The sequence below is a fragment of the Ruegeria sp. Ofav3-42 genome (genome assembly GCF_022347725.1).
GTDB lineage: Bacteria > Pseudomonadota > Alphaproteobacteria > Rhodobacterales > Rhodobacteraceae > Ruegeria.
Window position 1 is genome coordinate 166,526 of the sequence record NZ_JAKRGB010000008.1, and the last position, 41,917, is coordinate 208,442.

The following is a 41,917-nucleotide window of genomic DNA, read 5'->3' on the forward strand; positions in this document are numbered from 1 at the left end:
GCGATCCCGAGGAGCGGCTAGACAGCTATCCGCACCAATTGTCGGGCGGCCAGCGTCAGCGTGTCATGATTGCATTGGCGCTTGCCAATAAGCCCGATATTCTGATCGCGGACGAACCGACGACCGCATTGGACGTGACAATTCAGGCGCAGATTCTCGAACTGCTGGCCGAGCTGCAGAAGTCCGAGAACATGGGCATGTTGTTCATCACCCACGATTTGGGCATCGTGCGCCGCATCGCCGACCGGGTTTGTGTGATGAAGGATGGCGAGATTGTCGAGACCGGCGCGACAGTCGAGATTTTCGACAACCCTCAGCACCCGTATACGCGTAAGTTGCTGGCGGCTGAACCCTCGGGTCATCCCGATCCTGTGGCGCCGGATGCCGAAGAAGTTGCGCGCACGGATCATCTGAAAGTCTGGTTCCCGATACAGCGCGGTTTCCTGAAGCGCACAGTTGGCTACGTGAAGGCGGTCAACGACGCCACGCTGAGCGTCCGTGCCGGTGAAACGCTGGGCATTGTAGGCGAAAGTGGCTCGGGTAAGACCACGCTTGCTCTGGCGATCATGCGGCTGATTGCGTCCGAAGGTGGCATCACCTTCCGGGACAAGGACGTACGGAGGTGGTCTACGCGAGAGCTGCGGCGGCTGCGCAAGGATATGCAGATCGTGTTTCAGGACCCGTTCGGCAGCCTGAGCCCGCGCATGACCTGCCAGCAGATCATTGCCGAGGGGCTGGCGATCCACAAAGTTGATCCCCACCGCGCCCCGCGCGAACTGGTGACCGAAGTGATGACCGAAGTGGGTTTGGACCCCGCTGCGATGGACCGCTACCCGCACGAGTTCTCAGGCGGCCAGCGTCAGCGCATCGCCATCGCCCGTGCGATGGTCCTACGGCCCAAGCTTCTGGTTCTGGACGAACCAACCAGTGCTTTGGACATGACGGTGCAGGTTCAGATCGTCGATCTTTTGCGCGATCTTCAGCGAAAGTACGGGCTGGCCTATCTGTTCATCAGTCACGATCTGAAGGTCGTCCGCGCGATGTCGCACAACGTGATCGTTATGCGGAACGGCGATGTTATCGAAATGGGTTCGGCCGAAGATCTGTTTGAGAACGCGCAGACCGACTACACCCGCGAGCTAATCGCGGCGGCGGGGTAGAACGGGCGTATTTGCGCCCGGACTTTTCAAAGACCAAGGCTTTTGGCGATTTTGTTGAACTTGTTCTTTTCAGCATCGCCGTTGACCTGTTTTTCTGGCTTGTGTCGGTACCATTCGGTTTTGTCCGGCATGTATCTTTCCCAAATGGTGCCATCGGGGGCGGTGACGAATTCCCAGCACTCTTCATACGGCTCAGACTTCGTTTGCCCATCTTCCGGCCAGTACCATTTGGATTCGACACAAAGCCGACCTTTGGTTGTCACGTACCACTTGCCGACACCGACGGCCGTTCCTTTTTGTTTATGCCTTTGTACTGGCCACCCGGTCCCCAATACGCGTGTCCACCTCTGTTCCAGTTAGACGTCTTACCCGTATAAAGCCGACCAATAGTCTGCGGATCGGTCTTCTTGGCTCCTTTGGGTTTCTTTTCGGCCAACGCCGTACTCGCACTGCCGATTAACAGGGCGGCTGCAGTTAGTATACTCAATGTAATTCTGGGTGATTGCATAAGTAATACTCCATGAAAAAAGTGAAATAGAGAGACTGAGTCTCTCGGATTTACCTCTGACCAGAAGCTCCGGTCAGAGGATCTCTGAAAAATTCAGTGTGCGTTGGCGGCTTCGCGCGAGGCGGATTTTGGCACCGGCCCGCGCAGTTCTTCATAATGGTCGAAGCTTAGCTTGACCCAACCGGTGCCGCGTGTGGCGCTGGCAAGGGTGCGGTGCAGTTCGTCCTCGGCCACGGCGGGAAGCTGGGCGTTGAAAATTTCCCAGCCCGAGGCGTTGGGGTTACCTTCAAAGCCCAATACCTGACCCTGCAAAGAACTGATCGTGGGGACCAGATCGCCTACGAAATCCGAGGGTAGATGGATCTCAGCATTCAAAATCGGCTGCAGGACCACGGGTTTCGCTTGCGGCAGCGCCTCTCGCACCGCGTTCTTGCCCGCCGTGCGGAACGCATAGTCGGAACTGTCGACATTGTGGTGCTTGCCATCGCTCAGGGTAACTTTGACGTCCACGACCGGGAAGCCCTCGGGCCCCTGGGCGAGTGCATCCTTGGCCCCGTGTTCGACCGAAGGAATGTAGTTCCGGGGCACGGCACCGCCTTTTACGACTTCCTCGAACTCGAACCCGGACCCACGCGGTGTTGGCGCGATCGAAATCACGACGTCGGCAAACTGACCAGCGCCGCCCGACTGCTTGCGGTGGCGGTGGCGATGCTCGACGGGCGTGCGGATGGTCTCGCGATAGGCGGTCTCGACCTGTTCTGTCGCGATCTCAATCCCGAAATCCTCGTCCAGCTTGGCGCTGACGCGGCGCATATGCTGCGGTCCTTGTGACCCCAGAACTGCGTGTCCGCTCAGTTCATCCTGTTCCATGTGCAGACCAGGGTCGATTTCGACCAGTCGGGTTAACGCGTTGGACAGGCGAACATCGTCGCGTTCATGCGCAGGTAAAACAACTTGCCGATGCGCTGCAGGATGGGAAAATGCCCATTCCGGCAATGGGGTCGCCCCGGCACTGTCATAGAGGTTTCCGGGGTTCAGGTGATCCGATTTCACCGCCAATCCGATTTGCCCGGCCTCCAGTTCCGAGATTTGAGTTTTGGCATCCAGCTTCGTCAGATTGCCAACCGTTTCCCCGCCCAATTGCTCATGCGTTTTGACGCCCTCACCCAAACCGCGCAGGACGATGATCTTGCCAATGTGCTTTTTGACATCGGCGAAACCAGCAATGGCGCGCGCGTTTTCAGCCGCTTCGTCCCGCCCTGCCGCGATATCGAATTCCGGCGCCTCGTGGCGCAGAGCTTTCATCAGCCGGGTCAGCCCGTTTCCGTGGCTTGCCGACCCAAGACAGGCCGGGATCAACTGATGGTTCTGCAGGACCTGCGCGGCCAGATCGTAGATTTCCCCACTGGGTGGCTGCTTGTCTTCGATCAGTTGCTCAAGCAGATGGTCATCGAAATCCGACAACGTCTCGAGCAGTTCGGTCCGGGCTTCCTGCTCGCGGTCTTCGACAGATTGCGGCAGTTCGATCAGGGCCGAGGGCTGCCCTTCCTGATACTTCCACGCCCGTTCCGAAATCAGATCGACAGCACCGATAATCGTTTCGCCGTCGCGGATCGGTACTTGCCGCAACGCGATGTGGTTGGTGCAATAGGTCTGCAGCGCTGCGATGATGTCGCGAATGCGGCCATTTGGGCTGTCCATGCGGTTAATGAATAGAAAACAGGGGATCCCTGCCTCTTCGACCAGCCTCAGGTACGGGGCACACAGCACGGCGGCGTCCGGGTCGGGGGGCACGACCACGACGGCGGCGTCCGAGATCGCCATGGCCGGGCCGACATAGGCCAGCGTGTCGCTGCCGCCATCTACGTCGACGGCACACCAGGGTTCGCCCAAGTAAGAAAAACCGTGCAAATGCACGGTTCCGGATACGTCGAATGTGGTTGGCCGGCCATCGAGGCGGCTAATGGCCTCGACCAGAGATGTTTTGCCCGATTGGCTGGGGCCGAGGACGGTGAAAACGCGCATGGATGCTGTCCCTCTTTCAAGTTGCAGAACGGCTGCACGAAAAAGGCGGTCGAGCGCGAACGCGTCGGCACTTATTGTCTGGTACTCTGCCTGCCTCAGACGCGGGGCGGAGTTTCACCCGCCCTCTGAGTGTGGGGAAAACCCACCCTCCGCGTCAAGTCTTGTCGTTTTGTTGTTTTATATTGCTGAGCTGTGTCCTGCCTTGCTCAGGTCATATGCGTCAAAGCTGCGCGCAATCATTCGGGTTAGCGCACGTGCTTCGGGCGGGATGAACAGACCGTCCTTGGTGATACTCAGCAATCCATCGAACGTTTCGTTTGCGGCGTCGTACATGGTCTGCAGTTCAGCGGCGGTCACATCGTGATCGCGCAGAATGTCGGCCGTATCGATGCGAAAGTCGCACATCAACGCTTCGATCAATCGACCGCGCAGGACGTCCTGGTCTTTGAACAGGTGCCCGCGAGAGGTCGAGAACCGCCCTTCGCGAATTGCTTTGGTGTGTGCCGACGTTGCGGGTGCGTTCTGGGCGTATCCTTGCGGGAACCGCGAAATCGAGCTTGCACCGACCCCGATCAAAACCTCGGCCTGATCGTCGGTGTACCCCTGAAAGTTGCGTTTCAAGCGTCCTGCATTTAGCGCGTGAGTCAGCCCGTCATCCTGCGTCGCAAAGTGATCGATGCCGATCTCGGCGTAGTTATCCCACAGGAACAGGCGTCGGGCCGTATCGAACAGGTCCAGCCGCTCTTCCGGGGTGGGCAGCGCATCGGATGGGATCAGCTGTTGCCGCTTGGCCATCCAAGGCACATGAGCATACCCGTACAGCGCCACGCGGTCAGGGCTAAGCGACAGCAGTTTCTGCACGCTTTCGGTCATCTTCGCTTTGGTCTGGTGCGGCAGACCATAGAGAATGTCGGCATTCAGGCTGGAGATTCCACGCGCGCGGATCATCTCGACCGCTTTGCGCGTGGTGTCGTAGCTTTGAATGCGTCCGATGGTTTTCTGAATCTCGTCGTCGAAATCCTGCACCCCGATCGACGCGCGATTCATGCCGGACTCAGCCAGCGCGTCCAACCGGCCCTCGTCTATCTCATTCGGGTCGATTTCGACCGAAAACTCGGCGTCCGGCCCCAGAGGCACGACTCCAAGAATACGGGTAGCCAACTCTCGCATCAGATCCGGGTTCAGCAAGGTCGGCGTGCCGCCACCCCAATGCAACCGCGATAGGGTTACGCCTTCGGGCAGGTGAGCGGCCAGCAGGTCCAGCTCGGCCTTCAGAACATCAACATAGGCGATGACGGGGTTGTCGGTCTGGGTGCCTTGCGTCCGGCAGGCGCAGAACCAGCACAGTCTGCGGCAAAAGGGTACGTGGATGTAGAGCGACACGGAACTGCCCGGCTTGATCCCGGAAATCCAGTCACCATAAAGACTTGGCCCTACATCATTGCTGAAGTGCGGGGCTGTGGGATAGCTTGTGTAACGCGGGACTTTCGCGTCAAATAGTCCAAGCTGTGCCAATTGCGGTTTCACTATCATGGCGATACCGTTAAAGGACGGTCGGCCAAGATACCTTGACTGAGATCAAGTGGAAATGCGAACTATGCTAAAAGCCCAATTTGACCATTCCAACTGTTCGGATTGCCCCATCCGGCACCGCGCAGTCTGTGCGCATTGCGATGCGCATGAGCTGGAAGAGCTTGAAGACATTAAGTATTACCGCAGCTTCGAGGCCGGTCAGACAATCATCTGGTCCGGAGATCAGATGAACTTTGTTGGGTCTGTCGTGTCGGGGATCGCCTCTCTGACGCAAACGATGGAGGACGGGCGGACGCAAATGGTGGGCTTGTTGCTGCCCAGCGACTTTGTTGGGCGTCCGGGACGGGAATCGGCGCCTTACGATGTGCTGGCGACGACCGACGTCGTGATGTGCTGCTTTCGTAAAAAGCCATTCGAAGAGTTGATGAACCATACCCCGCACATTGCGCACCGGCTGCTTCAGATGACGCTGGATGAGCTGGACGCGGCGCGGGAATGGATGCTGGTGCTGGGTCGAAAAACCGCGCGTGAGAAGATTGCAAGCCTGCTGTCGATCATCGCCCGGCGCGATGCGTCGATTGCGCCGAAAGGTAAGTCCGCGCCGATCGTGTTCGATCTTCCACTGACGCGTGAGGCGATGGCGGATTATCTGGGGCTGACTCTGGAAACCGTAAGCCGGCAAATCTCGGCCCTGAAAAAAGAAGGGGTGATCGAGCTGGAAGGTAAGCGCCACGTGACGATCCCCGATATGCGGCGGCTGATGGACGAGGCCGGAGACGACTCGGACGGTGGTTTCCTGAATTGAACCTGTTCTGGCGCGCCCTGCCGTGATTTACTGCCCCTGTGAACGCAACACGCAGGAGTAAGGCATGGAATTCAGTAGCATTTTGGCAATGCTTTTCATCGGTGCCATCGCCGGATGGCTTTCAGGTAAAATCATGGAGGGCCGCGGCTTCGGCCTGATCGGAAACATCATTGTCGGTGTCGTGGGTGCCTTTTTGGCAGGCACGATATTCCCGGCGCTGGGCTTCTCGGTAGGGGGCGGCGTATTCTCGTCAATTTTCTTCGCGACCATTGGCGCGGTGATTTTGCTGTTTGTGATCGGCCTCATAAAAAAGGCCTAAGCCATCCGCCGAAATGGATGGCTTAGAATTGCTTTCTGTTTCACTCAGTGCGCCAGAAAAACCGGGACCGAGGCTTGTTCCAGCATGTTGCGGGTTGCGCCACCCAGAATAGCTTCGCGGAATCTGGAGTGGCCATAAGCGCCCATGACGATCATGTCCGCCTCACTGTCGGATGCGTGCCGGTTCAGGATATCTGAAACCCGGGTCATGGTTTTGCTCAGCACATCAATCTCACATTTCACCCCATGCCGGGCCAGCATCTGAGACAATAGCCCGCCCGGGTCTGAGCGATCGGGGCCATGACGCGGCGGGTCAATGACGACAATACGCACCAGATCAGCCTGGATCAGGAAGGGCAAGGCACGGCGAATGGCACGCATAGCCTCGACGCTCTCGTTCCAGCCGATCAGGATGGTGCCGGGCCGGGCAAAAGGTTCTGCGTTGTCCGGAGTGACCAGGACAGGTGCGTGACCTTCAAACATGGCCGCTTCGATAATCGGTTCAGCCTCGGCGCCGCAGTGTTCGCCATAGGGCTGAGGAAGAATTACCAGATCAGAGAACCTGGCGCGGTGGGCGACATGGCGCCCGATGTCGGCGATTTGGGCCACGCCGCTTTCGGCAGACCAGCGAACGCCCGACTTGCCGAGGCGATCCTGAGTTTGGGCCAGAACCTCTTCTGCTTCGGTATTGGCCCGGCTCAGCGTCTCTTGCAGGATCAGCGCATTGGCACCCGCGTAGTAGTAACCTGTCTGACTGCGATCGACACCAAGGCACAGCGCCTCAGCATGCGCGTCTTGCGCGTTCGCAAGCGCAACCATCTGAGACAGCGCAGGTTCTGACTGTTCGGTATCAGTTACGACAGTGAGAAGAGATTTATAAGCCATTTTGACCTCATGCCTTCGGGGCTGATTCAACTGCGACCACGCAACCCAGCCTTTGGCTTAGGATTGTCACAGAAATCAGGTTACTGTCTTGATGCAGATCAAAGCAAGTTGGGTCGCTGTCGGACAAAACAGCGGCCAGTCAAAAAGGTCTCGCGACTAAGAAGAATCGCGCGGGGCATGGCAAAGGGACGCAATATGTCAAATTACATCAAGCTGATCGTGCTTGGTCTGATCGCTCTGTTTGCAGCGATCGGGACCAACTATGCGCGCGATTTGGCGTATCAGGTGCATGCAATTCTGGTGATGCTGATCGCCGGCGGATTGTTCATCTGGACGCTGAGAAATACTGAAGAGCCAGATATTCTTGTCGATCGCTCGGCCGAGTACATGGATGACGTGATCCGATATGGCGTTATCGCGACCGCTTTTTGGGGCGTGATCGGGTTCATCGCGGGCACATTTATTGCCTTTCAGCTGGCCTTTCCCGCGCTGAACTTTGAATGGGCGCAGGGATACCTGAACTTTGGCCGTTTGCGTCCGCTGCACACCTCGGCAGTGATTTTTGCCTTTGGCGGTAACGCGCTGATCGCGACCTCGTTCTACGTAGTGCAGCGTACCAGCGCTGCGCGCCTTTGGGGCGGCAACTTGGCGTGGTTCGTGTTCTGGGGCTATCAGTTGTTCATCGTGCTGGCCGCGACCGGCTATGTGCTGGGTGGAACGCAATCCAAGGAATACGCGGAACCCGAATGGTATGTTGATCTGTGGTTGACCATTGTCTGGGTGGCCTATCTGGCCGTGTATCTGGGCACGATCATCAAGCGGAAAGAGCCCCACATCTATGTGGCAAACTGGTTCTATCTGGCCTTCATCGTCACCGTCGCCATGTTGCACCTGGTCAACAACATGACCATCCCGGTCAGCATCTGGGGTTCGAAATCGGTCATCGTCTGGTCGGGCGTTCAGGACGCCATGATCCAGTGGTGGTACGGCCACAACGCTGTGGGCTTCTTCCTGACTGCGGGCTTCCTCGGCATGATGTATTACTTCATCCCGAAGCAGGCCGAACGTCCCGTTTTCTCGTACAAACTTTCGATCATCCACTTCTGGGCTCTGATCTTCCTGTACATCTGGGCCGGTCCGCACCACCTGCACTATACTGCGCTGCCGGATTGGGCCTCGACGCTGGGCATGGTGTTCTCGATCATCCTGTGGATGCCGTCGTGGGGTGGTATGATCAACGGCCTGATGACCCTGTCGGGTGCGTGGGACAAGCTGCGCACAGACCCGGTGATCCGCATGATGGTGATCTCGGTCGGCTTCTACGGCATGTCCACCTTTGAAGGCCCGATGATGTCGATCCGTGCGGTCAACAGCCTTAGCCACTACACCGACTGGACCATTGGTCACGTGCACTCGGGCGCGCTGGGCTGGAACGGCATGATCACCTTTGGTGCGCTGTACTTCCTGGTGCCGGTCCTGTGGAAGCGTGAGCGTCTGTACTCACTCAGCCTCGTTAGTTGGCACTTCTGGCTCGCCACTATCGGCATCGTGCTCTATGCCGCGTCGATGTGGGTCACCGGTATCATGGAAGGCCTGATGTGGCGTGAAGTGGACGCCAACGGCTTCCTGGTGAACTCGTTCGCCGACACAGTGGCTGCCAAGTTCCCGATGTATGTGGTGCGTGCTCTGGGTGGCGTCATGTTCGTCGCTGGCGCAGTGATCATGTGCTACAACCTGTGGATGACTGTGCGGAAAGCGCCGGCCAAAGAGGCCAGCCTGACCGTCGCGGTCCCGGCTGAATAAGGAGGGCCGGTAGCTATGGCAATTCTCGACAAACATAAGATCCTCGAGACCAACGCGACCCTCCTGCTGATCTTCAGCTTTCTGGTCGTGACCATCGGTGGCATCGTGCAAATCACCCCCTTGTTCTATCTTGAGAACACCATTGAGAAGGTGGAGGGCATGCGCCCTTACACCCCTCTCGAAATGGCGGGGCGCGAGATCTACATTCGCGAAGGCTGCTACACCTGCCACAGCCAGATGATCCGCCCGATGCGGGATGAGGTCGAACGTTATGGCCACTATTCGCTGGCGGCTGAATCGATGTACGACCACCCGTTCCAATGGGGGTCCAAGCGCACCGGGCCTGACCTGGCACGTGTAGGTGGCCGCTATTCTGACCAGTGGCATGTGGACCACCTGCGTGACCCGCAGTCGGTAGTCCCGGAATCGGTGATGCCTAAGTATGGCTTCCTCGAACACCGCAAGATCGACGGCAAGTATATCGGTGACATCATGGCGGCAAACGCTGTTGTGGGCACGCCGTATACCGAAGAGATGCTGGCAAACGCGCAGGCGGATTTCCGGGCGCAGGCCGATCCGGACAGCGACTATGACGGTCTGCTGGAACGCTATGGTGACAAGGTCAGTGTCCGCAACTTCGACGGTCAGCCGGAACTGACCGAGGCCGACGCGCTGGTTGCTTATCTGCAGATGCTGGGAACGCTGGTCGACTTCTCGACCTTCACCCCGGATCCGAGCCGCTAAAGGAGGGTGTGATGGAAGAATACACAATCCTGAGGCAATTCGCGGATAGCTGGATGCTGTTGCTGCTCTTTGCCTTCTTCATCGGCATCGTGATCTGGGTTTTCCGTCCCGGTGCCAGCAAGGAATACAAAGACACCGCCAACATCCCGTTCCGGCATCAAGACAAACCGGCCACATCCGAGGAGGCGCGGCAATGAGCAAGACACCTGAAAAACTGCCGGGTGATCCGAATACCACGGGGCATAGCTGGGACGGCATCGAAGAATTCGACAACCCGATGCCCCGCTGGTGGCTGTGGACCTTCTACGTCACCATCATCTGGGGCGTGATCTACACGATCATGTACCCGGCATGGCCGCTGGTGCAATCGGCTACCGCTGGTGTTCTGGGCTGGTCCTCGCGGGAGCTGGTTCAGGAAGAGATGGTCGCATTTGAAGAGGCAAATGCCCCTTGGAATGCCAAGCTGGTGGAGACTTCGCTGGAAGACATCTCGAAGGATGCCGAGCTGCAGCAATACGCGGTAAACGCGGGCGGCGCGGTCTTCCGGACCTGGTGTGCGCAGTGCCACGGCTCGGGTGCGCAGGGTGCTCCGGGTTTCCCGAACCTGCTGGACGACGCATGGCTGTGGGGCGGTTCGCTTGAAGATATCGAGTATACCGTCGCCTATGGTATCCGGAACGAGGAAAGCGACGACGCGCGTTATTCCGAGATGCCGGCCTTTGGAGAACTCCTTGAAAAAGATGAGATCACTCAGGTGGTGCAGTACGTCATGTCGCTGACCAATGCGCAGACGGACGATGCGGCGGCGCAGGCAGGAAAAGTTGTCTTCGAAGACAACTGTTCGGCCTGTCATGGCGAAGATGGCAAAGGCGACGTCTCTCAGGGCGCTCCGAACCTGACGGACGCGATCTGGCTCTATGGCGGCAGCCAAGAGGCTCTGACCGAAACGGTGACATACAGCCGCTTTGGCGTGATGCCTGCTTGGGAAAACCGTCTGACTGACGCTCAAATCCGCGCGGTCACTGCTTACGTCCACCAGCTGGGTGGCGGGCAGTAACCGCAAAAGAATACCTTCGGACGGTTCGCCGTCCGAAGGTTGAGGCACCGGCTGTTCCATCTGTTCGCGCGTTTCCTGAACAGCCGGTGCTGTCTCTCTACACTACAAATCGACGCGAAAGCGGTCCAGCACAGCCTTTGTTTTGTCAGCCGTGTTGCGAAAAAACTGCTCGCTTGGCCTCTTTCCACCAATGGTTTTCCGGCAGCCAATGCTGTTTTTGCTCTTTGCGGCGATCCGATGGTGTCTTTTCGTCATGCTCATAGGTTTGGGTGGCGATCATGAAAGTTCGTGCGAAGATTGAGAGCATCTGACTTCTCCCGAGCTGCGTTGTTGATGCAACCAAGATTGATCTTTGGGTGTAAAAATGCGACTCAATTACTATTCCAACATGTAATCAGGGATTACATATGAACTGGCTGAAAATGCCGCCTTTGGCGTCGCTCAGGGCTTTTTCTGCTTTTGCTGAGACACGAAATGTCGTGCAGGCGGGTGCAGCTTTGAATGTCAGCCACGCTGCCATCAGCCAACAACTGCGCGCGCTGGAAAAACACCTGGGTATTGCGCTGCTTGATCGGTCGGGAAAGTCCATGGTCCTGACGCCCGAAGGTGAAAGACTGGCGCGGGCGCTGCATCTTGGGTTTGGAGCCATTGGGGATGCGGTCGCTGATCTGACGCAATCCAGACAGGACCGCCCCGTTCACGTTTCCTTGACCCCGTCCTTTGCAGCATCATGGCTGATGCCTCGGCTGCCGGGCTTTCAGGCAGCGCACCCGGACATACAGCTGGCGCTGGACCCGTCGCCTGAAGTGGTCAGCCTGAGCCCGGGCGGCGTCGATCTGGCAATTCGTTACGGTTCCGGTGATTGGCCGGGCATCCATTCTGAACTGCTGCTGCAAAGCCCGATCGTCATCGTCGCGGCCCGGGAACTGCTGGGCGGCAAAACCTCGTGGACTCCGGATGAATTAAGCCAACTTCCCTGGCTCGAAGAACTTGGCACCACCGAGGCGACAAGCTGGCTGTACCGGCGCGGGGTCGAACATGGGCCGAGTGCAGGGCGCATCCTTTTGCCGGGCAATCTGGTGCTGGAAGGATTGCGCGCCGGTCAGGGCGTGACCGTGACAGCGCGGCATTTTGTCGAGCAAGACATCGAGGCCGGCAGGATCGTCGAACTGTACCAAGAGACTGAAAACAGCGGTTATCACGTTGTTTTCAGCGATATGCCGATGCGGCCCGCAGTCAAAACTTTCATTGTGTGGCTGAGGGCACAAGCTGGTAGGATGTGACAAAAGGTGTCTGTACGATGCGCTTTTGACCCATGTCAAAGTGGCCACCTTTATGATCTGGAAGAAGACGCCGTGATATAGCTACATCTGGAGCCAGCCCGTGAGCGATTCCGACCCCGCCCCCAGCCTTTACGCCGCACGAGAACCCATTTTTCCGCGGCGCGTATCCGGGCCGTTTCGCAATCTGAAATGGATCATTCTCGCGGTAACGCTGGGTATCTATTACATCACGCCATGGCTCAGATGGGACCGGGGTCCCAGCCTGCCGGATCAGGCGGTACTGTTGGATCTGGCCAACCGCAGGTTTTATTTCTTCTGGATCGAAATCTGGCCGCATGAATTCTACTTTGTTGCCGGTCTGTTGATCATGGCCGGCTTGGGGTTGTTCCTGTTCACCTCGGCGTTGGGGCGCGTGTGGTGTGGATATGCCTGCCCCCAAACCGTCTGGACCGATCTGTTCATCCTCGTCGAGCGCTGGATCGAAGGGGACCGGAACGCCCGATTGCGCCTGCACCGGCAGGAAAAGCTGGACTTACGCAAGGCACGTTTGCGGCTGACGAAATGGACCGTCTGGCTTTTGATCGGTTTGGCGACCGGTGGCGCCTGGGTGTTCTATTTTGCGGATGCACCAACGCTGCTGCGGGACCTTGTAACCGGAAATGCCCACCCGATTGCCTATACGACAATACTGATTCTGACCGGCACAACCTTCCTGTTTGGTGGTTTCGCGCGTGAACAGATCTGCATCTATGCATGCCCGTGGCCCCGTATTCAGGCCGCGATGATGGACGAGGACACTCTGGTCGTCGGCTATCGCGAGTGGCGAGGAGAACCGCGCGGAAAAGGAAAACGCACAGCAGATTCCGAACTGGGCGACTGCATCGACTGTATGGCCTGCGTCAATGTCTGCCCGGTGGGCATTGATATTCGCGACGGTCAGCAGCTGGAATGCATCACCTGTGCGCTGTGCATCGATGCCTGTGATGACATGATGGCCAAGGTCGGTAAGCCGCGCGGCCTGATCGACTATATGGCGCTGAGCGACGAAACCAACGAGCGGGCAGGCAAGCCGCCCAAGAATGTCTGGAAACACATTCTGCGGCCCAGAACCATCCTGTACACGGCCCTGTGGTCTCTGGTCGGGTTTGCGCTGCTGTTTGCCCTGTTCATCCGGTCCGACATCGAAGTCACCGTGGCTCCGGTACGCAATCCGACGTTTGTCACTCTGTCCGACGGCACAATCCGGAATACATATGACGTGCGCTTGCGGAACAAGCATGGCGAGGGCCGATTGTTCAAACTGTCCCTGTCCGGCGATCCCGCGATGCGGATAGTGATTGAAGGGACGCCTCTTGATACAGTGAATGTAACGGCGGACACCGCTCAGTTGCAGAGAGTGTATATTATCGCGTCGAAGGGCACCGATCCGGCGCAAGCTGACACGACGCCGGTTCGCATCTGGATCGAAGACCTGCAAAGCGGTGAGCGCGCGTTTAAGGATACGACGTTCAATGGACGAGGAAACTAGAATGGCCGAGCGTCAGTTTACCGGAAAACACTTTCTGGCGATCTTTGTCGCGGCTTTCGGGGTGATCATTGCCGTGAACCTCGTGCTGGCCTACAGCGCCGTCAAAACCTTTCCGGGGCTCGAGGTCAAAAACTCTTACGTCGCCAGTCAGGAGTTCAACGACCGCCTGAAAGAGCATCAGGCCCTGGGGTGGGAAATCCGGGCTGAGACCAAGGGTGGCTTGCTGATCCTGCACATTACTGATCAAACCGGCGCACCTGTCGAAGTGGCCGAATTGCAGGCCGTTGTTGGCCGGGCGACCCATGTGAAAGAGGATTTCACCCCGAATTTCACCTTTGACGGTACCGCGTATTCTACGCCTGCGACGCTGGGCAAAGGAAACTGGAATATCCGTCTGGTAGCCAAGGACAGCGATGGTGCCGAGTTTGCGCAGCGTGTTCCGCTGTATGTGAAAGGGTAGGGGATGACCGCTCAGCTCAGCTCAGGTACGGCGGCTTGTCCGGGTTGCATTGCGACACCGGCGGAACCGGCGCGACCCGTACCTGAAGATGTGCAGATTGCCTTGTCTTTGCCGGGTATCCACTGCTCGGCCTGTATCTCCAATGTCGAACGCGAGCTGAACGCTCATCCGGGGGTCGAGGACGCGCGGGTCAACCTGACGCTGAAACGGGCGATGGTCAAAGCCGCGCCGGACATTCGTGCCGTCGACCTGATCCCGGTGCTGGAACACGCGGGCTATGAGGCACATGAACTGGACCCGGGTGCGCTGTCTGCGACGCAATCGGACAAGGCTGGTCGTGATTTGCTGATGCGGCTGGCGGTGGCCGGGTTCGCCTCGATGAACGTGATGTTGTTGTCAGTTTCGGTCTGGTCTGGGGCCACTGACGCGACGCGCGATATGTTCCACTGGATCTCGGCTGCTATCGCGCTGCCCGCAATTGCCTTTTCCGCGCAGCCGTTCTTTGCCAACGCCTGGAGCGCTTTGCGCGTACGCCGCCTGAACATGGATGTGCCGATCGTATTGGCGATTCTTCTGGCGCTGGTCACATCCCTTTGGGAAACAGCGCTAAGTGGTAAGCATGCCTATTTCGATGCCGCGCTGACGCTGACCTTCTTCCTGCTGGCTGGTCGTTATCTTGACTATCGTACCCGCGCCGCAGCGCGATCTGCGGCTGAGGAGCTGACCGCGCTTGAGGTGCCCCGCGCCATTCGTATGGTGAACGGGGTGGAGGAAGAGGTTTCAGTCTCAAACCTCGTCGTCGGTGATCTGATCCTTGTTCGCCCCGGCGGGCGAATGCCGGTGGATGGTGAGATCGTATCGGGCAAGTCCGAGCTTGACCGATCATTGCTGACCGGGGAAACCCTGCCGGTCTTTGCCGAGGCGGGGCTTGCAGTCAGCGCAGGCGAGGTCAACCTGACGGGCCCGCTGACGATCAGGACGACGGCTGTTGGTGAAGATACTTCGTTGCACCGGATGGCTGATCTTGTGGCCATCGCGGAGTCCGGACGTTCACGTTACACCTCTCTGGCGGACAAGGCAGCCAAGCTTTATGCCCCGGGGGTTCATATCCTGTCTGCCCTCAGCTTTCTGGGTTGGTACATTTACTCCGGTGACATCCGCACCGCGCTGAACATCGCGGCCGCGGTTCTGATCATCACTTGCCCCTGTGCATTGGGCTTAGCTGTGCCTGCAGTGACTACGGCAGCTTCGGGGCGGTTGTTTCGTAAGGGGATGCTGATAAAACATACCACCGCGTTGGAGCGTCTTGCCGAAGTCGATACGGTCGTTTTCGACAAGACCGGAACGCTTACATCCGGTGCGCCGGAACTGACCAATCTGGGCGATCATTCCCGCACCAACCTTGAGGTGGCATCGGCACTGGCCGAGGCGTCATCGCATCCGTTGTCCGTGTCCCTTGCCAAATCGGCCAGGGATGCAGGGATCAAACCGGCCAGGGTGGAAGCGGTGGTCGAGGTTCCGGGGTATGGCACTGAAGGCACCTACCATGGCAAACGCGTTCGCCTTGGGCGCGCGGGATGGACCGGAGGCGCCGAGGGCGATCAGACAGCAGCTTGGTTGGCCATTGCAGATCAGGCGCCGGTTTCATTCCTGTTCTCTGATGCTTTGCGTCCGGGCGCGGCTGAGGCTGTGCGGGCGTTCCGTGACGCGGGTAAGGATGTCATTCTGATCTCGGGCGATACGCGAGGCGCGGTTCAATCGCTGGCCAAAAAGCTTGGGATAGACACATGGATTTCCGAAGCGCTGCCGCACGATAAAGCCGCGCGCGTGCAGGACCTCAGCGAACAGGGCCGCCATGTTCTTATGGTTGGCGACGGGTTGAACGATACGGCGGCGCTTGCGGCGGCGCATGTGTCGATCTCGCCCGCTTCTGCACTGGATGCCGCGCGGGTGGCGTCGGATATCGTCCTGCTGGGCAACGATCTGTCCCCGATTGCCGATGCGTGTGACACTGCAGTCAAGGCGACCAAAAGGATTCGCGAGAACTTCCGTATTGCCACCGTTTACAATATCATTGCGGTACCCTTGGCCGTGGCCGGACTCGCCACCCCGTTGATTGCGGCGCTGGCGATGTCAACCTCGTCCATCACTGTGTCCCTGAACGCCCTACGCCTGAGGTAGCTGATATGGAAGTTCTGGCCTATCTCATACCGATTTCCCTTTTTTTGGGCGGGGTTGGCCTTGTGGCGTTCGTCTACACGGTTCGGTCGAACCAGTATGAGGACCCCGAGGGCGATGCGCGCCGCATCCTGAGCGATGAATGGGACGACAAGCCTAAGCCGTGACCGCTCTTGAAATTGCCGCAATGCCCGGTTATGTCCGCCCTATCCGCTAGCAGAGAGAACAAAGCCAAATGGCAACTATGAATCCGATCCAGTTTATTCAGCAAGTCCGTGCCGAAGTATCGAAGGTCGTCTGGCCGACCCGGCGCGAGGTTCTGCTGACCACGGTCATGGTGTTCATCATGGCGGCGTTGACCGCTGTGTTCTTTGCGCTGGTCGATCTGGGCATTCGCGGCGGCCTGCAGCTGATCCTGGGTGCATTCGGCTAAGTCGGTCAGGGCGGGGCGGAAACGCCACTGCCCTCTTGCACAGCGCGCGATGTCAGAGTAGTTGACACGGTACTATTCGGAACGGGCGTGCGGCGATTCGGGCTGCGCGCCGCTTTTTATTCCGGATAGCGTGATAGGATTTCAATGACGGATGTGTCCGGCTAACAGGATGCTCCGAAGGCAAACAAGGACGACAGGTTCATGGCGAAACGGTGGTACTCGGTCAGCGTTCTTTCGAACTTCGAAAAGAAGATCGCAGAGCAGATCCGCACGTCCGTGGCCGAGCAGGGCCTTGAGGACGACATCGACGAAGTGCTGGTGCCCACCGAAGAGGTGATCGAAGTACGCCGCGGCAAGAAAGTCACGACCGAGCGTCGTTTCATGCCGGGCTACGTTCTGGTGCACATGGAAATGTCGGATCAGGGTTATCACCTGATCAACTCGATCAACCGCGTCACCGGCTTCCTGGGCCCTCAGGGGCGCCCGATGCCGATGCGCGACGCCGAGGTGAACCAGATCCTCAACCGCGTTCAGGAAGGTGAAGAAGCGCCCAAGCTGATGATCTCCTTCGAGGTGGGCGAGAAGGTCAAGGTCAACGATGGTCCGTTCGAGGATTTCGACGGCATGGTCGAAGGCGTGGACGACGAGAACCAGAAGCTGAAGGTCTCGGTTTCGATCTTTGGCCGGGAAACCCCGGTCGAGTTGGACTTCACACAGGTTACGAAGCAAAGCTAAACGGCTTTGAGGTGAATTTTGAAGCGCCGCGATGCATTAAGCACCGCGGCGTTTTTTGTTTCAGTTTTGCCGATTTAATGTATCGACCTATTGCGTCTGGACCATAGCCGCTCGCAAGAGTTGCGGACGATCCGACTGAGACGGCAAGAAGACTGCTTCCGATCCGGCATCCAGCGCAGAAAGGCTGGCGTCGTACCACTGCATCGCAAGATCGCGGCGTTCCTGCACACCGAAACCTTCACGCAGGTGGTGCCCAATCAGCTCTCCATAGGCGGGCTCGCCCATTGCGACCAGCATCAGAGCAGAGCCAACAGCGGCATCCATGTTGTCCTCACGGTAGCCTATTGCCAGGCAGACCTTGCTCGTTGCCGCAAGGTCTTCGGGGCTGAGTCCGGAATCCAACGCAAGCTTGCGCATCTGAGTTTCCGCGTCTGTTTTCGAACTTAGAGGCAGTTTGACAACCTGCGGTGCCAGCATTTCACCAAACCCGTCGCACTGAGTTGCTATCTGGTCTGGTGTAAGCCCCTGAATATCCTGCATCAGGTCCTCACCACGCGCCATCGCATAGCTGCGGGCGAGGCAGAATTGTTCGCTAAGCGCAAACTCAGGATCGGACATGTTTGCCAATGTCGTGTAACCGCCATTGGTCGACGTTTGCAGCATAACTGCGCTGCATCGATTGGCGAGCGACGGACCCGTGGTTCCGCCAGAGAATAGGGTCGGCAGGGTAGCGGATGGTGCTTCTGCAACGTCCGTCGCGGGTTCGATCTCTTGGGAGGTCTCAACCGGGGAGGTTTCGACCGGTGCGGCCACTGCCGGGGGCTGCGGAGCGGCCGCCAGAGCGGTGCCGCTGTGTATTTGTTGACGGTATGCCATCAAAAGCGGCTGGCCTGCGAGTTGAGTTGAAGCCTGACCTCCGCTGGTTGCCCAATAGTATGCCTGCATCAGAAAGTCGCGCTGATAGGGCTGAAAATCATAGCCATTTATTGGGTAACCCATTGAAACCTGGTAGCGTTCGATCGCTGCCCGGGTGCCGCGGCCGACCTGGCCATCGACCCTTCCGGCATTGTAACCGAAATAGTTGAGTGCGGTCTGGGTTTGTGCACCTTGTGTGGTCGACGGTATTCCCGGACGATAGGTCCGAGTTGATCGCGTTGTACTCTGGGTTCTTTTCCTCTGCTGGTCCTTGCCAATCGTGTAACCTAAGACCCCACCTACGACAGCACCGCCGATGAAGTCACCTGCGTCGGCCCGCGCGATCTGAGGAACGGTTGCAGCAAAGGACAGCGCGATGCTGAGCGTGGCTATCCAACGAATAAACATAACTTACCTCCAAAACAAAACGCCTGAATTCTGGAAGTATAGCACATTCATCGCACAACGCGGACGTAGACGTGGCCGCGAAGCTTGAATCATGGTCTCCTGGCGGTTTATTCGCAGACTCCTTCCAACTCCGAGTTGCGAGAGAGAAAATTACCATGGCGCGCTCGATGACATGGTCGGCGGCTTGGAAGGCGAGAGCCAGAAACTGAAGGACGGGTTACTTCAATGGCGATGAAAGTGCCTGGCAGTTACGGCCTACCGGGAATCAGTTCTTGTTGTTGAAGAACTGTCAGAATATCGAGAATCGTAGACGGGCTGACATCAACAGACCCGTCCAGAAAAACACCAAAACCGCCCTCTCCGATCTCGCGCGGGCCGCCTTTTTCATAAACCGGATCGAGTGACGCAAGTTCTGCCGGCAATTCCGGGCATAAAGGGGTTTCTTTGAGCACAAGATCCACGGCAGCCAGCATAAGCTCTTTTACAGACTCGAGTGTGTCGTCTTCTAAGACCTGTTCTCGCTGCACTTCTGGCGCCGTAAGCGTTAGGTCGATTAGCTTGATGTAGGCACAGTTATCGCGCAGTTCGACGGTCGCCTCGGTGGACATATTCGCCAATATTGCATTCTTTTCTTCGCCCCGTTGAAAGTTGCGTTCGCCGGTGCGGCTGCATTCGAAGATCGCAATGGTTACTTCGCCGTTTAAATCAATCGCATCGTCCTTGGCCCCAAAGCTCAGGTCATCAAGCCTGACTTGCAGACCGCAATTGTCGACTATCGCGTTGTTAGCCAGTCTTTCCGGCACAATTTTCTGTATTTCCCGGAGATCGAGCAACGCCCCAACCCCGATCCGTGTAGTGGCAACGGCAGACAGGTTCAGATTTAACGTGTAGGGCAACTCCGTCTCGCGAACCGGCAAAGTCGCGTCAATGACAAAGTCCACCTGTTGCGCGTAAGGGGCTCGGGCACCCAGAACGGCTGCCATTAAGACCGGGATAATTAACCAAAGTCTCATTCAGCAAACTCCAATACGCCAAGCTCCTTAAGCGCTCCGAGGACTTTGACAATCGTCTCCGCGCTGACATCAGCCGATCCGACAACAGCAGCTCCCATCCCGCCGGGAGCGATCTCGCGGGTGCCACCGGACTCATAAATCGGGTCGAGCACACTGAATTCTTCGGGCAATGGTGGACAGACCGGGTGACTGGCCAAAAACTCTCCACCTTTTTCCAGTACGGCCTCGTTGATGCGATTGGTCAGGCCGAAGAGATTGCTGACGCCTCCGATGAAACCGCGCGGGCTAAGGTCAACACTCTCGATACTGAATGTAAGGCACTGGCCCTCGACTTTCGCTTTGGCGACTGCAACGGCATCGACGGTTGCCCCGAAGTAACGAAATCCAGGTTCTTCCTGTCGGGTACACCTCGTAAACTGTGCACGAGCTGATCCCTCGACCTTTACCGTGTCGTCTATAGCGGTGACGTCTCGGACCTCGAGATAAATCTGGCGTTTGCAGCTTTCTTCCAAGGGACCTGTCAGTATCTGCGGTGCTTTTTCCTGCAAGCCGCGCAAGTCCATGAAGGCCCGCAATCGCAAGCGGGTGGGGCTGGATTCCTCAAGGCCGCCATAGACAGTAAAGGGAACGGGGATATCGCGCAGAGGAACTTCTTTCGTCAGTTTGATCTGAAACCGGCCAGCATAAGTTGCGGGATCAATTCCGGTCGCTGCGGACGAAGAAGCACTGCTGGAAACGTCTGTTTGGGACGCCGTATCGGGCACCGTGTCCTGATCCTGAGCCTTGCTGCCACATCCGGGCAGCAAAGCAAAAAAAATACCGATAAGTAGTCCCTTGTTCAGTCGAGATGATGCCATCCCTGACCACCTCTTTTATGACCAAGTTTTGACAAGATACCCGCCTGCGCCTCGTAAGCAACTTATGTATTCAAATAAATTGTTCTGTCCTGCAATTCTAAACAGCTACTGTGATCTGATAAGGGTGCAATCAGGCGATTGAGAATAGGGTGTCAGCCACTTGCCAACCCCTGCGTTCCACTGTACATGCCGCCTCTATCGTCTTCGGGCGAGATTCTCTCGTGGGAGGTTGCTGGGATCGCGATCCCGGATCGGACCACGCAACATAAACCGGGTGGAACGCGTTTCACCTACGTTGAAAGGAAAACCAAATGGCTAAGAAGCTTGCTGGTACAATGAAGCTGCAGGTTCCTGCAGGTCAGGCGAACCCGTCTCCGCCAGTTGGTCCGGCGCTGGGTCAGCGCGGCATCAACATCATGGAATTCTGCAAGGCGTTCAACGCCAAAACCGCAGACATGGAGCCCGGCGCGCCGTGCCCGACCGTGATCACCTATTATCAGGACAAGTCCTTCACCATGGACATTAAGACGCCGCCCGCGTCTTACTACCTGAAGAAAGCAGCTGGTCTGAAGCCGGTCGGCAAGCGTAACCGCCCTCGTGGCGCGGAAAACCCTGGTCGTGAGACCGTGGCAACCGTGACCTCGAAGCAGGTTCGCGAAATCGCCGAAGCCAAAATGAAAGATCTGAACGCCAACGACGTCGAAGGCGCAATGCAGATCATCCTGGGCTCGGCCCGCTCTATGGGCATCGAGGTGAAGTAAGATGGCAAAACTCGGTAAACGTACCCGCGCTGCGCGCGAAGCTTTCGCTGGCAAGGAAAACCTGTCGGTCGAAGAAGCAGTTGCCCTGGTGAAAGCCAACGCAACCTCGAAATTCGACGAGACCATCGAAATCGCTCTGAACCTGGGCGTTGACACCCGCCACGCCGACCAGATGGTTCGCGGCGTCGTCGGCCTGCCGAACGGCACCGGTAAAGCGATGCGCGTTGCTGTGTTCGCGCGTGGCCCCAAGGCTGACGAAGCGAAAGAAGCAGGCGCAGATATCGTTGGCGCAGAAGACCTGATGGAAACCATTCAGGGCGGCACCATCGAATTCGATCGCTGCATCGCGACCCCGGACATGATGCCGATCGTCGGTCGTCTGGGTAAGGTTCTGGGCCCTCGCAACCTGATGCCGAACCCCAAAGTTGGCACCGTGACCATGGACGTGAAAGCGGCCGTGGAAGCAGCCAAAGGCGGTGAAGTTCAGTTCAAAGCAGAAAAAGGCGGCGTTGTGCACGCTGGCGTTGGCAAAGCGTCGTTCGACGAAGCCAAGCTGGCCGAAAACGTCCGCGCTTTCGTCTCGGCTGTGGCCAAGGCCAAGCCGTCGGGTGCCAAAGGCACCTACATGAAGAAAATCGCGCTGAGCTCGACCATGGGCCCTGGCGTGACTCTGGATGTGGCTGCTGCTGCGGGCGAATAAGCCCTAGCGTTCAGATTTGATGAATTGATCCCGGGTGGTGTGAACTGCCTGGGATTTTCTATTTGAAATGAAAGGTTTCAGCCAATCGCGTTTTGCATTCAAAAAACCTCGGAGCCAGGTTTGGGCTTGCACGCGGTGTACATTGCGAAATGTGCATAACAGCGAAGAATATCATGCAAATTTGATTGAGAAGGCGATTTGTGCTAATTACGATTTGTTTAACATAATAACGAGTAAGTTAGTTTCCGTGGGGGGGATTATGCGTACGAGTTTGTCTATTTTTTCGTGTGTGTGTTTGTCTTTTGGCGTTCCGGCAAATGCCTTAACTTACAATTCAACAATTCTGGATGCTTCGTCCGTTACCGGTATCGCTTCTGCGGGGCCATTTGAATATTCAATAAATGATCAGGGCGACGTTGCACGTACAACATTCCGACGACCGCCAAGCGGCAATGCGTTCGACAATGTGAATTCGATCTGGGTGCGGGATTCACAAGGTCAAAGCACATTTTTGGGGGCAACGAACCAGTTCGGCGGTCAAGGTTATGATCTGAGAAACATAATTGTACTGGACGACGGGTCGCTTATTGCCTCAAGGTCAATACCTTCCGTGGTCCCAAATGGAACCGGAAACGAGTTTGTCACCCAAATCCTGCGCGTTCAACCGAACGGTGGGACAATCAATACAACTGTCGGACCGGTGGGTGCTTACGATTTGACTGTATTAGCGGAAAGTCCGGTCAACGGTGCCGTGGCAACGGGGGCGACGCCCAATGTCTTCAATTTCAGTTCGAACCTCAGCACAGGTTTGTCCGTAAATGACGCTGGTCAGGTAGCCTTGCTGGTAAACGACGGCAATGGCGGATCTCAGGTAATCAGGCTTGAGGCTGATGGTCAGAGCAGCACGTTGATTGGCGCGTCTGGCGCCGGTGAAATCAACCTCACCGACCCGGATATCAATAATGCTGGAGAGGTGGCCTGGCTTGCACAGCTAACTGGTTCGGCGGCAGTTGGAGGCATCACGCATGTTGTCAATGTGGGTGATGGCACGGCGGACGCTGAGCGGCGGCTTGAATTTGCGGCGTCGGGTGGTTCGGGATTGGGGCCAGCAATTAACAACGACGGAACTGTTGTGGGCTATCAACCCTCACTGGTCATGCAGGCCGAGCTTGGGGACGCGCCCGCAGATCCCGCGAATATCATCCGGAACAGCGGTGATATTGACGGCTTCGTCAGCTTCCTTGGCATCAATGACTATGGACAGGTCGCTTATGCGGATTCGTCCGGTCTCTATGTCGATGATGAACTGATCGTGGAGATTGGCGGCCAGTTCAATGGCGAGACGGTGACAAGCGTTATTGTCGATTACCATACAAGCTTTAACAACAACGGCTCAGTCGTGGCCGAGATACGAACCACAGGAGATTTCTACGGCGTTCGTTTCGATACGGATGGGGGTACTTTGGACAATCCTCTGGTGCCGTTTGCCTCAACACCGGACGGGCAGAATGATCTTCAGTTGTCAATCGTTAACGGTTTGGGTGTGGATGCGCCGATTTGGGTCGATCCGATCGTTGCGACCGGCTTTACCTATTCGTTGGGGCCTGGCGCAGAGAATTTTGCGTCGTTACTTTTGCCATCGGTACTGCCGCTGTCGCAAAGTCTTTTCGATCTGAGTTTCGACTACGCGGGTGGTAGTTTTTTTGGCACCATCGGATTGGGTGAACTGTTTGATTTCACCGCATTTGATCCATCAGGCATCAGCGAGTTTGTTGTTTCCGGGATAGATATCTCGGAGGCGGTGGATCCGACTGATCCTTTCGTTGTTGGTCTAACGTTTGTCAAAGGCGGATTCGACGCAGTTTTGTCGATAGATGCTATCGTGGTCGATACTGACGGTGGCCCTGATATCGCCCCTGTACCGCTTCCGGGTGGACTGCCTTTGCTCTTTGGAGGCTTGGCAGCGTTGGCGGTGTTGAGACGCCGTGTCGCTTAGATTTGCGCGCCTAAAGCGCGCCAAGCATCAGCAAAGTATCGTTTGACGGAGCCCCGGCCCGCCGAACACAAAAGGCACCTACATGAAGAAAATAGCGCTGAGCCCGACCATGGGCCCGCGTGTGACACTGGATGTGGCTGCCGCTGCGGGCGAGTAAGCCCTGACAGTTTACAGCAACAGAATTGACCCGGGTGGCCTGCGCTGCCCGGGTTTTTCTTTGGGGCTTATCGGAACACCTGTTTCAAACGGGTTTCCAGCAAGCCTCTTTTCCGCAGTTCGAATTCGCTGCAGGTGAAATCCGTTTGCCAGTAGCGCAGCCAGTCTTTCAGCAGTCGACCGCGGATACAGTAGTCAAGGATGTCATGATTGATCGGATGCCTGTAGAGGCGAAAAAACATATCCTTGTTTCGCTTCAGGATTCCGCTTCGATCCACGGCAGCCCCATCCCCATCCCGAAAGATGTCCGATTTCAGGAAGTCGACGATATCATACACGGCGAGTTTGTCGCGGGCTTCGGTGAAATCCAGACCGATTGTCTTTCCCTGACCGACGATCAGGTTCTGCCCGTGAAAATCGCCATGTGAAAAAACGCGCAGATCTTCGGTGCCCTTAAGCCGAGCACCTTCGGCCAGCATGACGTTCACCATTTTCCGACTTTGTTCCGCGATGTCGTAAGGAACGCCCCTTATAAGATCACGAAGGCTGTCCGTCATCCATCGTGGGCGGAAGGCGTAACTGATCGGGGGGTGCCGGGCATGAAGGTCATTCAGCCATGACCCGGCGCGGCGATACACTTGGGCGACCTGGTTTTCATCCGGGCTGTTGTAAATCAGATCTACGGCAGTCGGTCGGCTTAAATACTCGGTGACCAGAAACGCGCCGCCCGGCGAAAGATAAACGGGTCGGACGACCCGAGACGTGTCGTTGCCCTCAAAGTAGTCATAAAGCTCGACCAGCAGTTCGAATTCGTTTTTTAACCTGCCTGTGGCAGGGGACTCTGTATCGGTTTTGAGGGCGAACGCCCGGGATGCGGTGTGCAGGATCAGGACAGCTCGCGAATCTTCGAAGGCGTGCGACCGGTAGATGCAGTCGTAATGCGTAATGGCATCTTGCTGAAACCTGCTGGAAAACTCGTCAATATACGAGGTGACGCGGGCTTGTTCTTCGTCGGATAAGGGCAGTCTGTCAGCCAACGGGCCAAGTCCTGAGAGTGAAAGTTCGATCCCTGGACAGGATAGCAGTGCGTTTCCAGTGTCAACGGAAAGTAGGCATGTGAACCACCGCGCAAGAAGATTTGCGCCGGTTGCTATGGTCATCTGCGCAAATGGGTGTGAAATGACCAACAAAAGGCGGGAATTGGATGCTCTCGAATGCCGTTGCGGTAACGCAGAATCCTCAATTTACCTCTTGGAAACCGACCTCATCTGGCCTAAGTAGAGCTACGAAGTAAAGCGTGCGATTCGTCGTGCGCTTTATTTTGTTTCGTCCAAGACGGTGGGTGGTGCCATATGGCCCCTTAATTCCCTGCCTGAGACGGGTAAGACCAAAGAATTCTGAGGGTCCAACCCTCGGGCGCATTTTGGCCAATCCCGTAACAACGGACCTGAACGCCGGAGCGAAAGCTGCGGCAAATATGAGCCGGGGTGAGATATCGCCCCAAACTTGGAGAGAACTGTGGATAGAGCCCAGAAAGAGAAAGTGGTCGAGGAACTCGGCCAAATCTTCGAAAGCTCTGGCGTCGTAGTGGTTGCTCACTACGCCGGTCTGACAGTTGCCGAGATGCAGGACCTTCGCGCACGTGCTCGTGACGCGGGTGGCTCCGTGCGTGTTGCCAAGAACAGGCTCGCCAAAATCGCCCTTGAGGGTAAGCCGTGTGAAAGCATGGCCGACCTGCTGACAGGGATGACTGTTCTGACCTATTCCGAGGACCCTGTGGCAGCAGCCAAAGTGGCCCAGGACTACGCCAAAGAGAACCAAAAGTTCGAAATTCTTGGCGGTGCAATGGGTGAGAACGCTCTGGATCGTGCCGGCGTCGAAGCCGTGTCGAAAATGCCTTCGCGCGAGGAGCTTATTGCTACTATCGCGGGCATGCTTGGCGCACCTGCTTCGAACATCGCTGGCGCAATTGGCGCACCTGCAAGCAACATCGCAAGCATCCTTTCCACCATCGAAGAGAAGGCGGAAGCTGCGTAAGCGGTTGGCACTGAATGATCTGCGTAGGGTGAATACCCTGACGTTGGAACACACACTGTAAACGGAAAGAGCTGATAAAATGGCTGATCTGAAAGCACTCGCAGAAAGCATCGTGGGTCTGACCCTGCTGGAAGCACAAGAACTGAAAACCATCCTCAAAGACGAATATGGCATCGAGCCCGCAGCTGGCGGCGCAGTTGTCATGGCAGCTGGCGGCGACGCCGGTGGCGCAGCTGAGGAAGAGAAAACCGAATTCGACGTCGTTCTGAAGAACGCCGGCGCTTCGAAAATCAACGTGATCAAAGAAGTTCGCGGCATCACCGGTCTGGGCCTGAAAGAAGCCAAGGAGCTGGTCGAAGCTGGCGGCAAGATCAAAGAAGGCATCGACAAAGCCGAAGCCGAAGAGATCAAAGGCAAGCTGGAAGCAGCTGGCGCCGAGGTCGAACTGGCCTAAGCCTGTCGTCTGGTGCATCGCTGATGCATCGCAGAATTTGGCTGGTCCCGGAGAAATCCGGGTCCAGCCGAACCTGTCTTAGAAAGGGCCTCATGGGTTGGGGCGTTTTCTAAGACGCGGTTCGCGGATCGGGAGGCTGCCTTCGGGACGGTGGCCATGAATTGATCCGGACGTGTCCTCTCGAATGTGCAAGGCGCCGGGGCCCGACGGTGTCTTTGCCCGCTGAGAACATCGAAAGGTGACATCTGACATGGCTCAAACGTTCCTTGGCCAGAAACGTCTTCGTAAATATTACGGCAAAATCCGCGAAGTGCTGGAGATGCCGAACCTCATTGAGGTCCAGAAATCTTCTTATGATTTATTCCTGCGCTCCGGCGATGCAGAGCAGCCAACTGACGGCGAAGGCATCAAAGGCGTGTTCCAGTCGGTTTTCCCGATCAAGGATTTCAACGAAACTTCCGTTCTGGAGTTCGTGAAATACGATCTGGAAAAACCCAAATACGACGTCGAAGAGTGCATGCAGCGCGACATGACCTACAGCGCGCCGCTGAAGGTCACTCTGCGCCTGATCGTGTTTGATGTCGATGAGGATACCGGCGCCAAGTCGGTTAAAGACATCAAAGAGCAGGACGTGTTCATGGGCGACATGCCCCTGATGACGCCGAACGGTACGTTCATCGTGAACGGCACCGAGCGTGTGATCGTGTCCCAGATGCACCGCTCGCCGGGTGTGTTCTTTGACCACGACAAGGGTAAAACCCATTCCTCGGGCAAGCTGCTGTTTGCCTGCCGCATCATCCCGTATCGCGGCAGCTGGCTGGATTTTGAGTTCGACGCCAAGGATATCGTCTACGCCCGTATCGACCGCCGCCGTAAGCTGCCTGTGACCACCCTGCTGTATGCTCTGGGTCTGGACCAGGAAGCGATCATGGACGCCTATTACAACACCGTGTCCTACAAGCTGGACAAGAAGAAAGGCTGGATTGCGCCCTTCTTCCCCGAGCGTGTGCGCGGCACCCGTCCAACCTATGATCTGATCGACGCAAAATCCGGTGAAGTGATTGCCGAAGCGGGCAAAAAGGTCACTCCACGCGCGGTCAAGAAGCTGATTGACGAAGGTGTCGTCACTAACCTGTTGGTTCCCTTCGATCACATCGTCGGCAAGTTTGTCGCCAAGGATATCATCAACGAAGAAACCGGTGCGATCTATGTCGAAGCTGGCGATGAACTGACGCTGGAATATGACAAGGATGGCGACCTGATTGGCGGCACCGTCAAAGAGCTGATCGATGCGGGTATCACCGACATCCCGGTTCTGGACATCGACAACGTCAACGTCGGCCCCTACATGCGCAACACCATGGCGCAGGACAAGAACATGGGCCGCGAAAGTGCGCTGATGGACATCTACCGTGTCATGCGCCCGGGTGAGCCGCCCACCGTCGAAGCGGCCTCGGCCCTGTTCGACACCCTGTTCTTCGACAGCGAGCGTTATGACCTGTCGGCCGTTGGTCGCGTGAAGATGAACATGCGACTGGCTCTGGATGCGCCGGACACCTTGCGCACCTTGCGCCGCGAAGACATCGTGGCGTGCATCAAGGCGCTGGTGGAACTGCGTGACGGCAAGGGCGACATCGACGATATCGACCACCTCGGCAACCGTCGTGTGCGTTCGGTCGGCGAACTGATGGAAAACCAGTACCGCGTTGGCCTGCTGCGCATGGAGCGCGCGATCAAAGAGCGTATGTCGTCTGTCGAGATCGACACCGTTATGCCGCAGGACCTGATCAACGCGAAGCCGGCTGCTGCTGCTGTTCGTGAATTCTTTGGCTCGTCGCAGCTGTCGCAGTTCATGGACCAGACCAACCCGCTGTCGGAAGTCACCCACAAACGCCGTCTCTCGGCGCTTGGCCCGGGTGGTCTGACGCGTGAGCGTGCGGGCTTTGAGGTTCGCGACGTACACCCGACCCACTATGGCCGGATGTGCCCGATTGAAACGCCTGAAGGTCCGAACATCGGTCTGATCAACTCGCTGGCCACCTTCGCCCGCGTGAACAAGTATGGCTTCATCGAAACACCGTACCGTGTCGTCAAAGACGCCGAGGTGACCGATGAGGTTCACTACATGTCCGCGACCGAGGAAATGCGTCACACCGTGGCGCAGGCGAACGCGACTCTGGATGCTGATGGCAAGTTCATCAACGATCTGGTTTCGACCCGTCAGGCCGGTGACTACACTCTGGCTCCGCGCGAGAATGTGGACCTGATCGACGTGTCGCCGAAACAGCTGGTTTCGGTCGCCGCATCGCTGATCCCGTTCCTTGAAAATGACGACGCCAACCGCGCTCTGATGGGCTCGAACATGCAACGTCAGGCGGTTCCGCTGCTGCGGGCCGAGGCACCGCTGGTTGGTACCGGCATCGAGGAAAAGGTTGCGATCGACTCAGGCGCTGCGATTCAGGCGAAACGCGCCGGTATCATCGACCAGGTCGATGCCCAGCGTATCGTTATCCGCGCCACCGAAGATCTGGAACTGGGCGACGCTGGCGTTGACATCTATCGTCTGCGCAAGTTCCAGCGTTCGAACCAGAACACCTGCATCAACCAGCGTCCGCTGATCAAGGTGGGTGACACCGTCCAGAAGGGCGAGGTCATTGCCGATGGTCCGTCGACCGATATGGGTGAACTGGCGCTTGGTAAGAACGTGGTCGTCGCGTTCATGCCGTGGAACGGTTACAACTACGAAGACTCGATCCTGATCTCGGAACGTATCGCGCGTGATGACGTCTTTACCTCGGTCCATATCGAGGAATTCGAAGTCGCCGCCCGTGACACCAAGCTGGGCCCGGAAGAGATCACCCGTGACATCCCGAACGTCGGTGAAGAAGCGCTGCGCAACCTCGACGAGGCCGGCATCGTTTACATCGGTGCGGATGTTGAGCCGGGCGATATTCTGGTCGGCAAAATCACTCCGAAGGGCGAAAGCCCGATGACCCCGGAAGAAAAGCTGCTGCGCGCCATCTTTGGTGAAAAAGCATCTGACGTGCGCGACACCTCGTTGCGCGTGAAGCCGGGCGATTACGGTACGGTCGTCGAGGTCCGGGTCTTCAACCGTCACGGTGTCGAAAAAGACGAGCGTGCGCTGCAGATCGAGCGTGAGGAAGTCGAACGTCTGGCCCGTGACCGGGACGACGAGCTGGCGATCCTGGACCGCAACATCTATGCGCGTCTGCAAGGCCTGATCCTGGGTAAAACCGCCGTCAAAGGCCCGAAAGGCGTCAAGCCGGGTTCGGTGATCACCGAGGACCTGCTGGAAATGCTGACCCGTGGTCAGTGGTGGCAACTGGCGCTGGAAGGCGAGCAGGATGCACAGATCGTCGAGGCTCTGAACGAGCAGTACGAAGTGCAAAAGCGTGCTCTGGACGCCCGTTTCGAGGACAAGGTCGAGAAAGTCCGTCGTGGCGACGACCTGCCGCCGGGTGTGATGAAGATGGTCAAGGTCTTCATCGCCGTGAAGCGTAAGCTGCAGCCGGGCGACAAGATGGCCGGTCGTCACGGGAACAAAGGTGTGATCTCCAAGGTTGTTCCGATGGAAGACATGCCGTTCCTGGCCGATGGTACTCCGGTTGACTTCTGTCTGAACCCGCTGGGCGTGCCTTCGCGTATGAACGTTGGTCAGATCCTTGAAACCCACATGGGTTGGGCCGCGCGCGGTCTGGGTCTGAACATCGACGACGCTCTGGGTGAATACCGCCGCTCTGGCGACCTGACCCCGGTTCGCGAAGCGATGAAGCTGGCCTATGGCGAGAATGTCTACGAAGAAGGCATCACCGGTCTGGACGAGGATGGCCTGATCGAGGCTGCGGGCAACGTGACCCGCGGTGTTCCGATCGCTACTCCGGTCTTCGACGGCGCCAAGGAAGCAGACGTCAACGACGCGCTGGTGCGTGCGGGCTTCTCGGAAAGCGGTCAGTCGGTTCTGTTCGACGGTCGTACCGGTGAGCAGTTTGCACGACCGGTAACCGTGGGCATCAAGTACCTGCTGAAACTGCACCACCTGGTGGACGACAAGATCCACGCGCGTTCGACCGGGCCGTACAGCCTGGTTACCCAGCAGCCGCTGGGTGGTAAGGCGCAGTTCGGTGGTCAGCGCTTTGGTGAGATGGAAGTCTGGGCTCTGGAAGCTTACGGCGCCGCCTACACCCTGCAGGAGATGCTCACCGTGAAATCGGATGACGTCGCCGGCCGGACCAAGGTCTATGAGTCGATCGTCAAGGGCGAGGATAACTTTGAAGCGGGCGTACCGGAATCGTTCAACGTTCTGGTGAAAGAAGTCCGTGGCCTCGGCCTGAATATGGAACTGCTGGATGCGGAGGTTGAGGAGTAATGCGCAATTTCGCGACTATTGGCGCGATGGCATTTTCCTCAGTGTTCGGCACTGTGGCGCTAGCTGATTGTTATGATCAGCTAGTTGCTGTGCAGTGTTATGAAGTATCGAGCCTGAGCCACGGTTCCATAATGACTGTCCAGACATTTGGAACCTACGAGGGGGCATGTCATCCGAGTTGGCCCAAAGAACTCTCAGAGCGAGGGTTGTTTAATCTACGTGCGCTGGCGGATGCCTCTCCCACTTGCAATGTGGGTGGAAGTGAGGTTGCGATCACAGTGACTGAGTATGTGCCTAACAGAGAAGGTGGGTGTGGTGAGGAGTTCGCTTCGGCCGTTGTCTCTGTTGATAGTAATGTCGTCCTGAAGTTCGATAAATTACATGGGGGATGCCCCGGAGAGGTCGACCATTCCGTCTCGATATCGGCGGAAACTCTTTCGATTTGCTCCATTCACCGGCCTCATGCAACAAGCGAAGAAGTTCGCTCAGCAGGCTGCCAGATACAAAATCTTTCGGATCTAACAGCAGGCGTAATTGCGCCCGTCCAAGCAGATTCGAATGTGGGAGATACCTTATGAACCAGGAAATCACCAACAACCCGTTCAACCCGCTGACGCCGCCGAAGGTTTTCGACGAGATCAAGGTCTCGTTGGCGTCGCCCGAACGGATTCTGTCTTGGTCCTATGGCGAGATCAAGAAACCCGAAACCATCAACTACCGGACGTTCAAGCCTGAACGCGACGGTCTGTTCTGCGCGCGTATATTTGGCCCGATCAAAGATTACGAATGTCTGTGCGGCAAATATAAGCGGATGAAGTATCGCGGCGTTGTCTGCGAGAAATGCGGTGTGGAAGTCACTCTGCAAAAAGTCCGTCGTGAGCGTATGGGCCACATCGAACTGGCCGCGCCCGTCGCACATATCTGGTTCCTGAAATCGCTGCCATCCCGCATCGGTCTGATGCTGGACATGACGCTGCGCGATCTGGAACGCGTTCTGTACTTTGAAAACTATGTCGTCATCGAGCCCGGTCTGACCGACCTGACCTACGGCCAGATGTTGACCGAAGAAGAGTACATGGATGCGCAGGATGCCTATGGCATGGACGCGTTCACTGCGAACATCGGTGCCGAAGCCATCCGTGAGATGCTGGCCCAGATCGATCTGGAAGCTGAAGCCGAGCAGCTGCGTGCTGATCTGGCCGAAGCGACCGGCGAGCTGAAGCCCAAGAAGATCATCAAGCGTCTGAAAGTTGTCGAAAGCTTCCTCGAGTCGGGCAACCGGCCTGAGTGGATGGTTATGACCGTGATCCCGGTCATTCCGCCGGAACTGCGTCCGCTGGTTCCGCTGGATGGCGGCCGTTTTGCGACCTCGGATCTGAACGATCTGTATCGCCGCGTCATCAACCGGAACAACCGTCTGAAGCGTCTGATCGAGCTGCGCGCGCCTGACATCATCGTCCGCAACGAAAAGCGGATGCTGCAGGAATCCGTGGACGCTCTGTTCGACAACGGCCGTCGTGGCCGCGTGATCACCGGCGCCAACAAGCGTCCGCTGAAATCGCTGTCGGACATGCTGAAGGGTAAGCAGGGCCGCTTCCGTCAGAACCTTCTGGGTAAGCGCGTCGACTTCTCGGGCCGTTCGGTCATTGTGACCGGTCCGGAACTCAAGCTGCACCAGTGTGGTCTGCCCAAGAAGATGGCGTTGGAGCTGTTCAAGCCGTTCATCTACTCGCGCCTTGAAGCCAAGGGTCTGTCTTCGACCGTGAAACAGGCGAAGAAACTGGTCGAGAAAGAGCGTCCCGAAGTGTGGGATATCCTCGACGAGGTGATCCGCGAACACCCTGTCATGCTGAACCGTGCGCCGACGCTGCACCGTCTTGGCATTCAGGCGTTCGAGCCGGTCCTGATCGAAGGCAAAGCGATCCAGCTGCACCCGCTGGTCTGTTCGGCCTTTAACGCCGACTTCGACGGTGACCAGATGGCCGTGCACGTCCCGCTGAGCCTTGAGGCGCAGTTGGAAGCACGCGTTCTGATGATGTCGACGAACAACGTTCTGTCGCCTGCCAACGGCGCGCCGATCATCGTTCCGTCGCAGGATATGATCCTGGGTCTCTACTATGTGACCCTGGAACGCGAAGGCATGCCGGGCGAAGGCAAGGTGTTTGGTTCTATCGACGAAGTTCAGCACGCGCTGGATTCCGGCGAAGTGCATCTGCACACCAAGATCACCGCGCGGATCACGCAGATCGACGACGAAGGCAACGAAGTTCAGAAGCGTTACGAAACCACTCCGGGCCGTCTGCGCCTGGGTGCGTTGCTGCCGATGAACAACAAGGCACCGTTCGAGCTGGTCAACCGCCTGCTGCGGAAGAAAGAAGTGCAGCAGGTGATCGACACCGTCTACCGTTACTGCGGTCAGAAAGAGTCGGTTATCTTCTGTGACCAGATCATGTCGATGGGCTTCAAAGAGGCGTTCAAGGCGGGCATCTCGTTTGGTAAGGACGACATGGTTATTCCCGACGACAAGTGGGGCATCGTTGATGACACCCGCGGTCAGGTGAAGGACTTTGAACAGCAGTACATGGACGGCCTGATCACTCAGGGCGAAAAGTACAACAAAGTTGTCGATGCCTGGTCGAAGTGTAACGACCGCGTCACCGACGCGATGATGAGCACCATCTCGGACGTCGCCAAGGCCGAAGACGGGTCGGATCAGGAGCCGAACTCGGTCTACATGATGGCCCACTCTGGTGCGCGTGGCTCGGTCACTCAGATGAAACAGCTGGGCGGTATGCGCGGCCTGATGGCCAAGCCGAACGGTGACATCATCGAAACGCCGATCATCTCGAACTTTAAAGAAGGTCTGACCGTTCTCGAGTACTTCAACTCGACCCACGGTGCCCGTAAGGGTCTGTCGGATACCGCTCTGAAGACGGCGAACTCGGGTTACCTGACCCGTCGTCTGGTGGACGTCGCACAGGACTGCATCGTTCGTGAGGTCGATTGTGGCACCGAGCGTGCGATCACAGCGGAAGCTGCGGTTAACGACGGTGAGGTTGTTGCCTCGCTGGCAGAGCGGGTGCTGGGCCGTGTGGCTGCAGACGACGTTCTGCGTCCGGGTACGGAAGAGGTGATCGTGGCCGCTGGTCAGTTGATCGACGAGCGTATGGCAGACACCATCGATGAGGCTGGTGTTGCCTCGATGCGTATTCGCTCGCCTCTGACCTGTGAGTCCGAGGAAGGCGTCTGCGCCACCTGTTACGGTCGTGACCTTGCACGCGGCACCATGGTAAACACGGGTGAGGCTGTTGGCATCATCGCCGCCCAGTCCATCGGTGAACCCGGTACGCAGCTGACGATGCGGACCTTCCACATCGGCGGTGTTGCCCAAGGTGGTCAGCAATCGTTCCAGGAAGCCAGCCAGGACGGTGTCGTTTCGTTCGAGAACCCGCAGATTCTGGTCAATGCCGCGGGTGAAAGCCTGGTCATGGGTAGGAACATGAAGCTGGTGATCAGTGACGAACACGGCGAAGAGCGTGCCAGCCACAAGCTGGGTTACGGCTCCAAGCTGTTCGTCAAGGACGGCACCAAGGTGGCCCGTGGCGACAAGCTGTTCGAATGGGATCCCTACACCCTGCCGATCATCGCCGAAAAAGCCGGTACCGCGAAATACGTTGATCTGGTTTCGGGCATCGCCGTCCGGGACGAGACCGACGATGCGACCGGCATGACCCAGAAGATCGTGATCGATTGGCGCGCCGCCCCCAAAGGCAGCGATCTCAAGCCCGAGATCATTCTGGTCGGTGAAGATGGCGAGCCGGTCCGCAACGATGCGGGCAACCCGGTTCACTATCCGATGTCGGTGGATGCGATCCTGTCGGTCGAAGATGGCCAAACAGTCGAAGCCGGAGACGTTGTCGCGCGTATCCCGCGTGAGGGCGCCAAGACCAAGGACATCACCGGTGGTCTGCCGCGTGTGGCCGAACTGTTCGAAGCCCGTCGTCCGAAAGATCACGCGATCATCGCAGAAGCCGATGGTTACGTGCGCTTTGGCCGGGACTACAAGAACAAGCGCCGCATCAGCATCGAACCGGCTGACGAGTCCATGGAGACCATCGAGTACATGGTACCCAAGGGCAAGCACATCCCGGTCGCCGAAGGGGACTTCATCCAGAAGGGTGAATACCTTATGGACGGTAACCCGGCTCCGCATGACATCCTGTCCATCATGGGTGTCGAAGCGTTGGCGGATTACATGATCGACGAGGTGCAGGACGTCTATCGTCTGCAGGGCGTGAAGATCAACGACAAGCACATCGAGGTCATCGTGCGCCAGATGCTGCAGAAGTGGGAGATCCTGGATTCAGGTGACACCACCCTGCTGAAAGGCGAGCATGTCGACAAGCAGGAGTTCGACGCAGCCAACGAGAAGACCATCGCCCGCGGTGGTCGTCCGGCTCAGGGCGAACCGATCCTCTTGGGGATCACCAAAGCCTCGCTGCAGACGCGTTCGTTCATCTCGGCGGCGTCGTTCCAGGAGACCACTCGTGTGCTGACCGAGGCTTCGGTTCAGGGCAAGAAAGACAAGCTGGTTGGCCTGAAAGAGAACGTCATCGTCGGTCGTCTGATCCCCGCCGGTACCGGCGGAGCAACTCAGGCCGTGCGTCAGGTTGCGCAAGGCCGCGACAACGTCGTGATCGAAGCCCGTCGGGAAGAGGCCGAAGCGGCCGCTGCCCTTGCCGCTCCGGTCATGGATGACGATATCGTGGGTGACGAGCTGGACGTTTTGGTGGAAACACCGGAAAGCCGCGAGTAAGCACCGCAAAATTCAATCGATCAGGCCCCGCAGTTTTGCGGGGCCTTTTCTTTTTTACGCCTGTGGCATTTCTCTAAAAGGCTCGCCAGTATGCGCGTATTCCTAATCGTGCTAAAACAATTCCGGAATGGCCGGGAATGAAGTCATCAAAGGCAATCGACTGTTCTAAGGGGTTTTCGATGCCAACGATCAAAGGTGATTTGATACAACTTGCATTGGACGGTGAGTTTGACGTCATCGTCCATGGTTGCAATTGCTTCCATGCAATGGGCGCCGGGATCGCCAGAGTAATCGCGGCTGAGTTCCCCGATGCGCTGGTGGCCGACAAGCAGACTGAATATGGGGTGCGTTCAAAACTGGGCACTGTTTCAACGGCATCGGTGTCGAGGGGAACAACCAGCTTTGTGATCGTAAACGCCTATACTCAATTCCATTGGGGCGGGCCGGGACGGCTAGTTGATTACGACGCGATCTCAGCCTGTTTCAATATGATTGCGCGCGGGTTTCCAACCGCGCGCATTGGCTATCCGATGATCGGGGCAGGCCTGGCCGGGGGCGATTGGGCCGAGATTGCGCCGCGCATTGACGCAGCCTTGAAGGACATGGATCACAAACTGGTTGTTTTACCGGGCTAAAAAAACTAGCCCGATGCCAGCCCATGGATGTTCATTGACATCCTCTATGGGCTTACGGCCAATGGGCCGAGTTTCTTTTGAGAATTGGAATCTGCGATCATGAACCCGAATGTGAAGGGCGCGCTGCTGATGATGGGCAGTATGGCTGCCTTTACCGTCAATGATGCCCTGATCAAGGCGGCGGGGGCGGAAATGCCGCTGTTTCAGATGGTTGCCCTGCGTGGTGCCCTGGCGACGTTGCTGGTGTTTCTGATGGCGCGTCATCTGGGCGCTCTGCATTTGAATTTTCCGCGCCACGACAAATGGCTGGTGGCGGCGCGCTGCCTTGCCGAGCTTTCGGCCACCTTCTTCTTTCTGACCGCACTTTTGCATATGCCTTTGGCGAACGTGACCGCCGTTTTGCAGGCCCTGCCACTGACAGTGACGCTTGGGGCGGTTCTGTTTTTCGGTGAACACATCGGCTGGCGCAGAATACTGGCAATCGGAATGGGGTTCGCCGGTATGCTGCTAATCGTACGGCCAGGGCCTGACGGGTTCAGCATATATGCAATTTATGCGCTGATCGCCGTGGCCTCGGTGACAGCACGGGATCTGATAACACGGCGCATGTCCGTTCACGTACCATCGCTGGCCGTCACGCTCGCAACATCGCTGTCCATCACATTGGCGGCCGGTGTCGCGACTGCGGCAACCGGTTGGGAGCCGGTTTCCTTAGGCGCGGGCTTGATGGTGTCATCCGCTGCAGTATTCGTGCTGGCCGGATATCTGTGCAGCGTCATGGTCATGCGGGTTGGGGATGTCGGCTTTATCGCCCCTTTCCGCTATTCCAGCCTGATATGGGCGTTGGGTCTGGGTTGGGTCGTGTTCGGCGACTGGCCGGATACGATCACGATGTTCGGTGCAGTTCTGGTCGTCGGGGCAGGGCTGTTCACACTGTTCCGCGAACGTCAGTCTCAACCGGCAGAGTGAACCCGCCGCACGTCGTCCTGTTCAATAGCAAAGCGCGCTATGAACTCTCCCTCTTGTTCCGGGGTGAGCGGAAACAGTTCGGTTTTGCTGGCGCGGGCGTGGGGTGAATCGTTGAAATTGTTCAGGGTCCTGACCCACATCGGCGCGTCGGGATAGCTGATCACGGGCATGAAGCGGCCGATTTTGTGGTGGGTGAAACTCATGATCGTGTGTTTACAGCCGCCGGCGACATACATGCCCAGACCAACGCCTAAAAGCGATCGGAACACTTGGGTGGCGCGTATACCGTCAGGTCCGAACCGCGCCAAGAAACCGCTGTTGAAATCAAGCCCGACTGTTCGATTGTTCTGCGCCAACCCCTTGGCATCACTTGCTGCCACGCGCAGACGTTCGACCAGATCGACCGATACAGCATCGTCGTCGTCATGCCGAAACTGTATGCACGGCTGATCCGGATCGGTACGGGCGCTATGCAGAACCTCTTTGACAACCGGGCGGTGCCGGGCCGGTTCTCGCTTGACTATACGGATCTGCTTGATGTCCAAGGTGAGATCGTGCAGCCGCTCTATAGACTCTTTGGGCAGACACTCTCCGATCAGGACCAACAGCTCAAAGTCTTCGTCGGTCTGTTCCCGAAAGCAGGGCAAGGTGGTCGTTTCGAAAATGCGAAACCGTTCTTCCAGACGGGCAGGGCTATACAGATATTGCCGCCGTTCCTCGACGGTTTCGTGTTCCACCTGATAGCCGCCGATTGCGGGATAGGAAAAGCGGCACAGGCCAATGACTTGCATGTTTCGTCCGTCGCAAAGTTTCACGGCCACTATGCAGATGTCCTCAATGACCCGCAACGGGAGAGACGTTGTGGAACCTGCTGCTGATCTTTGTTAAAACAGCCACATCCGGCTGGCAGGGCAAGCACTGTTGACACCCGGGCCGACTCCCCCTATTACGCGCGACATCTCGGTGCCGGGGGCCGCCCCATAACCGATTCCAGTAATGAACTGGTCAAGGCCCGGACAATTTTGCAGTTCGCGCCCTCTGATAACAAACCGCGACGTTCACCTCGGAATGGGAACGCTCGCGGGTTTTGCGCTTGTGGACGCATGAGTGCAGCGAATTTAACCGCACGCAATGCGCGTGCATGTCATGTGTGTTGCAAAACGGGGAAGAAACCGGAATGCCAACTATTCAACAGCTGATCCGCAAACCGCGGCAGCCCAAAGTAAAACGCTCGAAGTCCATGCACCTGGAGCAGTGCCCGCAGAAACGCGGCGTCTGCACCCGTGTGTACACCACCACGCCGAAGAAGCCGAACTCGGCTATGCGTAAGGTTGCCAAGGTGCGCCTGACCAACGGGTTCGAGGTGATCTCGTACATCCCCGGTGAAAGCCACAACCTGCAGGAACACTCGGTTGTTCTGATCCGTGGCGGCCGTGTAAAAGACCTTCCCGGTGTGCGTTACCACATCCTGCGCGGTGTTCTGGATACTCAGGGCGTCAAAGATCGTAAGCAACGTCGTTCGAAATACGGCGCGAAGCGTCCCAAGTAAGAAGGAGAGGCTGATATGTCACGTCGTCACGCCGCCGAAAAACGCGAAGTCCTGCCTGACGCCAAATTTGGCGACAAGGTACTGACCAAATTCATGAACAACCTGATGATCGACGGCAAGAAGTCGGTCGCAGAGCGCATCGTCTACAACGCGTTTGACCGCGTTGAGACCAAGATCAAGCGCGCTCCTGTCGAAGTGTTCCACGAAGCGCTCGACAACATCAAACCTTCGGTCGAGGTTCGCTCGCGCCGGGTTGGTGGTGCAACCTATCAGGTTCCGGTCGAAGTGCGCCCCGAGCGCCGCGAAGCGCTGGCCATCCGCTGGCTGATCACCGCTGCGCGCGGCCGCAACGAAAACACCATGGAAGAGCGCCTTGCAGGCGAGCTGCTGGACGCCGTTCAGTCCCGCGGCACCGCTGTGAAAAAGCGCGAAGACACCCACAAGATGGCCGAGGCGAACAAAGCCTTCAGCCATTACCGTTGGTAATCCTAGAGGCTTAGACAAATGTCACGCGAATATCCTCTCGAACTGTACCGTAACTTCGGTATCATGGCGCACATCGACGCAGGTAAGACCACCTGCTCGGAGCGTATCCTGTATTACACTGGTAAATCCCACAACATCGGTGAGGTGCACGATGGTGCAGCCACCATGGACTGGATGGAGCAGGAGCAGGAACGCGGCATCACCATCACTTCGGCTGCGACCACCACTTTCTGGGAACGCACCGAAGACGGTCAGACCGCAGAAACTCCCAAGCACCGCCTGAACATCATCGACACCCCCGGCCACGTTGACTTCACCATTGAAGTTGAACGTTCGCTGGCGGTTCTCGACGGAGCAGTCTGCGTTCTGGACGCAAACGCCGGTGTTGAGCCCCAGACCGAAACCGTGTGGCGTCAGGCTGACCGCTACAAGGTTCCGCGTATGGTTTTCGTCAACAAGATGGACAAGATCGGCGCTGACTTCTTCAACTGTGTCAACATGATCGAAGACCGCACCGGCGCACGCGCTGTTCCGGTTGGTATTCCGATCGGCGCCGAGTCCGAGCTGGAAGGCCTGATCGACCTGGTCACCATGGAAGAGTGGCTGTGGCAAGGCGAAGATCTGGGCGCAAGCTGGATCAAAGCTCCGATCCGCGACAGCCTGAAAGACATGGCTGACGAATGGCGCGGCAAGATGATCGAAGCGGCCGTCGAAATGGACGACGACGCGATGATGGAATACCTGGAAGGCAATGAGCCCGACGTTCCGACCCTGCGCGCCCTGCTGCGCAAAGGTACGCTGGAAATCGCGTTCGTTCCGGTTCTGGGTGGTTCGGCGTTCAAGAACAAAGGCGTTCAGCCGCTTCTCAACGCTGTGATCGACTATCTGCCCAGCCCGCTGGACGTTGTTGATTACATGGGCTTCAAGCCCGGCGACGAGGAAGAAGTTCGTGATATCGCACGTCGTGCGGACGACAACATGGCCTTCTCGGGCCTGGCGTTCAAAATCATGAACGACCCCTTCGTTGGCTCGCTGACCTTCACCCGGATCTACTCGGGCACCATGAACAAGGGTGACTCGATCCTGAACTCGACCAAAGGTAAGAAAGAGCGCATCGGTCGTATGATGATGATGCACTCGAACAACCGGGAAGAGATCGAAGAAGCGTTTGCAGGCGACATCATCGCGCTGGCGGGTCTGAAAGACACCACCACCGGTGACACCCTGTGTGACGCGAAGGATCCGGTGGTTCTGGAAACCATGACCTTCCCCGATCCGGTGATCGAGATCGCGGTTGAGCCCAAAACCAAGGGCGACCAGGAAAAGATGTCCCAGGGTCTGGCCCGTCTGGCCGCCGAAGACCCGTCCTTCCGCGTGGAAACTGATCTGGAATCGGGTCAGACCATCATGAAGGGCATGGGCGAACTTCACCTGGACATCCTGGTGGACCGTCTGAAGCGCGAGTTCAAGGTCGAGGCGAACATCGGTGCGCCGCAGGTGGCTTACCGTGAAACCATCTCGATGCCGGTTGAGCACACCTACACCCACAAGAAACAGTCGGGTGGTTCGGGTCAGTTCGCGGAAGTCAAGCTGGAGATCCAGCCGACCGAAGCAGGCGAAGGCTATTCGTTCGAAAGCCGCATCGTTGGTGGTGCTGTTCCGAAGGAATACATCCCGGGTGTTGAAAAAGGCATCAACTCGGTCATGGACAGCGGCCCGCTGGCTGGCTTCCCTGTGATCGACTTCAAGGTTGCCCTGCTGGACGGTAAGTTCCACGACGTTGACTCGAGCGTTCTGGCGTTCGAAATCGCATCGCGGATGTGTATGCGTGAAGGCATGCGCAAAGCTGGCGCGAAACTGCTGGAGCCGATCATGAAGGTCGAAGTGATCACCCCGGAAGAATATACCGGCGGTATCATCGGCGACCTGACCTCGCGTCGGGGCCAGGTGTCTGGACAAGAGCCGCGCGGCAACGCAATCGCGATCGACGCGTTCGTTCCGCTGGCCAACATGTTCGGCTACATCAACACTCTGCGTTCGATGTCGTCGGGCCGTGCCCAGTTCACCATGCAGTTCGACCACTACGATCCGGTTCCGCAGAACATCTCGGACGAGATCCAGGCGAAATACGCATAAGCGAAGATTTGAGGGAGCTCGGTTAACGGGCTCCCTTCATTACCGAAAAAGGAGGCCATCATGGCAAAGGAAAAGTTTGAGCGTACAAAACCGCACGTCAACATCGGCACGATTGGCCACGTTGACCACGGCAAGACCACGCTGACCGCAGCAATCACCAAGTATTTCGGTGACTTCAAAGCGTATG

General features: G+C 57.4%; 37 protein-coding genes and 1 pseudogene (1 of these 38 only partly in view). 28 read left to right on the forward strand and 10 right to left on the reverse strand.

What is annotated here, in order from left to right; translation table 11 throughout:
• Positions 1-1,160, forward strand: partial view of an ABC transporter ATP-binding protein gene (locus tag MHN28_RS13760; RefSeq protein WP_239341614.1) — the 3' portion only. 418 nt of this gene lie to the left of the window's left edge; 1,160 of the gene's 1,578 nt are visible here — the last part of the coding sequence; the start codon falls outside the window, past its left edge; its stop codon occupies positions 1,158-1,160.
• A 26-nt stretch (positions 1,161-1,186) separates the two neighbouring features.
• Here the strand turns inward: MHN28_RS13760 and MHN28_RS13765 are convergent, their stop codons facing one another.
• From MHN28_RS13765 to hemN, 3 genes are all read right to left on the reverse strand, one after another.
• The gene (locus tag MHN28_RS13765; RefSeq protein WP_239341632.1) at positions 1,187-1,423 is read right to left on the reverse strand and encodes a DUF995 domain-containing protein; all 237 of its coding nucleotides are present in this window, start codon (positions 1,421-1,423) and stop codon (positions 1,187-1,189) included.
• 338 nt (positions 1,424-1,761) lie between these two features.
• Complete coding sequence (locus MHN28_RS13770) at positions 1,762-3,693, reverse strand: elongation factor G (protein ID WP_239341650.1); 1,932 nt, start codon at positions 3,691-3,693, stop codon at positions 1,762-1,764.
• 177 nt (positions 3,694-3,870) lie between these two features.
• On the reverse strand, positions 3,871-5,226 hold the full coding sequence (hemN, locus tag MHN28_RS13775; RefSeq protein ID WP_239341653.1) for an oxygen-independent coproporphyrinogen III oxidase: 1,356 nt from the start codon (positions 5,224-5,226) through the stop codon (positions 3,871-3,873).
• A gap of 64 nt (positions 5,227-5,290) precedes the next feature.
• Here hemN and fnrL point away from each other — a divergent pair, with 64 nt between their 5' ends.
• Together fnrL and MHN28_RS13785 are read left to right on the forward strand one after the other, a co-directional pair.
• Positions 5,291-6,031 (forward strand): transcriptional regulator FnrL, encoded by a 741-nt coding sequence (gene fnrL, locus MHN28_RS13780; RefSeq protein ID WP_239341656.1) that lies wholly within the window; start codon positions 5,291-5,293, stop codon positions 6,029-6,031.
• Between the two features lie 64 nt (positions 6,032-6,095).
• On the forward strand, positions 6,096-6,350 hold the full coding sequence (locus MHN28_RS13785; RefSeq protein ID WP_239341659.1) for a GlsB/YeaQ/YmgE family stress response membrane protein: 255 nt from the start codon (positions 6,096-6,098) through the stop codon (positions 6,348-6,350).
• Positions 6,351-6,394: 44 nt separating this feature from the next.
• On the opposite strand, the gene MHN28_RS13790 is transcribed toward MHN28_RS13785, so the two are convergent.
• Positions 6,395-7,234, reverse strand: coding sequence for a universal stress protein (locus tag MHN28_RS13790; RefSeq protein ID WP_239341662.1), 840 nt, complete (start codon positions 7,232-7,234; stop codon positions 6,395-6,397).
• Between the two features lie 195 nt (positions 7,235-7,429).
• On the opposite strand from MHN28_RS13790, the gene ccoN reads away from it, so the two are divergent.
• Genes ccoN through ccoP form a run of 4 tightly spaced genes read left to right on the forward strand, consistent with a single transcriptional unit; the run spans position 7,430 to position 10,838 of the window.
• Positions 7,430-9,037: a cytochrome-c oxidase, cbb3-type subunit I gene (gene ccoN / locus MHN28_RS13795; protein ID WP_239341665.1), complete on the forward strand. Its 1,608-nt coding sequence runs from the start codon at positions 7,430-7,432 to the stop codon at positions 9,035-9,037.
• Positions 9,038-9,052: 15 nt separating this feature from the next.
• Positions 9,053-9,781, forward strand: coding sequence for a cytochrome-c oxidase, cbb3-type subunit II (gene ccoO / locus MHN28_RS13800; protein ID WP_239341668.1), 729 nt, complete (start codon positions 9,053-9,055; stop codon positions 9,779-9,781).
• An 11-nt stretch (positions 9,782-9,792) separates the two neighbouring features.
• Positions 9,793-9,978: a cbb3-type cytochrome c oxidase subunit 3 gene (locus tag MHN28_RS13805; RefSeq protein WP_239341671.1), complete on the forward strand. Its 186-nt coding sequence runs from the start codon at positions 9,793-9,795 to the stop codon at positions 9,976-9,978.
• Complete coding sequence (gene ccoP, locus MHN28_RS13810; protein WP_239341690.1) at positions 9,975-10,838, forward strand: cytochrome-c oxidase, cbb3-type subunit III; 864 nt, start codon at positions 9,975-9,977, stop codon at positions 10,836-10,838. The genes MHN28_RS13805 and ccoP overlap by 4 nt, the downstream gene beginning before the upstream one ends.
• A 145-nt stretch (positions 10,839-10,983) precedes the next feature.
• Here the strand turns inward: ccoP and MHN28_RS13815 are convergent, their stop codons facing one another.
• On the reverse strand, positions 10,984-11,145 hold the full coding sequence (locus MHN28_RS13815) for a hypothetical protein (protein WP_239341693.1): 162 nt from the start codon (positions 11,143-11,145) through the stop codon (positions 10,984-10,986).
• 100 nt (positions 11,146-11,245) lie between these two features.
• Here MHN28_RS13815 and MHN28_RS13820 point away from each other — a divergent pair, with 100 nt between their 5' ends.
• The 7 genes from MHN28_RS13820 to nusG all read left to right on the forward strand — a co-directional run bounded on the left by MHN28_RS13820 (position 11,246) and on the right by nusG (position 17,455).
• Positions 11,246-12,121 carry a LysR family transcriptional regulator gene (locus tag MHN28_RS13820; RefSeq protein ID WP_239341696.1) on the forward strand — a complete coding sequence of 292 codons (876 nt, stop codon included), beginning with the start codon at positions 11,246-11,248 and terminating at the stop codon, positions 12,119-12,121.
• A 100-nt stretch (positions 12,122-12,221) separates the two neighbouring features.
• Complete coding sequence (ccoG, locus tag MHN28_RS13825) at positions 12,222-13,649, forward strand: cytochrome c oxidase accessory protein CcoG (protein WP_239341715.1); 1,428 nt, start codon at positions 12,222-12,224, stop codon at positions 13,647-13,649.
• Position 13,650: 1 nt separating this feature from the next.
• Entirely contained in the window at positions 13,651-14,109 is a 459-nt protein-coding gene (locus MHN28_RS13830) for a FixH family protein (protein ID WP_239341718.1), read from the forward strand.
• Positions 14,110-14,112: 3 nt separating this feature from the next.
• Entirely contained in the window at positions 14,113-16,290 is a 2,178-nt protein-coding gene (locus MHN28_RS13835; protein WP_239341721.1) for a heavy metal translocating P-type ATPase, read from the forward strand.
• A gap of 5 nt (positions 16,291-16,295) precedes the next feature.
• The gene (gene ccoS / locus MHN28_RS13840; RefSeq protein ID WP_170455067.1) at positions 16,296-16,454 is read left to right on the forward strand and encodes a cbb3-type cytochrome oxidase assembly protein CcoS; all 159 of its coding nucleotides are present in this window, start codon (positions 16,296-16,298) and stop codon (positions 16,452-16,454) included.
• 68 nt (positions 16,455-16,522) lie between these two features.
• A complete protein-coding gene (gene secE, locus MHN28_RS13845) occupies positions 16,523-16,720 on the forward strand; it encodes a preprotein translocase subunit SecE (RefSeq protein WP_058279820.1) in 198 nt (65 codons plus the stop codon).
• 201 nt (positions 16,721-16,921) lie between these two features.
• Positions 16,922-17,455 carry a transcription termination/antitermination protein NusG gene (gene nusG / locus MHN28_RS13850; RefSeq protein WP_152459924.1) on the forward strand — a complete coding sequence of 178 codons (534 nt, stop codon included), beginning with the start codon at positions 16,922-16,924 and terminating at the stop codon, positions 17,453-17,455.
• A gap of 87 nt (positions 17,456-17,542) precedes the next feature.
• Here the strand turns inward: nusG and MHN28_RS13855 are convergent, their stop codons facing one another.
• The 3 genes from MHN28_RS13855 to MHN28_RS13865 form a co-directional block, all read right to left on the reverse strand.
• Entirely contained in the window at positions 17,543-18,778 is a 1,236-nt protein-coding gene (locus tag MHN28_RS13855; protein WP_239341724.1) for a peptidoglycan-binding protein, read from the reverse strand.
• 248 nt (positions 18,779-19,026) lie between these two features.
• Positions 19,027-19,761 carry a hypothetical protein gene (locus MHN28_RS13860; RefSeq protein ID WP_239341727.1) on the reverse strand — a complete coding sequence of 245 codons (735 nt, stop codon included), beginning with the start codon at positions 19,759-19,761 and terminating at the stop codon, positions 19,027-19,029.
• Positions 19,762-19,787: 26 nt separating this feature from the next.
• On the reverse strand, positions 19,788-20,648 hold the full coding sequence (locus MHN28_RS13865) for a hypothetical protein (protein WP_239341730.1): 861 nt from the start codon (positions 20,646-20,648) through the stop codon (positions 19,788-19,790).
• 311 nt (positions 20,649-20,959) lie between these two features.
• Here MHN28_RS13865 and rplK point away from each other — a divergent pair, with 311 nt between their 5' ends.
• The 4 genes and pseudogenes from rplK to MHN28_RS13885 form a co-directional block, all read left to right on the forward strand.
• Positions 20,960-21,409 (forward strand): 50S ribosomal protein L11, encoded by a 450-nt coding sequence (gene rplK, locus MHN28_RS13870; protein ID WP_010440985.1) that lies wholly within the window; start codon positions 20,960-20,962, stop codon positions 21,407-21,409.
• Position 21,410: 1 nt separating this feature from the next.
• Entirely contained in the window at positions 21,411-22,109 is a 699-nt protein-coding gene (gene rplA / locus MHN28_RS13875; protein WP_239341733.1) for a 50S ribosomal protein L1, read from the forward strand.
• A 67-nt stretch (positions 22,110-22,176) separates the two neighbouring features.
• Positions 22,177-24,105, forward strand: a complete 1,929-nt coding sequence (locus MHN28_RS13880) for a hypothetical protein (RefSeq protein ID WP_239341765.1) — start codon at positions 22,177-22,179, stop codon at positions 24,103-24,105.
• 58 nt (positions 24,106-24,163) lie between these two features.
• A pseudogene (locus MHN28_RS13885) lies at positions 24,164-24,262 on the forward strand (50S ribosomal protein L1); the annotation flags it as partial.
• A 67-nt stretch (positions 24,263-24,329) separates the two neighbouring features.
• On the opposite strand, the gene MHN28_RS13890 reads toward MHN28_RS13885, so the two are convergent.
• Positions 24,330-25,298: a phosphotransferase gene (locus MHN28_RS13890; protein WP_239341768.1), complete on the reverse strand. Its 969-nt coding sequence runs from the start codon at positions 25,296-25,298 to the stop codon at positions 24,330-24,332.
• Between the two features lie 481 nt (positions 25,299-25,779).
• On the opposite strand from MHN28_RS13890, the gene rplJ reads away from it, so the two are divergent.
• The 6 genes from rplJ (at position 25,780) to MHN28_RS13920 (ending at position 37,559) form a co-directional block, all read left to right on the forward strand.
• Positions 25,780-26,298 (forward strand): 50S ribosomal protein L10, encoded by a 519-nt coding sequence (gene rplJ / locus MHN28_RS13895; protein WP_170417030.1) that lies wholly within the window; start codon positions 25,780-25,782, stop codon positions 26,296-26,298.
• A 79-nt stretch (positions 26,299-26,377) separates the two neighbouring features.
• Entirely contained in the window at positions 26,378-26,752 is a 375-nt protein-coding gene (gene rplL / locus MHN28_RS13900) for a 50S ribosomal protein L7/L12 (protein WP_039165540.1), read from the forward strand.
• A 250-nt stretch (positions 26,753-27,002) separates the two neighbouring features.
• Positions 27,003-31,139, forward strand: coding sequence for a DNA-directed RNA polymerase subunit beta (rpoB, locus tag MHN28_RS13905; RefSeq protein ID WP_239341787.1), 4,137 nt, complete (start codon positions 27,003-27,005; stop codon positions 31,137-31,139).
• Positions 31,140-31,713: 574 nt separating this feature from the next.
• A complete protein-coding gene (gene rpoC, locus MHN28_RS13910) occupies positions 31,714-35,955 on the forward strand; it encodes a DNA-directed RNA polymerase subunit beta' (RefSeq protein ID WP_239341790.1) in 4,242 nt (1,413 codons plus the stop codon).
• A 179-nt stretch (positions 35,956-36,134) separates the two neighbouring features.
• Positions 36,135-36,590 (forward strand): macro domain-containing protein, encoded by a 456-nt coding sequence (locus MHN28_RS13915; RefSeq protein ID WP_239341810.1) that lies wholly within the window; start codon positions 36,135-36,137, stop codon positions 36,588-36,590.
• Between the two features lie 99 nt (positions 36,591-36,689).
• Complete coding sequence (locus tag MHN28_RS13920) at positions 36,690-37,559, forward strand: DMT family transporter (protein WP_239341813.1); 870 nt, start codon at positions 36,690-36,692, stop codon at positions 37,557-37,559.
• On the opposite strand, the gene MHN28_RS13925 is transcribed toward MHN28_RS13920, so the two are convergent.
• Positions 37,544-38,350 (reverse strand): putative rhamnosyl transferase, encoded by an 807-nt coding sequence (locus MHN28_RS13925; protein WP_239341816.1) that lies wholly within the window; start codon positions 38,348-38,350, stop codon positions 37,544-37,546. The genes MHN28_RS13920 and MHN28_RS13925 overlap by 16 nt on opposite strands.
• A 386-nt stretch (positions 38,351-38,736) precedes the next feature.
• On the opposite strand from MHN28_RS13925, the gene rpsL reads away from it, so the two are divergent.
• The 4 genes from rpsL to MHN28_RS13945 form a co-directional block, all read left to right on the forward strand.
• On the forward strand, positions 38,737-39,108 hold the full coding sequence (rpsL, locus tag MHN28_RS13930) for a 30S ribosomal protein S12 (protein ID WP_005621086.1): 372 nt from the start codon (positions 38,737-38,739) through the stop codon (positions 39,106-39,108).
• Between the two features lie 15 nt (positions 39,109-39,123).
• Positions 39,124-39,594, forward strand: a complete 471-nt coding sequence (rpsG, locus tag MHN28_RS13935) for a 30S ribosomal protein S7 (RefSeq protein WP_170446863.1) — start codon at positions 39,124-39,126, stop codon at positions 39,592-39,594.
• An 18-nt stretch (positions 39,595-39,612) separates the two neighbouring features.
• Positions 39,613-41,730, forward strand: a complete 2,118-nt coding sequence (fusA, locus tag MHN28_RS13940; RefSeq protein ID WP_239341819.1) for an elongation factor G — start codon at positions 39,613-39,615, stop codon at positions 41,728-41,730.
• 60 nt (positions 41,731-41,790) lie between these two features.
• Positions 41,791-41,917: GTP-binding protein (locus MHN28_RS13945; RefSeq protein WP_231739787.1), on the forward strand; the 127-nt coding region annotated here is incomplete at its 3' end.

Excerpts from the sequence above, each read along its gene's own strand:
- MHN28_RS13835 (WP_239341721.1), top strand. The coding sequence starts at position 14,113 with ATGACCGCTCAGCTCAGCTCAGGTACGGCGGCTTGTCCGGGTTGCATT.
- MHN28_RS13785 (WP_239341659.1), top strand. The coding sequence starts at position 6,096 with ATGGAATTCAGTAGCATTTTGGCAATGCTTTTCATCGGTGCCATCGCC.
- rplA (WP_239341733.1), top strand. The coding sequence starts at position 21,411 with ATGGCAAAACTCGGTAAACGTACCCGCGCTGCGCGCGAAGCTTTCGCT.
- rpsL (WP_005621086.1), top strand. The coding sequence starts at position 38,737 with ATGCCAACTATTCAACAGCTGATCCGCAAACCGCGGCAGCCCAAAGTA.
- ccoP (WP_239341690.1), top strand. The coding sequence starts at position 9,975 with ATGAGCAAGACACCTGAAAAACTGCCGGGTGATCCGAATACCACGGGG.
- hemN (WP_239341653.1), bottom strand. The coding sequence starts at position 5,226 with ATGATAGTGAAACCGCAATTGGCACAGCTTGGACTATTTGACGCGAAA.
- fusA (WP_239341819.1), top strand. The coding sequence starts at position 39,613 with ATGTCACGCGAATATCCTCTCGAACTGTACCGTAACTTCGGTATCATG.
- MHN28_RS13830 (WP_239341718.1), top strand. The coding sequence starts at position 13,651 with ATGGCCGAGCGTCAGTTTACCGGAAAACACTTTCTGGCGATCTTTGTC.
- MHN28_RS13855 (WP_239341724.1), bottom strand. The coding sequence starts at position 18,778 with ATGTTTATTCGTTGGATAGCCACGCTCAGCATCGCGCTGTCCTTTGCT.
- MHN28_RS13915 (WP_239341810.1), top strand. The coding sequence starts at position 36,135 with ATGCCAACGATCAAAGGTGATTTGATACAACTTGCATTGGACGGTGAG.
- nusG (WP_152459924.1), top strand. The coding sequence starts at position 16,922 with ATGGCGAAACGGTGGTACTCGGTCAGCGTTCTTTCGAACTTCGAAAAG.
- ccoO (WP_239341668.1), top strand. The coding sequence starts at position 9,053 with ATGGCAATTCTCGACAAACATAAGATCCTCGAGACCAACGCGACCCTC.
- rpsG (WP_170446863.1), top strand. The coding sequence starts at position 39,124 with ATGTCACGTCGTCACGCCGCCGAAAAACGCGAAGTCCTGCCTGACGCC.
- rplK (WP_010440985.1), top strand. The coding sequence starts at position 20,960 with ATGGCTAAGAAGCTTGCTGGTACAATGAAGCTGCAGGTTCCTGCAGGT.
- MHN28_RS13925 (WP_239341816.1), bottom strand. The coding sequence starts at position 38,350 with ATGCAAGTCATTGGCCTGTGCCGCTTTTCCTATCCCGCAATCGGCGGC.
- MHN28_RS13790 (WP_239341662.1), bottom strand. The coding sequence starts at position 7,234 with ATGGCTTATAAATCTCTTCTCACTGTCGTAACTGATACCGAACAGTCA.
- rpoC (WP_239341790.1), top strand. The coding sequence starts at position 31,714 with ATGAACCAGGAAATCACCAACAACCCGTTCAACCCGCTGACGCCGCCG.
- secE (WP_058279820.1), top strand. The coding sequence starts at position 16,523 with ATGGCAACTATGAATCCGATCCAGTTTATTCAGCAAGTCCGTGCCGAA.
- ccoS (WP_170455067.1), top strand. The coding sequence starts at position 16,296 with ATGGAAGTTCTGGCCTATCTCATACCGATTTCCCTTTTTTTGGGCGGG.
- rpoB (WP_239341787.1), top strand. The coding sequence starts at position 27,003 with ATGGCTCAAACGTTCCTTGGCCAGAAACGTCTTCGTAAATATTACGGC.
- MHN28_RS13860 (WP_239341727.1), bottom strand. The coding sequence starts at position 19,761 with ATGGCAGCCGTTCTGGGTGCCCGAGCCCCTTACGCGCAACAGGTGGAC.
- MHN28_RS13770 (WP_239341650.1), bottom strand. The coding sequence starts at position 3,693 with ATGCGCGTTTTCACCGTCCTCGGCCCCAGCCAATCGGGCAAAACATCT.
- MHN28_RS13880 (WP_239341765.1), top strand. The coding sequence starts at position 22,177 with ATGAAAGGTTTCAGCCAATCGCGTTTTGCATTCAAAAAACCTCGGAGC.
- fnrL (WP_239341656.1), top strand. The coding sequence starts at position 5,291 with ATGCTAAAAGCCCAATTTGACCATTCCAACTGTTCGGATTGCCCCATC.
- MHN28_RS13865 (WP_239341730.1), bottom strand. The coding sequence starts at position 20,648 with ATGGCATCATCTCGACTGAACAAGGGACTACTTATCGGTATTTTTTTT.
- MHN28_RS13805 (WP_239341671.1), top strand. The coding sequence starts at position 9,793 with ATGGAAGAATACACAATCCTGAGGCAATTCGCGGATAGCTGGATGCTG.
- ccoN (WP_239341665.1), top strand. The coding sequence starts at position 7,430 with ATGTCAAATTACATCAAGCTGATCGTGCTTGGTCTGATCGCTCTGTTT.
- rplL (WP_039165540.1), top strand. The coding sequence starts at position 26,378 with ATGGCTGATCTGAAAGCACTCGCAGAAAGCATCGTGGGTCTGACCCTG.
- MHN28_RS13820 (WP_239341696.1), top strand. The coding sequence starts at position 11,246 with ATGAACTGGCTGAAAATGCCGCCTTTGGCGTCGCTCAGGGCTTTTTCT.
- MHN28_RS13815 (WP_239341693.1), bottom strand. The coding sequence starts at position 11,145 with ATGCTCTCAATCTTCGCACGAACTTTCATGATCGCCACCCAAACCTAT.
- MHN28_RS13920 (WP_239341813.1), top strand. The coding sequence starts at position 36,690 with ATGAACCCGAATGTGAAGGGCGCGCTGCTGATGATGGGCAGTATGGCT.